Source organism: Shimia biformata, assembly GCF_016888515.1.
In the GTDB taxonomy this organism is placed as follows: Bacteria; Pseudomonadota; Alphaproteobacteria; order Rhodobacterales; family Rhodobacteraceae; genus Shimia_A; species Shimia_A biformata.
Genome location: NZ_JAFEJK010000001.1, coordinates 2,605,974 through 2,649,015, shown reverse-complemented (window position 1 = coordinate 2,649,015; position 43,042 = coordinate 2,605,974). Strand labels below are relative to the sequence as shown.

Annotated in this window: 41 protein-coding genes (1 of these 41 running past the window's edge); 7 read left to right on the top strand and 34 right to left on the bottom strand. The window is 60.3% G+C overall.

Annotated elements, in window-relative coordinates; genetic code table 11:
• Positions 1 to 138 precede the first annotated feature (138 nt).
• Positions 139 to 1,335 carry an IS256 family transposase gene (locus JQ863_RS12935; protein ID WP_142495134.1) on the top strand — a complete coding sequence of 399 codons (1,197 nt, stop codon included), beginning with the start codon at positions 139 to 141 and terminating at the stop codon, positions 1,333 to 1,335.
• A 72-nt stretch (positions 1,336 to 1,407) separates the two neighbouring features.
• Positions 1,408 to 1,761: an SDR family NAD(P)-dependent oxidoreductase gene (locus tag JQ863_RS12930; RefSeq protein WP_268987217.1), complete on the top strand. Its 354-nt coding sequence runs from the start codon at positions 1,408 to 1,410 to the stop codon at positions 1,759 to 1,761.
• Between the two features lie 10 nt (positions 1,762 to 1,771).
• Here JQ863_RS12930 and JQ863_RS12925 read toward each other — a convergent pair whose 3' ends face one another.
• Genes JQ863_RS12925 through JQ863_RS12915 form a run of 3 tightly spaced genes read right to left on the bottom strand, consistent with a single transcriptional unit; the run spans position 1,772 to position 4,998 of the window.
• Entirely contained in the window at positions 1,772 to 2,938 is a 1,167-nt protein-coding gene (locus tag JQ863_RS12925; protein ID WP_142494837.1) for an acyl-CoA dehydrogenase family protein, read from the bottom strand.
• Positions 2,939 to 2,954: 16 nt separating this feature from the next.
• Positions 2,955 to 4,193, bottom strand: a complete 1,239-nt coding sequence (locus JQ863_RS12920) for a thiolase family protein (protein WP_027264384.1) — start codon at positions 4,191 to 4,193, stop codon at positions 2,955 to 2,957.
• 16 nt (positions 4,194 to 4,209) lie between these two features.
• Positions 4,210 to 4,998, bottom strand: a complete 789-nt coding sequence (locus tag JQ863_RS12915; protein ID WP_028288592.1) for an enoyl-CoA hydratase/isomerase family protein — start codon at positions 4,996 to 4,998, stop codon at positions 4,210 to 4,212.
• Between the two features lie 113 nt (positions 4,999 to 5,111).
• On the opposite strand from JQ863_RS12915, the gene JQ863_RS12910 reads away from it, so the two are divergent.
• The gene (locus JQ863_RS12910) at positions 5,112 to 6,215 is read left to right on the top strand and encodes a CaiB/BaiF CoA transferase family protein (protein WP_036540260.1); all 1,104 of its coding nucleotides are present in this window, start codon (positions 5,112 to 5,114) and stop codon (positions 6,213 to 6,215) included.
• Between the two features lie 25 nt (positions 6,216 to 6,240).
• On the opposite strand, the gene JQ863_RS12905 is transcribed toward JQ863_RS12910, so the two are convergent.
• The 18 genes from JQ863_RS12905 to JQ863_RS12820 all read right to left on the bottom strand — a co-directional run bounded on the left by JQ863_RS12905 (position 6,241) and on the right by JQ863_RS12820 (position 26,987).
• Complete coding sequence (locus JQ863_RS12905) at positions 6,241 to 7,029, bottom strand: SDR family NAD(P)-dependent oxidoreductase (RefSeq protein ID WP_028288590.1); 789 nt, start codon at positions 7,027 to 7,029, stop codon at positions 6,241 to 6,243.
• A 13-nt stretch (positions 7,030 to 7,042) separates the two neighbouring features.
• Positions 7,043 to 7,834 carry an ABC transporter ATP-binding protein gene (locus JQ863_RS12900; RefSeq protein ID WP_028288589.1) on the bottom strand — a complete coding sequence of 264 codons (792 nt, stop codon included), beginning with the start codon at positions 7,832 to 7,834 and terminating at the stop codon, positions 7,043 to 7,045.
• A 61-nt stretch (positions 7,835 to 7,895) separates the two neighbouring features.
• Complete coding sequence (locus JQ863_RS12895; RefSeq protein ID WP_232237124.1) at positions 7,896 to 9,065, bottom strand: ABC transporter substrate-binding protein; 1,170 nt, start codon at positions 9,063 to 9,065, stop codon at positions 7,896 to 7,898.
• 103 nt (positions 9,066 to 9,168) lie between these two features.
• Positions 9,169 to 10,131, bottom strand: a complete 963-nt coding sequence (locus tag JQ863_RS12890) for a branched-chain amino acid ABC transporter permease (RefSeq protein WP_202076295.1) — start codon at positions 10,129 to 10,131, stop codon at positions 9,169 to 9,171.
• Positions 10,132 to 10,224: 93 nt separating this feature from the next.
• Positions 10,225 to 11,109, bottom strand: a complete 885-nt coding sequence (locus JQ863_RS12885) for a branched-chain amino acid ABC transporter permease (RefSeq protein ID WP_028288586.1) — start codon at positions 11,107 to 11,109, stop codon at positions 10,225 to 10,227.
• Positions 11,110 to 11,124: 15 nt separating this feature from the next.
• A complete protein-coding gene (locus JQ863_RS12880; RefSeq protein ID WP_233145719.1) occupies positions 11,125 to 13,080 on the bottom strand; it encodes an AMP-binding protein in 1,956 nt (651 codons plus the stop codon).
• Between the two features lie 46 nt (positions 13,081 to 13,126).
• Entirely contained in the window at positions 13,127 to 13,906 is a 780-nt protein-coding gene (locus JQ863_RS12875; protein WP_028288584.1) for an ABC transporter ATP-binding protein, read from the bottom strand.
• Positions 13,907 to 14,117: 211 nt separating this feature from the next.
• Complete coding sequence (locus JQ863_RS12870; protein ID WP_028288583.1) at positions 14,118 to 14,957, bottom strand: HTD2 family dehydratase; 840 nt, start codon at positions 14,955 to 14,957, stop codon at positions 14,118 to 14,120.
• A 10-nt stretch (positions 14,958 to 14,967) separates the two neighbouring features.
• Positions 14,968 to 16,131, bottom strand: coding sequence for an acyl-CoA dehydrogenase family protein (locus tag JQ863_RS12865; RefSeq protein WP_028288582.1), 1,164 nt, complete (start codon positions 16,129 to 16,131; stop codon positions 14,968 to 14,970).
• Positions 16,132 to 16,134: 3 nt separating this feature from the next.
• Positions 16,135 to 16,929, bottom strand: a complete 795-nt coding sequence (locus JQ863_RS12860; RefSeq protein ID WP_100160969.1) for a citryl-CoA lyase — start codon at positions 16,927 to 16,929, stop codon at positions 16,135 to 16,137.
• A complete protein-coding gene (locus tag JQ863_RS12855; protein WP_028288580.1) occupies positions 16,929 to 17,843 on the bottom strand; it encodes an SDR family NAD(P)-dependent oxidoreductase in 915 nt (304 codons plus the stop codon). The genes JQ863_RS12860 and JQ863_RS12855 overlap by 1 nt, the downstream gene beginning before the upstream one ends.
• 12 nt (positions 17,844 to 17,855) lie before the next feature.
• Positions 17,856 to 18,815: a hydroxymethylglutaryl-CoA lyase gene (locus tag JQ863_RS12850; protein ID WP_028288579.1), complete on the bottom strand. Its 960-nt coding sequence runs from the start codon at positions 18,813 to 18,815 to the stop codon at positions 17,856 to 17,858.
• Between the two features lie 4 nt (positions 18,816 to 18,819).
• A complete protein-coding gene (locus JQ863_RS12845) occupies positions 18,820 to 20,826 on the bottom strand; it encodes an acetyl/propionyl/methylcrotonyl-CoA carboxylase subunit alpha (protein WP_142494836.1) in 2,007 nt (668 codons plus the stop codon).
• Between the two features lie 10 nt (positions 20,827 to 20,836).
• Complete coding sequence (locus JQ863_RS12840) at positions 20,837 to 22,444, bottom strand: acyl-CoA carboxylase subunit beta (RefSeq protein ID WP_028288577.1); 1,608 nt, start codon at positions 22,442 to 22,444, stop codon at positions 20,837 to 20,839.
• Positions 22,441 to 23,832, bottom strand: a complete 1,392-nt coding sequence (locus JQ863_RS12835; protein ID WP_028288576.1) for a phenylacetate--CoA ligase family protein — start codon at positions 23,830 to 23,832, stop codon at positions 22,441 to 22,443. The genes JQ863_RS12840 and JQ863_RS12835 overlap by 4 nt, the downstream gene beginning before the upstream one ends.
• 27 nt (positions 23,833 to 23,859) lie before the next feature.
• Positions 23,860 to 25,020 (bottom strand): acyl-CoA dehydrogenase family protein, encoded by a 1,161-nt coding sequence (locus tag JQ863_RS12830; RefSeq protein ID WP_028288575.1) that lies wholly within the window; start codon positions 25,018 to 25,020, stop codon positions 23,860 to 23,862.
• A gap of 9 nt (positions 25,021 to 25,029) precedes the next feature.
• On the bottom strand, positions 25,030 to 25,809 hold the full coding sequence (locus JQ863_RS12825) for an enoyl-CoA hydratase/isomerase family protein (protein WP_028288574.1): 780 nt from the start codon (positions 25,807 to 25,809) through the stop codon (positions 25,030 to 25,032).
• Positions 25,806 to 26,987, bottom strand: a complete 1,182-nt coding sequence (locus JQ863_RS12820; RefSeq protein WP_028288573.1) for an acyl-CoA dehydrogenase family protein — start codon at positions 26,985 to 26,987, stop codon at positions 25,806 to 25,808. Before JQ863_RS12820 ends, JQ863_RS12825 begins: the two co-directional genes overlap by 4 nt.
• Before the next feature lie 126 nt (positions 26,988 to 27,113).
• On the opposite strand from JQ863_RS12820, the gene JQ863_RS12815 reads away from it, so the two are divergent.
• Together JQ863_RS12815 and JQ863_RS12810 are read left to right on the top strand one after the other, a co-directional pair.
• Positions 27,114 to 29,114, top strand: a complete 2,001-nt coding sequence (locus tag JQ863_RS12815) for an NADPH-dependent 2,4-dienoyl-CoA reductase (RefSeq protein WP_142494838.1) — start codon at positions 27,114 to 27,116, stop codon at positions 29,112 to 29,114.
• 26 nt (positions 29,115 to 29,140) lie between these two features.
• Positions 29,141 to 30,661 carry a class I adenylate-forming enzyme family protein gene (locus JQ863_RS12810; protein ID WP_028288571.1) on the top strand — a complete coding sequence of 507 codons (1,521 nt, stop codon included), beginning with the start codon at positions 29,141 to 29,143 and terminating at the stop codon, positions 30,659 to 30,661.
• Between the two features lie 461 nt (positions 30,662 to 31,122).
• Here the strand turns inward: JQ863_RS12810 and JQ863_RS12805 are convergent, their stop codons facing one another.
• Both JQ863_RS12805 and JQ863_RS12800 read right to left on the bottom strand, forming a co-directional pair.
• Positions 31,123 to 31,827 carry a glutathione S-transferase family protein gene (locus JQ863_RS12805; RefSeq protein ID WP_204114574.1) on the bottom strand — a complete coding sequence of 235 codons (705 nt, stop codon included), beginning with the start codon at positions 31,825 to 31,827 and terminating at the stop codon, positions 31,123 to 31,125.
• A complete protein-coding gene (locus JQ863_RS12800) occupies positions 31,824 to 32,258 on the bottom strand; it encodes a DoxX family protein (protein ID WP_028288569.1) in 435 nt (144 codons plus the stop codon). Before JQ863_RS12800 ends, JQ863_RS12805 begins: the two co-directional genes overlap by 4 nt.
• Before the next feature lie 98 nt (positions 32,259 to 32,356).
• Here JQ863_RS12800 and JQ863_RS12795 point away from each other — a divergent pair, with 98 nt between their 5' ends.
• Positions 32,357 to 32,785: a MarR family winged helix-turn-helix transcriptional regulator gene (locus tag JQ863_RS12795; RefSeq protein ID WP_043753647.1), complete on the top strand. Its 429-nt coding sequence runs from the start codon at positions 32,357 to 32,359 to the stop codon at positions 32,783 to 32,785.
• Positions 32,786 to 32,872: 87 nt separating this feature from the next.
• On the opposite strand, the gene JQ863_RS12790 is transcribed toward JQ863_RS12795, so the two are convergent.
• The 6 genes from JQ863_RS12790 to JQ863_RS12765 form a co-directional block, all read right to left on the bottom strand.
• Positions 32,873 to 33,373: a DNA-3-methyladenine glycosylase I gene (locus tag JQ863_RS12790; RefSeq protein ID WP_204114573.1), complete on the bottom strand. Its 501-nt coding sequence runs from the start codon at positions 33,371 to 33,373 to the stop codon at positions 32,873 to 32,875.
• Between the two features lie 305 nt (positions 33,374 to 33,678).
• Positions 33,679 to 34,134, bottom strand: coding sequence for a PaaI family thioesterase (locus tag JQ863_RS12785; protein ID WP_027264411.1), 456 nt, complete (start codon positions 34,132 to 34,134; stop codon positions 33,679 to 33,681).
• 21 nt (positions 34,135 to 34,155) lie between these two features.
• Positions 34,156 to 34,881 (bottom strand): AraC family transcriptional regulator, encoded by a 726-nt coding sequence (locus tag JQ863_RS12780; protein ID WP_028288568.1) that lies wholly within the window; start codon positions 34,879 to 34,881, stop codon positions 34,156 to 34,158.
• The gene (locus tag JQ863_RS12775) at positions 34,865 to 35,719 is read right to left on the bottom strand and encodes an SDR family oxidoreductase (RefSeq protein ID WP_204114572.1); all 855 of its coding nucleotides are present in this window, start codon (positions 35,717 to 35,719) and stop codon (positions 34,865 to 34,867) included. The genes JQ863_RS12780 and JQ863_RS12775 overlap by 17 nt, the downstream gene beginning before the upstream one ends.
• A complete protein-coding gene (locus JQ863_RS12770; RefSeq protein WP_204114571.1) occupies positions 35,716 to 37,653 on the bottom strand; it encodes an AMP-binding protein in 1,938 nt (645 codons plus the stop codon). Before JQ863_RS12770 ends, JQ863_RS12775 begins: the two co-directional genes overlap by 4 nt.
• Positions 37,654 to 37,766: 113 nt before the next feature.
• Positions 37,767 to 38,528 carry a glucose 1-dehydrogenase gene (locus JQ863_RS12765; RefSeq protein ID WP_204114570.1) on the bottom strand — a complete coding sequence of 254 codons (762 nt, stop codon included), beginning with the start codon at positions 38,526 to 38,528 and terminating at the stop codon, positions 37,767 to 37,769.
• Between the two features lie 125 nt (positions 38,529 to 38,653).
• Between JQ863_RS12765 and JQ863_RS12760 the strand changes: the two genes are divergently transcribed.
• Positions 38,654 to 40,018: a TetR/AcrR family transcriptional regulator gene (locus JQ863_RS12760; RefSeq protein WP_204114569.1), complete on the top strand. Its 1,365-nt coding sequence runs from the start codon at positions 38,654 to 38,656 to the stop codon at positions 40,016 to 40,018.
• Here JQ863_RS12760 and JQ863_RS12755 read toward each other — a convergent pair.
• The 5 genes in view from JQ863_RS12755 to JQ863_RS12735 are tightly spaced (at most 12 nt apart) and all read right to left on the bottom strand, a layout consistent with a single transcriptional unit that may run on beyond the window.
• Complete coding sequence (locus JQ863_RS12755) at positions 40,000 to 40,401, bottom strand: PaaI family thioesterase (protein WP_204114568.1); 402 nt, start codon at positions 40,399 to 40,401, stop codon at positions 40,000 to 40,002. The two genes, JQ863_RS12760 and JQ863_RS12755, sit on opposite strands and share 19 nt — an antisense overlap.
• Positions 40,401 to 40,883: a PaaI family thioesterase gene (locus tag JQ863_RS12750; protein WP_204114567.1), complete on the bottom strand. Its 483-nt coding sequence runs from the start codon at positions 40,881 to 40,883 to the stop codon at positions 40,401 to 40,403. The genes JQ863_RS12755 and JQ863_RS12750 overlap by 1 nt, the downstream gene beginning before the upstream one ends.
• A 12-nt stretch (positions 40,884 to 40,895) precedes the next feature.
• Positions 40,896 to 41,699: an enoyl-CoA hydratase-related protein gene (locus JQ863_RS12745; protein WP_204114566.1), complete on the bottom strand. Its 804-nt coding sequence runs from the start codon at positions 41,697 to 41,699 to the stop codon at positions 40,896 to 40,898.
• Entirely contained in the window at positions 41,692 to 42,546 is an 855-nt protein-coding gene (locus JQ863_RS12740; protein WP_057796873.1) for an SDR family NAD(P)-dependent oxidoreductase, read from the bottom strand. The genes JQ863_RS12745 and JQ863_RS12740 overlap by 8 nt, the downstream gene beginning before the upstream one ends.
• Positions 42,547 to 42,555: 9 nt before the next feature.
• Positions 42,556 to 43,042 carry the end of an acyl-CoA dehydrogenase family protein gene (locus JQ863_RS12735; protein WP_204114565.1) on the bottom strand. Its footprint extends 713 nt past the window's final position, so 487 of the gene's 1,200 nt are visible here — the last part of the coding sequence; the start codon falls outside the window, past its right edge; it ends in the stop codon at positions 42,556 to 42,558.

Here is a 43,042-nt window from a genome sequence, read left to right as displayed (position 1 = left end):
GGTAGTGCCCCGTGGGGTGGTGTAAGAGGCCGCGCGCGAAGCCCTTGGCGTAGCGCAGCGCGCGGCCGGGCTGGCGGCCATCGCGCTTCTTCGTAGTCTGAGGTTGTTCGAAGACCGACGACAACGAAGGAGAGCACGATGACCGAGAACATGATCGACCTTCCGGGCATGATCGCCAAGAGCGATGACGCGGATTTCTTGCGCGAGCTGATCCAGGATGCCGCGCAGCGGCTGATGGATATCGAGGTGGCCACCGTTTGCGGTGCGGGCCATGGCGAGCGCAGCCCGCACCGGGAGAACCAGCGGAACGGCTACCGGCCGCGGCAATGGGATACCCGGGCGGGGACCATCGGCCTGAACATCCCGAAGCTGCGCAAGGGCAGCTATTTTCCGACCTTCCTGGAGCCACGGCGGACGGCGGAGAAGGCGCTGATGGCAGTGATCCAGGAGGCCTACATCCATGGTGTTTCCACGCGCGCTGTCGATGACTTGGTGCGCGCCATGGGGCTGACGGGCACCTCCAAGAGCCAGGTCTCGCGGCTCTGCGAGGAGATCGACGAGCGGGTGCAGGCGTTCCTGAACCGGCCTCTCGAAGGCGATTGGCCCTTCCTCTGGCTCGACGCCACTTATGTGAAGCTGCGTGAGGGCGGGCGGATCGTCTCGATGGCGGTGATAGTGGCTGTGGCGGTCAATACAGACGGGCGGCGCGAGATCTTGGGGATTACCGTCATGCCCTCGGAAGCCGAGACGTTCTGGGCCGACTTCCTGCGGTCTCTTACTCGGCGCGGCCTGCGGGGCGTGCAGTTGGTGATCAGCGACGCACATGAGGGCCTGAAAGCTGCCGCACGCAAGGTGCTCAGTGCCGGCTGGCAGCGCTGCCGCGTGCATTTCCAGCGCAACCTCCTGGCCCGCGTGGGCAAGACCCACAAGCCGGTGGTCAGCGCGGTGGTAAAGACCGTTTTCGCCGAGAAGGACCGCGACCAGGCCCATGCCCGCTGGCGTGAGGTCGCCGACAGCCTGCGGGACCGGTTCCGCGATGTTGCCGAGCTGATGGATGAGGCGGAGCATGACGTGCTGGCTTACATGGCCTTCGACGAGAGCCTGCGCTCGAAGCTGCACAGCACAAACCCACTGGAACGCGTCAACAAGGAGATCAAGCGGCGGACCAATGTCGTCGGCATCTTTCCCAACCGCGAAGCCGTCATCCGGCTGGTCGGCGCGCTCATGCTGGAGCAAAACGATGAATGGGCCGTCTCCCGCCGCTACATGCCGGTGGAAAAGCTGACGGCCGTGTGCAACGATACCGGCGCGGCGACGATGATCGCCGCGCAGTGAACGAGCAGCACCAGCTATGAAGAAGCAGGTGGACGCCAGTTCCTACACCATCTCCCGGGACACTACCCACGTATCGCCGCCAAAGCGATGATTGATGCCGGACGCGGGGGCTGTATCGTCAATGTCGCCTCGATTCTGGGCACACGGGTGGCCAGCCATGTGTCCGCCTATGCCGCGTCCAAGGAAGGGCTGATTCAACTGACCCGGTCTCTGGCGCTTGAATGGGCGCGGCATGGCATCCGGGTGAATGCCATCTGCCCCGGTTATATCGAAACCGACCTGAACCGTGAGTTTTTTGCCACTGACGCGGGACAGGCATTGATCAAACGCGTCCCGCAGCGCCGGTTGGGGCATGATCCGTTGGCCGCCCCCCCGGACCGGGGGCCTACGATAAGGCGACCGGGAATCCCCGGCCGCAATTCTTAGAGTCACGATTTCAGAACGCGTTAAGCCCGGTCAGGTTGCGCCCGATGACCAGTTTTTGGATTTCGGTGGTGCCATCGGGAATCGGCATGACCTTTGCATTGCGGAAGTGCCGTTCAACGGGGAACTCTTTGGTGATGCCGTTGCCGCCGTGGATCTGCACCGCTTTGCCGGCGATTTCGACGGCCATTTCGGTTGCATACCATTTCGCCATCGAGGTCTGGGTGTCACAGCGCACGCCCAGGTCCAGAAGTTGCAGCCCGCGCTGGCACAACAGGCGCGCGGCATCCAGGTGCGTGGCCATGTCGGCCAAGTAGCCTTGAATCAACTGGTGCCCGCCGATCGGCTTACCATGTTGTTGGCGATCCTGCGCATATTTGACGGCACATTCCAACGCCGCCTGCGCTATGCCAATGCTCGTCAGGCCGACAAACACGCGAGCGCTCTCAAACAGTTTCAATGTCTGGAACAGGCCGCCGCCTGCATTACCCAGAACATGGTCAGCGCTGGTTTCGGCACGGTCGAAAAACAATTCGCAGGTCGATGCACCGATAAGCCCCAGCTTGCGCAATTCGCGGCTCTCGTAGTTGCCGGTATCGCGGTCGACGATGACCATGGAAATACCGTCGTCCAGATTGCAGACAACGATGGCGAAATCCGACTGGGCCCCATTGGAAATCCAGAGCTTCTGGCCAGTGACGAAAATCTTATCGCCCTCGCGGTCCGCACGTGTCTTGACCTCGCGTACGTTCGAACCGACCTCTGGTTCGGAAATACAGGTGGCACAGATCCGTTCGCTGCGCAGGAGCGGCTTCAGATAGGCCTCTTTCTGCGCCACATTTCCCAAGAGGTTGACCGCGAACACGGCATGACCCTGAATCAGCACCGCGATTGCCAGATCGGCCCATATCCGGGCCAGTTCCTCGTATAGGATGCCATAGGTCATGCGGTCGATTCCGGCACCGCCGTCCTCTTCGGGGATCAGGCCGCTGATCAGCCCGAATTCCTCGACCTTGGCGAACAGGGACTTCAGGGTTTTCGCATCGGGGGGGTGGCCGAGGTTCTCGTATTTCTCGGCCAGCGGCGCGAACTCTGCCTCGGCCATCTTGCGGAAGTTTTCCAGCAACATGCGTTGCTCATCTGTATAGATTGCCTGAGCGGCGGCGATCACGTTTTCCATGGTTCGTCTCCTTGTTTCAACGGCCCAGAATGGTGACGCAGGCGGCCGCTTCTTCTACCCCGTGCAACCCCCCGCCGTTTTCGGCGATGGCGTTCTTTGCCCCTTCGACCTGACGCGCGCCAGCTTCGCCGCGCAGTTGCGTGACCAGTTCGAAAACCTGCCCTATCCCTGTGGCACCGACCGGGTGGCCCTTGGATTCCAACCCGCCCGAGGGGTTCACCGGAATGCGTCCACCGATCTTTGTCTCGCCGCGCAGACTGGCGGGACCGCCCTCGCCGAATTCGACAAATCCGAGGTTCTCGATCTGGATCACTTCGCCCACGGCCGTGGCGTCATGCACTTCGGCCACCGATATATCCTCGGGGCCGATCCCGGCCTGTTCATAGGCCTCAAGCGCGGCAAGCCGGGTCAGGTGGTTCTTGTAATCTTCCGGCGGACGATCGGTGCCCGAGCGCAGGATCGCGGCCTTGACCTTGATCGCGCGCGCGGGATCTAGGCCCAGACGTTTTATCCCCTCGCCGGTGCATAAAACGGCCGCAGCGGCCCCGTCCGAGATCGGGGCGCACATCGGCAGGGTCAGCGGATAGGTGATCGGCGGCGCGGCCAATACCCGATCGACGCTCATGGCTTCTCGGTATTGCGCCAGTGGATTATGCACGGAATGCGCATGGTTCTTGGCGGCGACGGCGGCGAACTGTTCCTGAGTTGTGCCAAAGGTCTTCATGTGCAGCCGGGCGAAGCCTGCGTAGACATCCATGAACACGCTGTAGGGCTTGGGCGATTTCGATCCTTCGGGTTCCTCGACCCCTGCACCCAGATCGGCCAGCCGTTGCGCGACCTCTTCGCTGTTGCTGACGTCCCAGCCGCTGTCGAAGGCCGAAAACATCAACGCACGGTCGTCAGAATACATCTTTTCGGCGCCCACGGCGAGACAGCAGTCGCCATTGCCGGCCTTGAGGAAATCGACTGCCAGTTTGAACCCGGTCGAGGCGCTGGCGCAGGCGTTTTCGACATTCACCACCGGAATGCCCTGAATGCCCATTTCACGCAGCGCGATTTCGCCGCGGATCATGTGCTGGCCCTCCATGTGGCCCTGCACCGCGTTCGAGAAGAATGCGCCGTCGATACGATCTGCCGTCACTCGGGCATCGGAAAGCGCGGCGGCGACGGCCTCGCCGGTCATGTCCTTGATGGTTTTGTCCCGGAACTTTCCGAACGGCGTCATCCCGATGCCAACGATGTAAATGTCCTGCATCGTTTGTCCTCCTGACCTAGTATCCGCGAAACTGCGGTTTTCGTTTTTCATTGAACGCCGACAGACCCTCGTGCATGTCCCAGGATCGCATGTGCGCGCGCAGGTTCAGCATCTCTTCGGAAAGCGCGGCGGTTTCGTCCACGTCCAGCGACCGATTGGCAACCGTCTTCATGCGGCGTAAGACCGCCGGGCTTTTTTCTGCCAGCCTGTCGGTAAAGGCCTGCACCGCTTGTCGCAGGTCTTCGTCCGCGATGACCTTGTTCACCAGTCCCCAGTCCATCATGTCCCGTGCCGAAACGTTCTCGCCCGAGAACAGCAGGTATTTCGCGCGGTTCAGGCCAATCCTACGCGGCAGGATCGCCGCACCGCCGGCCCCGGGAAAGACGCCAAAGTTGGAATGTGCGTCGCCCAGTTGCGCGCTTTCGGCGGCAAAGACCAGATCGCAGGCCATCACCATTTCCAAACCGCCCGCCATCGCCAGCCCGTTCACTGCGGCGATCACCGGTTTCGGGCCATGTCGCATCAGCCCAAACGTGTGATCGACAAGATCCAGAAGATCCGGCTCGCCTGGTGCATGTTTGGCGCCAGCAACTTCTTTCAGATCGGCACCGGCGCAGAATGCCCGGCCAGAGCCGGTCAGGACAATTGTTCGCACCCCATCGTCGGCCAGCGCCGATTCCAGTGCTGCCGCCATCTCGCGCAGCATCTGCGTTGACATTGCGTTGAGCTGTTCGGTGCGCTGGAAGGTAATCCATTCAGTTTTTGCGACCCGCTCAACGAATAGCGTCTGCTTTGCTTCACTCATGCTAAGCTCCTGATAATTATACATATTATTGGTTTTTCGCCTTGTCTTTTGCGGCGATTTGCGCTGCACTCGGGCGGACCCGCACGTGGAAAACAAAAGAGCTGGAGATTGATATGAGCACTGCACCCCTGGCCGGCCTGAAAATTCTCAGCCTTGCCGAACAGTTTCCCGGTCCCTATGCCACAATGCTGTTGTCCGACATGGGAGCCGAGGTGATCATGATCGAACGACCGGGTGTCGGCGATCCGGCCCGGCAATTTCCGCCCTTGTTCCGGGCACTGAACCGAGGCAAGCGCAGCGTTGCGTTGGATCTGAAATCGGCCGAGGGGCTGGCACGGTTTCGCGAACTGGCCAAGGAATCGGATGTCATCGTCGAAGGGTTCCGCCCTGGCAAGCTTGCGGCCTTGGGTGCCGGTTTCGAGGACATGCGTAGTGTCAACTCGCGGCTGGTTTATGTATCGATTTCGGGTTACGGGCAGGACGGCCCCTATCGTGACAGGGCTGGCCATGACCTGAGCTATGAAGGGGTTGGCGGTTTGCTGGCCGATCAGGCCGATGCAAAGCAGCCCGGCCCTGTGCCGCCGATCCCCCTTGCGGATGTTGGCGCGGCGTTGTTCGCGGCGATCGCAATCCTGTCGGCGGTGGTGTCGAGCCAGCGCACAGGGCAGGGGCGTTACGTGGACGTGTCCATGTCGGATGCGGTGGTTTCGATGTTGACCGCATTCCTCGTTCCCGCCGCCAATGGAACACCGCTGGGCGAATTTATCGCCGAGCCGGGCTATGGCGTGTTCACCTGCAAAGACGGCAAGCTCTTGACCTTGTCCATCGCGCATGAGGACTGGTTCTGGAAACCGTTCTGCGATGTGATCAACAGGGCGGATCTTGCGCCGTTGACAGGCCGCGACCGTGTCGCCCGCAAGGCCGCGCTGCGCGAAGAAATCGCGGCGATTTTGGTCAACAAGACGCGCGCCGAATGGGGCGACCTTCTGGATAAGGCGGGGGTGCCATGGGGTCCGGTCAATTCCCTGGTCGAAACGTTGGACGACCCCCATGTGCGTGCGCGCCAGCTGCTGCGCAAGATTACGCATGACGGCGGCAAGGCCGAGACTTTTATTGTCCAGCCGTTGAAATTCGATGGTTTCGAAACCGCGATACCGGATCTGCCCCCCGAGCTCGGGGCAGATAATGACAGCGTTTTTTCGGACAGCTCCAACTAGAGGCGGCAGCCGTCCGATGGCGGCTCTAGCAGGCAAAAGAATACCCGCCATTCACCGGATAAGTTTGACCGGTGATCCAGCTGGCAGCATCCGAGCAGAGGAACAGGATCATTCCGGCGGGGTCTTCCGGCTCGCCCAGACGGCGGATCACGTATTGCGACAATGCCCGCTTCTCGGTCTCTGCATCCGGGATCAGGTCGGCGACAGCCGGAGTTCTTGTGCCCCCCAAGGCGACGCAATTCGCGGTGATCCCGAACCGACCACCGGCTTTTGCAATTGCCCGCATGAAGCCGGCCGCGCCGGCCTTGGCGCCGGAGTAGACCGCCAGATGCGGCTCGCCCACGCGGCCCGCGTCGGAGATGACTGTCACGATGCGCCCATAGCCGCCCTTGACCATCAGGGGCATTGCGTGACGGGTGCAGTTCAACACGCCGTCGAAATTGGTCGCCATCCAGCGCTTCCATTCCGATGGGTCTGAGTCCCAGAAGGGCACCAGATCATCGAGCCGCGAGGTCGGCCCCGCGTTCCCGGCGTTGTTGACCAGGATATCCACGCCGCCGAACGCGGATTGCGCCTCGGCGAAAGCTGCGCCGACCGCCTCGAAGTTCGAGACGTCAAAGGCGATTGGCAATGCCTTGGCGCCAGCTGCTTCAACTTCTGCGGCAACGCTTTCCGCCCGATCGGCGTGAAAATCATTGATCACAACAGCGCCTGCGCCATGTTCCGCCAGATAAAGCGCGACCTGCCGGCCCACGCCCTGTCCGGCGCCGGTCACCAGCGCGGTGCGGCCCTTGATATCCAGGATGGTGCTCATGAATTCCTTCTCCTCAGCCCAGCCATCTCTTCCGGCGGCGATAGTGTTTGATATCTCGATAGCTTTTGCGCTCGCCCGATGCGGTGACGCCGAGATAGAATTCCTTGATGTCCTCGTTGTCAGCGAGCTTGTCGGCAGGGCCGTCCATCACGATCCGGCCGTTCTCCATCACATAGGCATAGTCGGCGATCGATAGCGCCGCGGCGCTGTTTTGTTCGACCAGGAAGAAGGTCGTGCCTTCTGACTTGAGCTGCTTGAGCACTTCATAAACATCCCGGATCATCATCGGGGCCAATCCCAACGACGGTTCGTCGATCGCGATGATCTTGGGGCTGGCCATCATGGCCCGGCCGATCAGCAGCAGTTGTTGTTCGCCACCAGACATGAAGCCAGAGGTGCGGTTGCGCAGGTCCGCAAGCCGGGGCATCAAGGTGTAAACATGGTCCAAGCGCTTTTTCAGCTCGGCGGAGTTGGGCACCATGTGCCCGCCGACGATCAGGTTTTGCTCTGACGTCAGATGCCGCAAAACGCGCCGCCCTTCCATCACATGGATGAGACCGTTCTTCACGACTTCCGAGGCTTCCATGTTCTGAATGGGAGTTCCGTCCAGAACGATGGACCCCGCCGAAACGGTTCCATCCTCGGATTTGAGCGTTCCCGAGATGGCTTTAAGCGTCGTGCTTTTTCCTGCGCCATTGCCACCGAGCAGAGCAACACATTGTCCCGCACGGACTGTCATGGACACGCCTTTGAGCGCCAGGATGACGTCGGAATATGTCACCTCTACGTTGTTGAGTTCCAGCATGGTCATATTGCCCGGGGCTAAGGATCAGAACGGGCGCCGCGACTGCGGCGCCCGGATTAATTCACCATTTCTCAACTTGCGGAACGTCGACACCCGTTGCCGCGATGGTGATTTTCCCATCTTTGACGGTGCCCACATTCACTTTGAGGCCTTCCAATGGGAACGGTGCTTCTGGCGTAAAGGACAAGGTCGGCAGGAACCCATGGGTTTCTTCGGTGGTGATCGGTTTGGCAAAAAGCGCCTCACGTACCATCTCTCCGGTCAGGCCCTCGGCGCCGTTCGCCTCGATCGCGTGATCGATCACGGTCACGGTATAGAGACCCTGAGATACGCCCATTGCGGTCACGACGTTCCAAGGTGCTTCGAGTCCGTAATCGGCAACCAATGTCTCGTAGAATTGTCGCGCGGGAGTGTCCTCATCGGCCGCAATCGCCATGCCGTAGGCTTCAAAGTCCCCCTCCATTTGCTCAAGCCCGCCAAGCGCGCCACCCGAGGCTGGAAGCCCGTTATGCGAACTCATCATGATCGGGATGTTCGCCCCGTTGGCCTGCAGCCCACGTTTCGCGGCAACCACGATAGAGGTGTTCGTTTGGATTACCAGCGCCTCGGCCCCGGCTCGTACAACGCGGCGCATTTGCCCCGTCAGATCGGTGGGTTGAACTTCGGTATAGATGACCTCGACGAGGTCGATCTCCTCGGGGTGCTCTTCGGCATAGAGTTCAAGGCCCTTTGCCATGTCGACATAGGCAGGCGATGCTTCGGAGGCGAGGATCGCAACCTTGAGCGGTTCGTCTCCTCCGCGCTGTTCACGCATCCAGTTTAGAAAGCCGACACTTTCGTGCGAATAGGTCGGACGTGGGTTGAAAATCCAGGCATCCGGTTGCCAGGCAAAACCGTAGGCCGCTGTGGCCATGAACATCGGGATTTTGTCTTCCGGCAGGCGTTCGGAAAGGGCCGCGACGTCAGGCCCGCCGAGGCCGACAACCGCAATCGGGTCCAGTTCCGATTTGATCCCGGGCCAGAGACTTGCCACCTGTGCCGCGTCATAGCGGGTTTCGTAGTTTTTGTAGTTCAGCGTGACGCCAAGTTCCTTGCCGCGGGTTTCATTCCACCAGGTGAACACAGCTTCGCGTCCGCCTGCCAGGATGGGCATGATGTCAGCATAAGGGCCGGAAAAGTCCGACAGCAGGGCCAGATTATAGGTCTCTTCGGCCTGCGCCTTCAAAGGCATGGTCGCCGCGGCCGCCAAGGCAGCCGCTGCCAGTAAGCCGCGAAGACCTCGATTCGATTGGTAAGTCATATTCTTCCTCCCAGGTTTAGAGCCGCTCTATTTCTCAGTAAGGAAACGGCCAGATACGGTATGACGACTTCAGGATGTTCCAGCGGTGCATCAGCCCCTTGGGTTCGAGGATCATAAACAATGCGATCACGCCGCCAAGAACGACATTCATGCCAGCGAACACGATGTCACCGCCAAGGAATGATACCGAGTCGGCGATATTGGGGCCGACCGTCGCGATAATTTCCTGGATGATGCGGATAATGAAGACGCCGATCAGGGCCCCCACGATTGAACCCATCCCGCCGACGATGATCATCGCGACGAAGAAGATCGAGTGAAACAGGGTGAACTGGTCTACCCCCACGAAGCGGATCAGATAGGCCCAAAGCGCCCCGCCGACGCCCGCATAGAAAGCGCCGATCAGGAAGGCATTTGCCTTTGTGGCCGCGACATTGATCCCCATTATACCCGCGGCCACGTCATCATCCCTGACCGCCACGAAGGCACGGCCGAAGCGTGACCGAACGATCCCGAACGCGCCCGCCACCATGATCGCGGTCACGGCGAAATTCAGATAGAACTGCGAAGATTCGCTGACAAATCGCTGCCCGAAAAGCTCGGCCGGGGGCACGGTGATACCGTTCGATCCACCCAGCCAGGTTGACGGCAGGTTCAATACGGCAAAGTGGAAAAGGAACTGAGCTGCAATCGTGGTCAGTGCCAGATAGAACCCCTTGATCCGCGCCGCGGTCAAGCCAAAGAGAAAGCCGAACAGCGCAGCCGAGAGCCCGGCCAGAGGAATGGTCAGCAGAAACGTAAGGCCGGTCTTCGAGGCCAGTATCGAGGCCGTATAGGCGCCGACCCCCATGAACGCCGCCTGACCCAGGTTGATCTGGCCCGCATAGCCGGTGCAGATCTGAAGCCCGACGGCGATGACGGCGCTGATCATCATCATATTCAGGATAGCGATGATACGGCTGCTCACCAGGTAAGGCGCCAACAGCAGTAGAGCCATGAATACGACGAGGGCCAGAAACTGCCAGCGCGTTCGGATCAAACGTCTGTCACTGCGATAGCTTGTCGGGAATACGCCAGAAGGATCCATGGATTACACCCGTTCGATTGTGCGCCAGCCGAACAGGCCGGTCGGCCGGATCAGCAGAATGGCAAGCATTATGATATATGGAACGACACTGCCGAGCGAGCCACCGATCAACGGATCAAGGTAGTTGGTGGTCAAGCTCTGCGCGATGCCGATGATTATTCCTGCCAGGATAAGCCCGCCGATGGATTCCAGCCCGGCAAAGAGCGCCACCGGCAGGGCCGCGAACCCGATATCCGAGGCCAGGAAGGTCAGCGATTTGCCGCTGAGAAAGATCATCGCACCAATTGTGGACAGGATTGCCCCGAGAACCCAGGCAACGGCAATCGAGCCTTTCACCGAAATGCCCATCGAGGAAGCTACGACGTGGTCCTCCGCCACAGCGGTCATACGGAGGCCGGACCGGGTCCGGTTGAAGAACCACGACAGGCCGACGGCCGCGACAATGGTGATGATCCCACCTATCAGGAGGTTCATCGGGATCAACATATCGCCGAGGAACAAGGGTTTCAGCGGAAAAATGATCGGGAAGGGTCTTACCGCGGGACCGAACACAAGCAGCACCAAACCGCGCAGCAGGATCAAAAGGCCGACGGTGACCATGACCATCGAGAAAACCGATTCACCGATCAGCTTTGTCAGGAAAATCCGTTCGATTGCGTACCCGACCAGCCCGGCCAGAACCAGCGAAAGGGGTATCGACAACCAAAGGCTAAGCCCCGCTTGCATCGTTGTGAACCAGACGATGAACCCGCCGATGATCACAAGCTCGCCCTGCGCGAAGTTGAACACCTTGCTGGCGCGGTAAATCACAACAAAGCCCATGGCCACCAGCGAATACAGAAGGCCGATCAAAGCCCCGGTAATGATGTCATTGATGAAATAGACCATTGTCGCCGACCTCCTTTAAGATTTGGACTGCCGCTTGGCAGCCTTCGATGCGTTTTCAACATCCGACACGCGAACCGTGGTCTTGAGAACGCCTTGACGGCCGTCCTGATAGGTCACAGCGATTTCGAGATCTGTCTCGTCATCGCCAGCATAGATCGCCTCGACGAGCTTGGCATACCGTTCCTCCAGAAAGGCCCGGCGAAGCTTTCGGCTGCGGGTCAACTCGCCTTCATCCGGGTCGAGTTCCTTGGGAAAATTCGCAAAACGTGCCACGCGCGAGCCTTCGGGCAGGAGCGCATTGATGCGCGCCACTTCGCCTTTGATAAGGTCCAGAACTTCGGGTTTCTGCGAGAGATCGGTGTAGGTCGAAAAGCTGATCTTGTTCTCTTCCGCCCAACGCCCGAGAACTTCCATATCGATATTGATAAGCGCGCTGACGAAGCTCCGGGTTTCGTCGCCCAAGGTCATGAGATCCTTGATGAAGGGGCTATACCGCAACCGCGTTTCGATGAATTGCGGCGGATAGCTGTGCCCATTTGCCAGGCGGCGCATATCCTTGACACGGTCAAAGAACAAAAGCTCGCCGTCGTCGGTCATCGACACCGCGTCACCGGTCTTGTACCAACCGTCTTCGGTCAATTCCTCTGCGGTCTTTTCGGGCTTGCCGTGATAGCCACCGAAGCCCGATCCGCCACGCACCTGAAGCTCCCCTTCGTCCGAGACCCTGTATTCCAGCGGTTCGCCGTAGTTCGTGTTGCTTTGCATCCAGCTGCCGCTGGTTTCCAGCTGATAGCTTTCGCCGACATGCGCGGTCAGAAGGCCGATTTCGGTCGCGCCATACACGTTGCGCAGCTTAACCCCCATCGCGTGGAACATACGAAAGACGTCAGGTGCCATCAGGGCGCCGCCGCTCATTGCGTTTTTGGCCTTACCAAGGCCAAGATTGTCGCGCAGGTGATGCAGCACCAGAGCTTCGGCAAAGGGAAGCTGCAGGCGTGCGGCAAGGCTGGGGCTACGCCCCTCCAGCCGTTCCACATAAACGTCGTGGCCGACCTTCATACCCCAGTTGTACATCGCATTGCGGATTTTACCCGCCCCCAGCATCCGGGCCTGAACGATGGAGGCGAGATTTTCCCACTGGCGCGGGCTGAACACCAGTGCGTCGACCGCCAGTTCGCGAATGTTGGTCAGTACGTCTTCAGGGCCTTCGGGGAAGTTGACGACCATGGGCGCGATCAAACCGATCGACAGGCCGAAAATCTGTTCCGTGACCCAGGCCGGCGAAATGTAGGTCAGGTATTCGGTGCCCGGCGCGATTTCGATTGCCCCCATCACCCGCGAGCAATTGTCGAACAGGTAGCGATGGCTGATGACAACGCCCTTGGGTTTTCCCGTGGTACCCGAGGTATAGGACAGCAAGGCGGTATCGTCCGCCCGTCCACGTTTTACGTGTTCTTCAAATCTGGCGGGTTCCTTGGCGTGGATCTGACGCCCGGCCGCGCTCACACTTTCAAACGAATGCAACAGGGGATGATCATAGCCCCACAGACCGGAATCGTCCCAGTAAACGACCGCCAGGGCGCCCGAGTACTTGCCCGCAATCTCGATGCATTTATCGACCTGCTCCTGATCCTGTGCCAGAAAAATCCGCGTTTGCGAGTCTTCGGCCAGATACAGAATCTCTTCAGCGTTTTGATCCGGATAGACAGACAGGACTTTGCCGCCTAACGACTGGACGGCGTATTCAGCCCAGAAATGTTCGGGTTCGTTTTCGCCAATCATCATGACGGATTCGCCAGCCGACAAGCCCAGGTTCTCCAACCCGAGAGCCAGGGCGCGAACCCTGTCAAGAACATCGGCCCAGGTGAATTCACGCCAGATGCCCAGGCGCTTGTGCCGTTCGGCGAGGTTGGTCGGTGTGGATGTCGCTCGCGCGAGCAAAACCTGCGGCAGGGTTTCGCTATGTGTCACTGCTGGGTCCGAAAAGACCATTGCTGTCCGTTGTTTGACCATGCCGCTACCCCAGATATGCCTTTATGACAGCCGGGTCCTTCTGGATTTCTTCCGGGGTGCCTTCAGCGATGACCCGCCCGAAATCCAGCACCACGATCCGGTCGGCAAGGTCCATCACGACGCCCATGTCGTGCTCCACCAGAACTACCGGAATCTTGCGCGCCTCGCGCACATCGAGAATGAAGCGCGCCAGGTCTTCTTTTTCCTCCGAGTTCATGCCGGCCATCGGTTCATCCATCAGCAGGATCGACGGTTCCTGCGCCAATGCACGGCCCAGATCGACACGCTTGCGCAACCCATACCCCAACGTGCCCACGGGCCGGTTGCGGATTGCCTCGATCTCGAGAAAATCGATGATCTCCTCTGCGGCTTCACGATGTTCCGATTCCTCGCGCATCACGGGACCGAACTGGAAAAAAGCCTGGACTACATTCGATTTCATCAGCATGTGGCGGCCGATCATAATGTTTTCCACCACCGTCTGCCCGGCAAAAAGATGGGTGCCCTGAAACGTCCGCGCCAGACCGCGCCGGGCGATCTGGTCAACACGCAGGCCGGTCACGTCCTGCCCGGACAATTCGACACGGCCCTTCTGCGGACGGTAGAAGCCCGCAGTCACGTTTAGAAGTGATGTTTTTCCGGCTCCGTTCGGTCCGATAATTGCAAGCAATTCATCGTCGGCCACAGAAATGCTCACATCGTCGAGCGCGGTCACACCGCCAAATTTCAAAGTTGCACCACGCACCGCAAGCGGTGAGGATACGTGCCCGTTATTCGTGGTCATGTTGCGGCCCGTGCTTTTGCCCCACACCTCATGGAGGCGCGCATAGCCTGACCGCACGGTTTTTCGTTGGTTACGAGTTTTCCTCGCATTGTTCCTCCTCCCACCTCTAAATTCAGAGGTTTGCCTGGTTTATTTACCAAGTCTCTCCGCGAAGCCTAACAGATGTTAGAAAAATTGGTCAACAACTGAATTCGCTACCGAAGAAGACCGATCAGACGGCCGCGTACTCTGCGGAAAAGCTTCGAAGACCTTTTTGATCCTGACACCAGACTGTCCCGGAGGTGCCGGTCCCTTCATTGTGCAGTTGCAATTCGCAGGGCAGGGTGAGTGGCGCGAGGCCACGGAACGAAAACCGGTGGGGCGATGTTTTCAACGCACCCGCCGCCAGATTCAGAAGCAGCGTGGCCTGCAATGGGCCATGCACAACAAGTCCGGAATAGGCTTCGGTTTCGGTGGCGTAGACGTAATCATAGTGAATGCGATGGGCATTGAACGTCAGCGCCGAATAGCGAAACAGAAGAACAGGATCCGGTGTCAGCGTCGATCTAAGCGTGTTGGGGTCACCCGCGTCAGCTGCGCTCTCGCCCGTGCGGGGGGTGGAAATCTCACGATAAACGATCGTTTGCTGCTCCCGGATACAAAGCCGGTTGCCACTCAGATACTCATGTTCGACGGTCACAAAGACCAATGGTCCACTACGGCCCTGCTTGGCCACAATATTCCTGATCGAAGAGCGTCGGGTGATGGTTTCGCCGATTTTCAGCGGCGCGATATGCGTAACATCGCCGCCAGCCCACATGCGGGCGGGCAGCAGAACAGGGGGCAGAAATCCACCCCTCGCGGCGTGGCCGTCTTCTGACAGGGCGGCAGCTGGCACGGTATCAAGGGCAAGGCACCAATGAACCCCCAGCGGGACATCGCCGGCTTCGTCCCAAAGATGCGGACCGAGCGTGGCGCGGAATTTGTCGATCAGCCCCTGCGTCAGAACATCTTCCTTGGTCTCGGTGCGTCCCAGCCAGGGCGCCAGCGCGTCAAGGTCGATCTCACCCATGTTTCTGGCCTCAGAAGGATCGGGGCATGCCGAGGATATGTTCGCCGACATAGGAGAGGATCAGGTTGGTCGAGATCGGGGCGACCTGATAGAGGCGCGCCTCGCGAAACTTGCGCTCAACATCGTACTCCCGTGCGAAACCGAAGCCGCCGTGGGTCTGGATGCAGGCATTGGCCGCTTCCCAGCTGGCTTCCGAAGCCAGCAGCTTGGCCATGTTCGCCTGTGCACCACAATCCAGTCCGGCATCGAACCGCCTGCAGGCTTCAAAGCGCATCAGATTGGCGGCCTCGATGTTCACATAGGACCTGGCGATAGGGAATTGCACACCTTGGTTCTGGCCGATGGGACGGTCAAAGACCACGCGGTCGCCGGCATAGGCGCGGGCCTTGTCAACGAACCAGTATCCATCACCGATGCATTCCGCCGCAATCAGGGTCCGTTCGGCGTTCAGCCCGTCAAGAATATGGTAAAACCCGCGCCCCTCGGTGCCGATCAGGTTCTCGGCGGGGATTTCCAGGTTGTCGAAAAACACTTCATTGGTTTCGTGGCCGGGCATGTTGGCGATGGGGCGGACCTCCATCCCGTTGCCGATTGCCTCTTTCAGATCGACCATAAAGATCGACAGGCCCTGCGACTTTTTCTTGACCTCGCTCAGCGGCGTAGTGCGGGCCAGCAAGATCATCAGGTCAGAATGCTGGATACGGCTGATCCAGACCTTCTGGCCATTGATCTCATACCGGTCACCCTTCTTGACTGCGATGGTCTTCAGTTTGGTGGTGTCGGTCCCGGTTGTCGGTTCGGTCACGGCCATGGATTGCAGGCGCAACGCGCCGCTGGCAATACCGGGCAGGTATGTCTGCTTTTGCTCATCCGAACCATGCCGCAGCAGCGTGCCCATGTTATACATCTGCCCGTGGCAATGGCCCGCGTTTCCGCCGCAGCGGTTCACCTCCTCCATGATGATCGAGGCTTCGGTCAACCCCAGACCCGAGCCACCGTATTCCTCTGGGATCATCGCGGCAAGCCAGCCCTCGCGGGTCAGCGCATCGACGAATTCCTCGGGGTAGGTTTCGTCTTCGCCGAACTTGCGATGATACTCTGGCGGAAACTGCGCGCAAAGTGCGCGCAAGGCATCGCGCAGATCGGTGTGAGTGTCTGGGGCTGACGTCTGCATCGTTCAAGCCGCTCCCGGGCCGGAGGTTTCGAGGATTTCCTCTTCGGCGCGCTGCCACAATTCATAGGAGATCGGGTTTTCGCTCTCTTCGAGGATATGACCGACCAGGCCGATGGCGCGCGCCATGACGCCAAAGCCCCGCACGATCTTCCAGGGAAAGCCGAATTCACAGCAGATCGCTCCGATCGCACCAGTGGCGTTAATCGGCAGCATCTTACCCGATTTTTCTTCGGCAACGGCCTGAATTTTCTGGATCAACTCGATGTATTCACCGGACTTGCCGTTCTCGGCAGCGATCTGGAACAGGCGCGGGGTGCGCGGATCGACCGGTTTGTGCACCGGATGTCCGAGCCCCGGCACGATCATCTTGCGGGCGCGGAATTTTTCTACCGTCTCGACGGCCAGCGCATCCAGATCGACACCGGTGCCCAACTTGTCCTGTGGCAGTGCCTCGTAAAGCATTTTCGAGGCACCTTCCATAGAACCGACAAAGACGGTGCCCAGCCCACACAAGCCAGCCGCCACAGCCGCCTGAAGCGATTCCGGCGCCCCCATATAGGTCATCCGCGCCGCCAGGGCCGAGGGCGTGATACCATGTTCGACCAGGGTAATGACGATGGCGTTGAACACCCGGCTTTCCTCGGGTGTGGCCTTGCGGCCCGTCAGTTGCAGGAACGCCAGATCGCCGAGGTTCATGTGGCCCAGGATCTCGTTGGGCAGGTCGAGGCCACGCACGCTGATCTTGTCAGGGGTGCTCCAGGCAATGCTGGAGCTGATTTTTTCTTTGCGTTTTCCCATTAGACCGGATCCCATGAAAAGACATCCGCCGAAACTTCGAGCGGCGTGAACTGCGATTTGAGCGCGGGAATGGCGCGATCGGCGATTTCATCGGCGGTCCAGCCATCACCGGAATGAACCGACCGCACCGGGCGGGGCTGGTTGAACAGGAAGATCTCGTTCTTGCGAACCGCAAAGATCTGTCCTGACACGTCAGCCGCGCGGTCGCTCATCAGGAAACAGGCCATCGGTGCAACCTTGGCCGGTGTCATCTCCTTGATCTTTTCGACCCGTGCCACCTGTTCCGGGGTGTCTGTCTTGATCGACGAGATCATCCGGCTCCAGGCGAAGGGCGCGATGCAGTTTGACCGCACGTTCCAGCGCTTGAGATCAAGCGCAACAGATTTTGAGAAGGCCGCGATGCCCAGCTTCGCGGCAGAGTAGTTCGCCTGGGCAAAATTGCCGATCAGCCCCGAGGTCGAGGTCATGTGCACGAGCGCGCCGCTTTCCTGTTCGCGGAAATAGTCGGCGGCCGCGCGGCTGGTATTGAAGGCACCATAAAGATGGACCTTCACCACCGCGTCGAAATCCTCATAGGTCATCTTGTGGAAGTAACCGTCGCGCAGAATGCCGGCGTTGTTTACCACCGCGTCGATGCGACCGAATTCCTTGACCCCGGCTTCGATCATCGCGCGCGCGGCATCGGGATCGGTGACAGAGCCGCCATCGGCAATGGCATCGCCCCCAGCGGCCCTGATCTCTTCGACGACTTTCTGCGCCGCAGTTTCTGTCTGACCGGTGCCTTTCAGGGATGCGCCCAGATCATTGACCACCACGGCGGCGCCTTCGGTAGCTGCCATCAAGGCGATATCACGCCCGATCCCACCGCCGGCCCCGGTGACCAGAACGACCTTTCCGTCAAGTGCTTTTGTCATCTTCTTGCTCCCTCAGAGTGACTTGCGGTATTTGTCCAACCCGCCGGTGTGCATGACCCGGCCCATGAGCGGCACACCGATGATCTCTTCTGCTTTGACCGCCGCTGCGATCAGCTTGTCCAGATCAATGCCGGTTTCGATGCCGAGCTCGTGACACAGGAACACTGCATCCTCGGTGCAGACATTTCCTGCGGCGCGCGCGTGGCCGTGGCCCGCGAAAGGACAGCCGCCAAGACCGGCGACGGAGCTTTCGAACATGTCCACGCCCATCGACAGGGCCGCATAAACGTTGGCGATCCCCAGCCCACGTGTGTCATGGATGTGCATACCGATGCGCGCCTCGGGCGCCAATTCGCGCAGGGCGCCGATCATCCGTTTGACCGCCTCGGGGTTTCCCCAACCCATGGTGTCGGCGACCACGAGGATCGGCACGGGGATGTTCTCTTCTTCGCATAGCTGAAGGATAAAGCGGAAATCGTCCAAGATGCGTTCTTGGGGGATGGGGCCCTCGAGGTTGCAGCCGAAAGCGGTCATCACATAGGCCGCGTCGACGGTATATCCCTCTTCCTTGTAAAGACGGACCCAGTCACGTTGTTTTTCCCGCATCTCGGCCGAGGAACAATTGTTGTTCGATTGGGCGAATGCTTCGGAAGGATAGAACAGCAGACGCGGGTCGATATCGACCTCATGCGCGGTCAGGGCCTTGCGAAACCCTTTGTCGTTCAGCCACAGCGATGTGTAGTTCACGCCCGGTTTGCGCTTGATACGCTGGAACAACTCGCCGGTGTCCGCCATCTGAGGAACGTATTTCGGGCTGACAAAGCTGCCGACCTGAATGCGTTTCAAGCCGGTTTCGCTGAGCATGTCGATCAGTTCGATCCGCTCTTCGATCGGGTAAATCTTCTTTTCGATCTGAAAACCCTCACGCGGGCCTTCTTCACGAAATTCTACGAATTTGGGAAAGTCGCTCATTTCATCACTCCTCGGATGGCAGGATCTCGGCGATGACCTGGCCGCGATCGACCATGTCCCCATTCGAGACGGATATATTGCTGGCGATCCCGGCCGCGGCCGCCCGGATCGAGATTTCGAGTTTCATGGATTCCATGACCGCGACCACGTCGCCTTCGGCCACGCTCTGACCATCGGAGACCTTGATTTCGACAATCATGCCGGTCAGCGGAGAGGTCACGGCGCGATCCGCCGCGGCATCGCCGCCGGCAAAGGCAAGGGGCGCGGCGGGCCGAAAGACCAGGCGGCCTTCGGGCGTATCCAGTTCGATCACGCCCGCGTGCAGGCGCGCGTCGATCAGATGGACGGTGTCGCCTTCGCCGACACGCCAACGGCCCGGGGTCAGTTCACGTGCCGACAGTATCAGCGCCTCGCCTTTCTCCGAATGGATGGTGTACTTGGCACCCGGTTTGACTGGACTGACGCGCAGTTCTTCGGATACCTCGTCAGAATCGGTAAGCGTCACGCGCTGCCCCGCTTCAATCGCATCGCCGCCCAGTCCAAGCCGCCAGCCGGTAAAGGCATCACGGTTGGTCCAGGGATTGGCGTCTGTGTCGCTGCGCGACTGGGTCACGAAGAGAATGGCAGCGGTCGCCTTCCACAGATCTGGGCGGGTCAGGCCGGGTGCCTGTGTCAGCTCATCCAGCCTGCCGTCGATCCAGCGGGTATGCACCTGCATCCGTTCGAATTCATGGTTTCGCGCCAGCGCCGTTAGAAAGGCGCGATTGGTCTCGACACCTTCGACCGCGACATGATCAAGCGCCGTGGCCAGACGTGCCAATGCGGTTTCCCGGTCGGGCGCGTGCACGATCAGCTTGGCGATCATCGGGTCGTAGTAGGGCGTGACGGCATCGCCTTCTTCGACGCCGCTGTCGATGCGCAGGCCCGATGGCAGGCTGAGCGTGGAGAGCGTGCCCGTCGACGGGGCGAATTGCATCGCCGGATCTTCGGCGTAAAGCCGCGCCTCGACCGCGTGGCCGTTGATCGTCAGATCGTCCTGCACCAGTCCAAGGCCCGCGCCTTCGGCAATCCGCAGGTGAAGCGCGACAAGGTCCAGCCCGGTGATCGCTTCGGTGACGGGATGTTCCACCTGAATGCGCGGGTTCACCTCAAGGAAGAAATACTCGCCACCCGCGACCAGAAATTCGACCGTGCCCAGCCCGCGATAGTCCAGCGTTTCGCCCAAGCGCACCGCGTCGCGTGCGATGTCGTCCAGAAGCGTTCGGGGCAGACCCCAGGCCGGGGCTTCCTCGATGACCTTCTGGTGGCGGCGCTGAAGCGTGCAATCGCGTTCGAACAGATGCACCACATGGCCCTTGCCGTCACCTGCGATCTGCACTTCAACATGGCGCGCCTCGGGCAGGAAACGCTCCAACAGCAGCCCTTCGGAGCCGAAGGTGGATTTTGCTTCGCGCAGCGCGCCTTCGATGTCCTCGACCAGCGTGGTCTCGTCAGTGACGAGCCGTTGTCCGCGCCCACCACCGCCGCCGACCGCCTTGAGCAGCACCGGCAGGCCCATTTGGCGCACCTCCTCGGCAATCTGCTCGGGATCGGACCGCGCACCTTCGGCGCCCGAAATCACCGGGACGCTGGCCGCCACGGCGGCCTCTTTGGCGCTGGCCTTGTCGCCGAAACGTTCAAGCGTTTCCGGCGTCGGCCCCATGAAGATCATGCCGGCGGCTTCGACCGAACGAGCAAAATCGGGGTTTTCGGCCAGAAAGCCATAACCGGGATGGATCGCATCCGCGCCCACTGATTGCGCAGCGGCAATCACCGCGTCGATTTTCAGATAGCTCTCGGATGCAGGCCCGGCACCGATACAGACAGATTTGCCGATCTCGCGGACATGCAGGGCATTGGCATCGGCCTGCGAATGCACGCCGACAGGGGTGATACCGCTGGCCCGCGCGGTGCGCGCGATCCGGCAGGCAATTTCGCCGCGGTTGGCGATCAGAAGCGTTTTGATTTTCACGGTTCGCTCCTCACATCCTGAACACGCCGAAGTTGGTATCGACCTTGGGTCTGCGCGATGTCACATCCAGCATCAGCGCCATGACGTCACGGGTCTCACAGGGCTCGATCACGCTGTCGATCCAAAGGTTGGAAGCAAAATTATAGGCTCCCTGAAAATCTTCGTATTCCTTGCGGATCGGTGCCTTGAAGGCTTCCTCCTCCTCGGGGGTCCAGCTTTTGCCTTCGCGTTCGTTGATCTGCGCGCGGACCTGAGCCAGCACGCTGGCGGCCTGTTCCGGCCCCATGATTGCCGACCGTCCCGTCGGCCAGGCGAACATTGCGTCCGGCTGGAACGGGCGGCCCAGCATCGCCAGGTATCCGGCCCCGTAAGAGCCACCGGTGATGATTGTGAATTTCGGCACCCGGGCCGAAGACATGGCCGTGATCATCTTGGCGCCAGCCTTGGCAATGCCCATCTGCTCGACCTCGCGGCCCACCATGAAGCCGTTCACATCGGCCAGGAACAGCAGCGGAATATCACGCTGGACGCAGAGATTGATGAAATGCGTCGCCTTCAGCGCGGCTTCGACGAAAAGCACGCCTGTATTGGCGATGATCCCGACCTCGTGGCCGTGGATGCGCCCCCAGCCGGTCATGATCGTGTCGCCATAAAGCGGCTTGAATTCGTGAAAATCGCTCTCATCGACCAACCGAGCCACGATTTCGCGGTTGTCGGTCGGCACCTTGGGGTCGCGGCTGATGAGCCCATAAATCTCTTCGACCGGGTAGGCGGGCGCACGGGGCGTTTCGGGCGTCTTGCGGGGTTGGGGTTTTTCGCCAAGATGGCTGACAATTTCGCGCGTGATGGCCAGAGCGTGGGCGTCATCTTCGGCCAAATGGTCGGTCACACCGGAAACGGACGAATGCATCTTGCCGCCACCCAGTTCTTCGGCTTCGACCTTTTCGCCGGTTGCGGCAAAGGTCAATTCCGGTCCGCCCAGATACATAAAGCCCTGACCGCGCACGATCACCACTTCGTCACAGAGCGCGGGGATATAGGCACCACCCGCGGTGCAGGGCCCCATGACCACGGCGATTTGCGGCACACCATCGCCAGACATGCCGATCTGTTGGTGAAAGATGGAGCCGAACTGGCCTTCGTCGGGGAAAAGGTTGGCCTGGTCGGGCAGGAAGGCACCGCCGGAGTCCACGAGGGTGATGACGGGCAGGCGGTTTTTCCAGGCAATTTTCTGTGCCCGGACGTGTTTGCGGCAGGTGATCCCGAAATAGGTGCCGCCCTTTACGGTGGCATCATTGGCGATGATCATGCACTGACGGCCTTCGATCACGCCAATACCGGTAATGATGCCGGCGCCGGGTGGAACTCCCTTGTGCATATTCAGTCCGGCCAACTCGCCGAGTTCCAGAAATGGTGTGCCCGGGTCGATCAGCCGTTCGATCCGTTCGCGCGGCAGGATTTTGCCTTTGTCCACATGACGTTTGCGCGCCATTTCGGGGCCGCCGACGCGCTGTAAGAGCCGGAGGGCATGTAGTTCATCGACCTTTTCGCGGTAAGACACGTCGTTGGCGCGGAAGTCGTCCGACCCGCTGTCGAGAAGGGATTTCATTCTAGTCATGGCAGGTCTGGATATTTCCTGAGAACGAAGGCGACCTTAGCGGCGCCAGGTTTTTCGAAAGTGTCGGCCGCAACCAGGTGAACGTCGGCCTTGAAGACCAAGGAGTCGCGAAGCCGCTGCTCAATTTTCTTTTTGAGGGTGACGTCATCGGCCGGATCGCGATCGGGGCCCCGTTCGACAATCACCGTCAGCGCGCCCTGCGTGGTATGGCCCTCGAAATCGGCCACGATGCGCATGACGCCGTTGGTGTCCGGCACCATTTCGGTAACGATGCTGTTGATCGCCGACGGGAAGACATTGGCCCCGCGCACGATCAGCATGTCGTCGGTGCGGCCGGTGCAGCGGATCTTCGGTCCGGTGCGGCCGCAGGAGCATTCGGTATCGATCACTTCGATATAATCGCCTGACCGGAACCGCACGAGCGGGCTCGCCTGGCGGCCGAGCGCGGTATAGACCATCTCGCCTTCTGCGCCTTTTTTCCAGGGAATGATCCTGCCGCTCTCCGGGTCGAGCAGCTCGGTCAGGACATAATCCATGTTGACCATGTGCATACCCGACTGGGCGTCGCACTCGGCCCAGTATGTCACGCCCAGATCGGTGCCGCCCAGCATCTCGGTGCATTTCGCACCCCAGGCCTTTTCGATCTTTGCCCGAATTGCGGGAATGCCGCCGCCGGGTTCGCCGCCGACGATCACGCGCTCGATACCCAGTTCGCTGGCCTTGCAGCCAAGTACCTCGGGAGCCTTTTCGGCCAGGTGCAGCACAAAGTTCGGGGCGCCGACCACGCAACGCGTGCGGGTGTCGGCGCAGGCGCGCAGCAGCCGTTCCGCACCGCCATCGGCGCCCACCGGGACATCGATCGTGCCCATGTACTGCAATCCCTGCATCACGGGGATGCCGCCGACAAAGCCCTTGGCGAGCGAAAACGCGTGCAGCACCATGTCGCCCGGCCGCACGCCATTGGCAAAGAAACAGCGTGCCGTCATCTCGTGCCACATTTCGGCGTCGGATTCGGTCAGGGCCACATATGAGGGGCTGCCGGTCGTGCCCGACGATGCCTGCATTTGGATGATCTCGTACATGGGCGCGGCGCGGTGTTTGCCGAACGGCGGATCGGCGGCCAGGCTTTCGCGGATCTCGGTCTTGTAGGTATAGGGCAGTTTCTGCAGGTCTTCGATGGTGCGGATATCGTCGAATTCCACACCGGCTTTCGCGAACTTCTCCTGATAGAAAGTCGAGTTTGCCTTGAGATAGGCCATCTGATCGCGCAGTCGCTCTTCCTGAATACGGCGCACCTCGTCGAGCGGCGTGCCCTCGATCGCGTGCCAGAAGCGATCATTTACCTTGTCGGCGGCATCTTCCCGCCGGAAGCGCATTCCAAATTGCATGTCGTTCTCCGTTCCTAGCCGTGGCGATCAATAGGATCGTGGCAGGCCCATGACCTTTTCGCCGATAAAGCTCAGGCACAGTTCGCGGTTCACCGGCGCTGTGCGCAGCAGGCGGACCAGCGGGTACATTTCGTAAAGTCCCGTATCTTCGGTAAAGCCCGATCCACCATGCGCCTGAAGCGCCGCGTCGACCGCTTCGATCCCGGCTTCGGCGGCGGCATATTTCGCCATGTTCGACGACGCACCGGCAGGCAGCTTGTTGTCGAACTCCCATGCCGCGCGCCGGGTCATCAGACTGGCCATTTCGACTGCCGTATGCGCCTTGGCCATCGGATGCTGCACGCCCTGGTGCGCACCGATGGGTTGGCCGAACACATTGCGCTCGGAGGCATAGGCCACGCCCTTGTTCAGGGCGAACCGGCCGATGCCGCAGCACAAGGCGGCCAGGATAATACGCTCGGGGTTGAGGCTGTCGAACAGGATCGAGAACCCTTCGTCCACCTCGCCGACCACATCCTCGGGGCCGAGATCCACATCGTCGAAGAACAGTGTCCACTGCTCCTCGGGCAGGGGGATCGAGATCTTCACCCGCTGCTTGTGGACGCCTTTTTTCTTCAGATCCACGGCGAACAGGGTAAAGCCGTCGGTCTTGCGGCTGACCTCGGTATGCGGTTTGGTCCGCGCCACCACGAGGCAGTAGTCGGCCACTTCGGCCCCGGTGATGAAGGTCTTTTCGCCCGACAGGCTGAACCGGTTGCCTCGACGCTTGGCCAGCGTAGTGGCCTTCATCGTGTTCGACCCGGCCCCCGGTTCGGTGATCGCGAAACAGAACTGGATATCACCGCGGCAGGCGGCCGGCAGCAGTTCTTTCTTGTGGAACTCGCTCCCGTGGCTGGCGATATGGGCCAGCGACATGGTCGGCCCGACCACCATCATCAAAAGCGGAATGCCGTGATTGGCGGTGCCCTCCATGAACAGGGCCATTTCAGTCATACCAAGGCCCGCGCCGCCGAATTCCTCGGGCACCATGATGCCCAGGAAACCGTCATCGGCAATCTGCTTGAACATCTCGTGCGGGAACTCATGCCTGCGCGCGTGGTCCAGCCAATACGCATTGTCGTATTTCTGCGCCAGCTGGCCGCCATACTCGTAAATCTGGCGTTGTTCGTCGTTCAAAATGAAATCCATGTTTCGTCCTCAGGCCTTGAATTCGGGGGCGCGCCGGTTCTCGAATGCGTCGAGGCCCTCGGCCACGTCATCGCTGGGCAGTGCACGCACCGCGGCATCGCGCTCAAGCCGCATCTGCTGGTCGATACCAAGGTCCGCACCTTCGCGCGCCAACCGCTTCATCTCGGCGATGCCGGGACGCGAGCGGGTGGCGATCTTCTGGCAGTATTCCAGCGAGATCTTGTGCAGGTCCGCATCCGGCACGATGTAGTTGACCAGGCCGGCCTCTTTGGCCTCGTCCGACTTGAGCCAGCGGGCCGAGAACATCAGGTCGAGCGCCCGGCGCTGCCCCATCAACCGCGTCAGCCGCTGCGAGCCACCCCAACCGGGAATCAGCCCGAATTGCGCATGCTGATCGCCAAACTGGGCGCTTTCGGCCGCAAAGCACACGTCGCAGGCCAGCATCAGTTCGATCCCGCCGGCCAGACACAACCCCTGCACTGCGACTACGACAGGGAGGGAGGAGGTTTCGAGCGCACGCAGGTTTTTCATGCCAAAGGCGATGAAATGGTCCAGCGCGGCGGGATCGTTCAATTTACCTTTCACTTCCACCAGATCGGCACCGGTGCAAAAGTGCTTGCCCTGCGCCCGGATGAGGATCGCCCGAATAGCGGGGTTCGCCTCGAATTCCGCACGCGCGACAGAAATACGCTCATGCACCTCAAGTGACAGGCAATTGAATTTCTCGGGGCGGGCCAGTTCGATGATGCCGGTGTTGCCCTCGGAAGTGACGAGGATGGGGTCGCTCATTTCGAGGCTCCCTTCGCCTTCTTGTCATACTGCAGCGCCATGCGACCGACCTTCTCGCGGGCGATCACCAGCTTCTGGATCTGCGCGGTGCCGTCACCGATCTGCAAGCCGAGCACATCGTTGTAGCGCTGGTGGTGGGGCAGGTCGGTGGTGTAGCCGTAATGTCCGTGCAGGATCAGGCACTGGTGCAGGATCTCGCAGGCGGTTTTGGGCAGGTACCATTTGCACATGGCGGCCTGAGAGGTGTGGGGCAGGCCACGGTCGCGCAGGTCCAGCGTGTAATAGCAAAGCTGGCGCATCATGGTCAGTTGGGTCTCGGCCTCGGCCAAGGGAAAGCTGACACCCTGATACTGCACGATCGGGGCTCCGAATGCCTCGCGCTCCTGAACGTAGGCCCAGGTTTCATCCACCGACGCTTGCGCGGCCCCCAGGCACTCCAGCCCGATCAGTGCGCGGGAATAGTCGAAGCCCGCCATGATCGTGCCAAAGGCACGGTCCTGTTCCGCCATCATGTTTTCAGCCGGCACGAAAACATCGTCAAAGAAAACCGAGCCGCGCCCGACAGGCTTGGTGCCGATGTCGTCAAAATGGGTGCGCTTGATGCCTTCCTGGTTCAGATCGACGAAAAAGGCGCTGACCCCGCGTGAGCCGCCGTCAGGATCGCCGGTACGGGCAAAGACGACCGCCGCATCCGCCTGACTGGCAAAACTCATGGATGTCTTTTCACCGTTCAGCCGCCAGCCGTTGCCGGATTTCTCGGCCCTCAGAATCAGGTTCGCCGCATCCGAACCGCCGCGCGGCTCTGTCAGGCCCAGGCCAATGACCGCATCACCCGAAACAACCTTGGGCACCCATTCCGACGCGATGTCCTTGGAGGCATGTTTGGCAACCATTCCGCCCATGAGAGAGCCCAGAAGCTGCACGTAACTTGCGTTGAAATCGGCATAGGCGATCTCTTCGACGATCAGCCCTGACGTGACAGAGCTTTCGCCGAGACCCCCGAATTCCTCGGGCAGATCGGCCCCGATCAGCCCCAGTGCGCCCATCTCCTTGATCAGCGCACGGTCGAATGTATGGCCGCTGGCGCGTTCTTGATATGTGGGCGAAAGCCTTTCAGTTGCGAAGCGCTTTGCGGTCTCGCGAAACGCCTTCTGATCGTCTGTAGGCTGGAATTGCATCGGTGCTCCTCCTCGTGAGCGAAAATCTTCTTTCCAAAAATCTAACAAATGTTAGAATGTATATCAAGTGCAGTTTTGAGGAGGAGAACCAAAGTGAAAAATAGACCAGATGGAAGCTTTGAAACCATGCTCTCGCCCATCCGCGCAGGCCAGCATACATTGCGAAATCGTGTCATCATGGGGTCGATGCACACGCGGTTGGAAACCGAGCCTGACGGCATAGCTAAACAGATCGCTTTTTACTCTGAGCGGGCGCGGGGGGAGGCGGCGATTCTGGTCACCGGCGGGTTTTCGCCCAATGCCGAGGGCATATTCGATCCAGAAGGTCCGAGAATCGATGACCCGGAAGAAGCGCTTGACCTGCGCCCGATCTGCGAGGCGGTGCAGGCCGAAGGCAGCCTGATCTGCGCGCAACTCCTCCACGCCGGGCGCTATGCCAAGATCGAAGGGTGTGTGGCCCCGTCGCCGATCCGCGCCCCGATCAACCGTTTCATCCCGCGTGAAATGACCGAAGCCGACATTCTCCGTACCATCGAGGATTTTGCCGTGGCGGCCGCCAATGCGCTGGCCGCAGGCTTTGATGGCGTCGAGATCATGGGGTCCGAGGGATACCTGATCAACGAATTCACCGTCACCCACACCAACAAGCGCCAAGACGACTGGGGCGGCAGCGCCGCGAACCGCCACCGATTCCCGGTCGATATCGTGCGCGCGGTGCGCGAACGTTGCGGCCCCGACTTTCTGGTCATCTACCGGATTTCGGCGGCCGATCTGGTCGAGGGCGGCGCGCCCGCCGATGAAATTGCCGCACTGGCCCGCAAGATCGAGGCTGCGGGTGCGGATATCCTGAACACCGGCATCGGCTGGCATGAGGCCCGCGTGCCGACGATCGCCTACCCGGTGCCGCGCGGTGCCTGGCGCAAGGCGGCAGCCAACGTCAAAGCGGCGGTGTCGATCCCGGTAGTCGCCTCGAACCGGATCAACACACCCCAGCTTGCAGAAGACATACTTGCCTCTGGCGATGCGGACATGATCTCGATGGCGCGCCCGTTTCTGGCCGATCCGCATTTCGTGAAAAAGACGCGCGAGGGCCGCGCAGACGAGATCAACACCTGCATTGCCTGCAACCAGGCCTGCCTGGATTTCATTTTTTCGGACCGGCCGGTCGGATGTCTGGTCAATCCAAGGGCCGGGCGTGAAACGGAATTCCGGGATACGCCAACCGACACGCCAAAGAAAGTGGCCGTCGTTGGCGGTGGTGCCGCGGGCATGGCCACAGCCGCCGAGGCGGCACGGCTGGGCCACGATGTCACCCTGTTCGAAGCGCAGGACAAATTGGGCGGTCAGCTGAATCTGGCCCGCGCCGCACCAGGCAAGGACGAATTCGACGAAACCCTGCGGTATTATGCCGGTCAGATGCAGAAACACGGGGTCACGCAGCGTCTGGGACAGCGGGCAGAGGCGAGCGATCTTGAGGGATTTGACCATGTGGTCATCGCCACCGGGGTCACGCCGCGCATTCCCGACCTGCCGGGTATCGACCATCCCAGCGTCGCGACCTACGCCGAAATTCTGTCCGGTGACCGCGAGGCGGGCGACCGTGTCGTGGTGATGGGGGCGGGGGGCATCGGTCATGATGTGGCCGAGTTCCTAGTGACCAAACCCGCCGAGACCGCGAATTCCGACGTCTTTTGCGAAACCTGGGGAGTGGACCCCGAATTTGTCTCCTCGGGTGCCCTGGCGGGCGACCCTCTGGCACCGAAGCCGTCGCGCCGCAAGGTCGTCATGCTGCAGCGCAAGACCGCTAAACCGGGCGCGGGGCTTGGTGTTTCGACAGGGTGGATCCTGCGCAACGCGCTGCGCAAACATGGGGTCGAGGCAATGGGCGGGGTGACCTATGAACATATCGACGATGCGGGGCTGCACATCGTCGCGGACGGAAACCCGACGGTCATCGCAGCCGATACAATTGTGCTGTGCACCGGTCAGGAACCGGAACGGGCCCTGGCCAAAGAGGTTGTAGCGCGCGGCGTCCTGGTTACGATGATCGGCGGGGCAAAGGAGGCCGCCGAACTGGATGCGCTGCGCGCCATTGATGAGGGCGTGCGCCTGGCGCAGGATCTCTGAACCGAGGCTCGGGCAAGGGGGAAACTATGCTGACCGGCGTCATCCGCGCGGGGCGCGCTGATCTGTATTCGATCTTTCGAACCCGCGCACATGACTGCGCCCGCGCCCTCGCCATCGAGGACGGCAGCAGGAAACTGACCTATGCAGAACTGCTGGAGCGGGTCGATCGTCTGGCGGCTGTCTTTCTGGCACGAGGCGTGGCGCCCGGAGACAGGATCGCGATCCTGTCGCATAACCGCTCAGAATACCTGGAGGTCGAACTTGCAGCAGCGGGAATCGGCGCGATCGTCGCCTGTCTGAACTGGCGGCTTGCCCCCGATGAACTGCGGCACTGCATCGATCTGGTCGAGCCGGTTCTCGCGGTTGTCGAACCGGAACTTTCAGAAGCTTACCGCGCCGTCGCGTCGACACCCTGTCTAACCGTCGGGCCAGACCTGGAAACGGCCATTGCCGGGGTCGAGCCGGACCCGCGCACCGGAACCATGGTTGACGACCCCGAGGCCGGTCTGACGATCCTCTATACCTCGGGGACCACGGGCCTGCCCAAGGGGGCGCATATCAGCCACCGCGCGCATATCGCCCGATCCATGGTTTTTGCGGCCCAGCTGGCGCTGGATCCCGGCGACGGGTTCATCGCCTGGGCGCCGATGTTCCACATGGCCTCCACCGATCATGCGCTGGCAACGATCCTGCGGGGTGGGACCGTGGTGATGGTGGACGGGCTGCAGCCCGCCGTCATCAACGAGGCGCTGTCACGCCACAGGATCGGCTGGTTCGTGATGATGCCCGGGGCACTGGAGGCTTTTATTAACGAACGGCACGCCAACCCTTTGCCGCTGAAGGGGATCAAGGTTTGCGGCGCAATGGCTGATCTGGTGCCGCCGCATCAGATCGCGGAACTGACCGGTCTTCTGGACACGCCCTATCTGAATTCCTTCGGGGCGACCGAAACCGGCCTGCCGCCGGGAACCGCCGATCTGATCGCGCCGGGTGTGACCCCGGACCGGCTGTCCAAGCGCATCAGCGCCTTTTGCGAGGTGCGGCTGGTCGATCCCGACGACCGCGAAGTCCCCGATGGAACGCCGGGCGAAATGGCGCTTCGGGGTCCGACGCTGTTTTCCGGGTACTGGAACGCCGACGACACCAATGCCCGTGACTTTCGCAACGGCTTTTTCCACATGGGCGATCTGTTCCGGCGCAATGCGGACGGCACCGTCGACTTTGTGGATCGGGCGAAATACCTGATCAAGACCGGAGGTGAAAACGTCTATCCGGCGGAAATCGAACGTGTGCTTCTTTCTCATCCCGATGTGATCGATGCCGCCGTGGTAAGGGCCTTCGACGCGAAATGGGGGGAAAGCCCGGTGGCCTTTGTCGCCTGTGACGATGACGGGCCGGATGCCGAGGCGCTGCTGAACTTGTGCCGCGAAAGCCTCGCTGGCTATAAGCGACCACGCGAAATTCGCTTCATCGCGTTCGAGGATTTTCCCAGATCGACCAGCGGCAAGATCCAGCGGCATATCCTCGAAGCCCGGCTCGCAGATTAATTTTCGCTCTGACCCGATCGTCAGCCAGCCACGCCAGTTCGCCCCAATAGCGATAAAAGCGTTCTTATCCTCGTTGCCACGAGCTTCTTATCCCCGCCCTTTGGAGTAACCCCCTGAAAGTGATCCACCATCTGGGATAGATTGACCCGCGATTGATGCGCAGCCCTCTGTCGGACTACACGGCTAGGGTTTTCCGGGTGTTTGAGCTCAGGAGGATTCGTAGATCCCTGAGCCATTCATCAATGCGATCGGTGGTTTGTTCCCGGTTTCGCTGTGGGGGCAGCAGTAACCCTGCGCATCGCACGGACGGGCATGGACTGCCGGCAATTGCCGGTTGGGGCTGCTGCGGGCCTTCAAGGGAAAGTCGGCGACTATCCGATGTGCGGGACAAAGCGGACATTCGCCAAGCGACCTCAAACGTCCGGTTCTGTACTGCGGCCCGACAAAACGATATCAAGTGATCAGCGGTCAGCCGATCGCACCTGTGTAACTGTCTTCTTCGGCCCTCCTGTCTGCATGATCTGGGACAGGTAAGAATTGCGCCGTCTGATGAAGTCACGCAGAAGGGTCGGGTAATCTTCACTGACGGCATTCTTCACAGAAACCCGACGCTCCAGTTCATGTCGCCAGGCCCTTACACGGGCAAGCCCTGTGAAGACGCCAAACTCTCCGATGGTGTCAAAAACGTCGAAATAGCGGAAGACCGGGCCGAATACGACATCGACGAGGCTGAACCGGTGGCCATCGAACCATGGTCCCTCCCCAAGCTCCGCGTCCAGCCGAAGGAACTTTGCGCGGAGCGCCGCCACTTTTTCTTCCAACGCTTTCTCGTTCGGCGCCGAGTAGAACCCCGCAATGTCGTTCAAGACAGCAGATCCAAATTCAATCCAGGCACGGTGGCGGGCGCGATCAAGAGCGTCGTGCGGATGAAGCGCGTGGGGTTGTGTATCCTCAAGATATTCGAGGATAACCGCAGATTCGAAAATCGGCGTCCCGTCCACAACCAGGACAGGCGTCTTGCCCAGCGGAGATATGGCAAGAAACCAGTCGGGCTTGTTCGAAAGATCGATGTCAGTTCTCTCGAACGTGACACCTTTCTCAGTGAGCGAGATCGCCGCGCGCTGCACATATGGGCAGGCCGCATGGCTAATGAGGTGGAGGCTCATGTTGTCTCTCCCTCCATCTGCACGTTACCGGGCGCGAAGGAAGGGCTGAGGGCGAAACGGCCGTCGCCCAGAAGCCCTTGCACGATGGCAAGCAGCGTCAGATAGGCCGGGTATTCCCACCCGCCGTTCTCGTATCCGAACATCCAGCCGTTTCCGGAGTGAGCCCAGGTCGCTCCGGCCAGGATGGGCACGGTCGCCGACGCGACCCACCGCGCCTGTATGCCGAGGACCAAAAAGGCACCGGCAATCGCCTCGACTGCAAATACCATATAAGCAAACCAGCCGGGCAGCCCGATCGAAATGAAGAACTGCGCCGTTCCGGGAAGTGTGAAAATGAAGAGCTTGAGAAACAGGCTGTGCGCCAGGAACATGATACCGAGTGCTATACGGAGCAGGAATATCCCAAATTCTGTGAGGTGCGATTTTGACATGATATGATCCCATATGTCGATGCATTTGCATCTATATATAGCGCGTTACATGCGACGTCAAGGTTGATGCACTTGCATGCACATGATAGGTGCTGGATATGAACGAGATTGACCATGCTACTGAGGCCGCCTGGACAGCCCTCATGACTAAAAGCCGCGTTTTGCTTGAGGCTGTCGAATCGTCTCTGAAATCGGCAGGATACCCGCCACTTGCATGGTATGACGCGCTTCTCGAACTCGAGAAGGCAGGCCCGGACGGACTCCGTCCATTCGAACTCAAAGACCGGATATTGTTACCCCAATACGGTACATCGCGGTTGCTGGACCGCATGGTGAAAGCAGGGCTGGTGGACCGACGGGACTGCTCGGAAGATGGGCGAGGTCAAAACATTTCTATCTCTGAAAAGGGTAAATCTGTCAGGAGGGCGATGTGGCCGATCTATGAACGGGTTCTGTCGGAAAGGATCGGCGCAAAGCTGAAACCCAAAGACGCCGCTCAATTGGCCACGCTACTCTCAAGGCTCTGAAGTCTCGGTCGACTGACGCGAAACCTGTCTGTGACTTTCCACGCTAAGTGGCCTTGATTTTTTTCACGTTAATTGGCCGACAGTTGCCTATGTCGGTGTGCGAAGGGTATTTCGGGCTGTTTCGACGTCCTTTCGCATCCAACAGACTTCTGCGTGATCGTTGATACATCCCATGGCCGGCATGAATGCATATACGGTGGTCGGTCCCACGAATTTGAAGCCAAGCTTTCGTAGGTCTTTGGAAAGGGTCTCGGACGCTGTTGATTTGGACCGCATTTGTGGCAGTGCGTCGTCCTTGGCAGGTTCATATAGCCAGATGAATGCGGCGAAGGAGCCTTCCTCTTGGACGACCTCGAAAGTACGGCGAGCGTTGTTGATCACGGCTTCGATCTTGCCTCGATAGCGAACAATTCCTTCATCGGCAAGTAGGCGCTCAATGTCGTTGTCGTCAAAGTTCGCAACTCCCCGAAAGTCGAACCCGGCGAAGGCAGCACGAAAGTTCTCGCGCTTGGCCAGAATGGTGCGCCAGCTCAGCCCTGACTGGAAACTCCGGCGTGACGGCAGCCCATCGGCACCGTGGGCGTCCATCCGTTCCAATTACGGTTGCAGCATCAGGCCGCTGCCGCATAAACTTGAACAGAAACCGAACCAGATCCTCCGTTACGATACAGTCTCAGCTCTCCGAAAAACCCTGACGACGGACAATCGGCGACCGCACTGCTAAAAGCTAACATTACCGCTTGACAGGTCTGAACCTGCTGGCGGCGATCTGGATACCGCGCGCGCCTACGGGAAACGGTTGGCCGAGGTCGCGAGCCGCTGGAACAGCTGATCCAGCTGTCTGAATAATCGGCCCGGCCGCCCGGATCGGATGTGCTGCGGCCGGGTTGCGCTCAGTCCGCGACCCCCGCCCGCCCGATCAGCGCCATGAGCGTTCCGGTCATCGTTGCGACGAGCTTTTCATCCTGGCCCTTCACGGCATAGGCACGCGCCTCGCATATGGTCAGCGTCCTGCCTGGTTTCACCACGTCAGCGACGAAGCGAAACCGTTCGCCGTCCGCCGGGTTGAGTAGGTTGATCTTGAATTCGGCCGTCAACACTGCCGCGTCCGCTGGCATCAGCGAAAAGGCCGCGTATCCGCAGGCGCTGTCCAGCGCTGTCGACACGATTCCGGCATGCAAAAACCCATGCTGCTGGGTCAGTGCAACCTGATGTGCCATTTCCAGAACGATGCGGCCGGGTAACAACTCGGCAATGCTGATCCCCAACGTGTTCATCACCTTCTGGCGATCGAAACTGTTGCGCACGCGTGCGTCATAGTCGGGGTTTTTCGGTTTGAATTGTGTCATGGCGGGTCTTCCTCTTCGATTTCATTCGTCAATGACCAATCTTAGGCGGTCTTTGAGGCGCGTATCTTGTAGCGAAAGGTCAAAACGACGCGGAATAGACAGAGCGCGCAACGCGCCGGGCGGTTTGCCGGCGAAGATCCGGCAAGCGGCGGACAAGTGAGATTGATCGTAATATCCGGCGTCCAGCGCCAGATCGCTCAGCGGCAGGGTCTTTGACGCAAGCTGCCCGAGAGCCCGGCGAAAGCGTCGCAAGGTCGCAAGCCGCCGCCGCGACACGCCGGTTTCCGCCCGCACCTTTCGACGTTTGGTCCGGTCGCTGTAAGCTCCGGGTGGTGCGGCAAAGCGCAGGTCTCTCGCAAGGCCGTCAAGCACCGCGATGAGCGCAGGCAGGTCATCGTCCCCGGTCTGAACCCGGGCCAGTTCTGAGGCCAGCATGTCCAGCCCTTTGGAGTCGGGAAATCGCTGCGGTCGTGACGACAGTCGCAGCCCGGCCACGACACCCTGGAATGGCCTTGGGCGGGGCGAAAAATAGGGGCGCGGTTCTGCCAGCGATACGCGCCCGCCGCCGCTGTCGTCGCGCGTTACCGAAAGGGTAAAGAGGTCGGTTGCGAACCGCCCGCGTCCACCACCGCTCAGCACACCGGTATCGCGGAACACGAACAAATGGTCGATCTGTTTGGCCGCTTCCTCAGGCGGCGCCAGTTCGAGATAAAGCGGCGCCGCCATCAGGTTACTTGACGAAAGCATCCCGGTTCTCGGCGACGAAATCGGCAAATCGGCGCGCCGGGCGTCCCATCACATCGCTGACCGTGGTCTCGATGCCGGCAAGGTAGCCCTTGGGCGCGATGGAAGCCAATTCGACCATGGCTCTGGCGACCTCGTCCTGCATTCCGCCAGCCACCATGCCCGCCATGGCATTTTCGGCCGGCAGGGGTGCGCAGGAGACAGTGCGCCCGGTCACCCTGGACAGGAGGGCGGCGATATCTTCTCCGGTAAGAGCTTCGGGCCCGGTCAGACCAAGAGCCTTGCCTTCGTAACCCGGAGCGGTCAGCGCCTCGGCGGCGACATCCGCGATGTCGCGGGCGTCGATCCAGGCCACGGGGCCGCCCAGATCGTCATAGTACACGGCGTCCTTTGCAATGTTACCGGCCTGCCACAGCAGGTTCTGCATGAAATAGGTCGGCTGGACAAAGGTCCAGTCAAGGCCGCTTTGCTTCAGCAGCTCCTGGGTTTCGGAATGCCACTTTCCAAAGGTCAGCCCCGCCTTGGGCGACGCGCCAAGCCCCGTGGCCACAACGATATGGCGCACGCCCGCGGCCTTGGCCGCCTCGATCACGTTCGCCTTCCACTGGCGCATGTTCAGATGGGCAGGCGTGACCAGGTATATCTTTTCTGCCCCGTCACAGGCCCGCGCCAGCGCGGCAGGGTCCGTGAAATCCGCGACGACCGCCTCGCATCCTTTGGCCTTTAGCGCGTCTAACTTTGAGAGGTCGCTGGTGACAGCGCGCACGGTCGCGCCTTTTGCCAGAAGCGTGTCGACGAGGGGCGCACCAGTCGTGCCCGTGGCTCCGAAAACAGTGATCATGACTTTTCCTTTTGCAGGTCTGCGATGGGCTGAATGGTTTCCGGGTTGCTGATCGACGACAGATCGCCTGGATCTTCACCGAGAAAGGCGGCGCGCACGACACGGCGCATGGTTTTCATGCTGCGGGTCTTGGGCAGCGCTTCGACAAAGTGGATCTCGCGCGGGCGGAAGGGTTTCGAGACGATCTCCCCGACACGATCCTTGAGCCGGTTCACGAGCTCCGCGTCCGGCGACACATTTGGTGCCGCCACGCAGACGCAGACGACAGCCACGCCCTTGATGTCATCAGGTGCCGCGATGGCCGCGGCGTCCACCACCTCTCCGGTTTCGGTCAGGGCCGCCTCGATCTCGGGCGGGCCGATGCGTTTGCCGGCGATGTTCAGCGTGTCGTCCGACCGGCCCAGGATATACCATGTCCCGTCCGGATCGCAGCGCACCCAGTCGCCGTGCCGCCAGAGGCCGGGGAAGGTGGACCAGTAGGTGTCAAGGTAGCGATCGCGGTCCCCCCTGATGGCCGGGGTCAGACCCAGAGGCGGCTGGGTCACGACCAGTTCGCCGACCTCGCCCGGTGCGGCTTCGCTGCCGTCCTGGCGCAGAACCTTGGCCCCGACACCCAGGGCCTGGGCCGAAAATCCGCCGGGCTTGAGCTCGTGCAGCACGGTCGAGGTCAGGATCGCGCCAAAAAGCTCGGTCCCGCCCGAGATGTTCAGCGGCACGGCGCGGCGGCGACAGATATGATCGAGCTGCCAGAGCCAGGCATCCTCGGTCCAGGGCTCGCCGGTCGAGGCGACGATGCGCAGGGACGACAAGTCGTAGCCCGACAAAGATTCAGTATCCTGCGTCATGAACTGCCGTACCAGGGTCGGGGCCACGCCGAGATGCGTGACCTCCATCTCGGACGCAAGACGCAGCAGCCTGAAGGGATCGCCGGGCATTGATGGTGCGCCCTCGGCCAGCACCAGAGTCGAACCGGACAAGAGCACCGATAAAAGGGTGAGCGGTCCCATGACCCACCCCATGTCGGTCATCCAGAGGTGCCGGTCATCCCGTTTCATGTCGAGGCAAAGCAGGAAATCGGCCGTGGCCTTGGCCTGCACGCCCAAATGGGTATGCACGACACCCTTGGGCCGCCCGGTGGTGCCCGATGTATAGGCGATGAGAAAGGTGTCATCGGCACTGACGGGAACGGCGGCAAACTCCGGACTGGCGCGGCCCACTGTTTCGGTCCAGTCCAGATCGCGGGCCGGATCGGCCACCGCATCGCCGAACCGTCGCAGGCTGATCACGGTATGAACCGATGGTACGTCGGTCAAAGCTTGGGCAAGGGTCGCTTCCATCCAGACCGGCTTGCCTCGCCGGGGTGTGGCATCCGCCGTCAACACCGCCACGGCATCCGCGTCGTTCAGGCGCGATACGATGGCATGGGGCGCAAAACCGGAAAACAGCGGCACCGCAACCGCGCCCAGCCGGGCAATACCCAGAAGCGCGGCCTCGATTTCGGGGATCATCGGCATATAGATGCCCACCGCCTGACCGGGCCTTACACCGCGCGTGGCAAGGGCCGAGGCGACGCGGGAGGCTTCGGCGGTAAGGTCGGAATAGGTCCAGCGGCGGCGGCTTCCGTCTTCGCCGACCCAGTCGATTGCGACCTTGTCGCCCAAGCCATCGGCAATTCGGGCGTCAAGACAGGTTTCCGTCAGATTCAAAGTACTCCCGACGGCCCACCGGATCGATTCGGGCCCTTCGGAGATATCTCGCAACCGGCTGTAGGGCCGCGCGAACCGTATCCCGGCATGGTCAATGATCTGCCCCAAGAACCAGTCTGGGTCTTCATTCGAACGGCGGACGAGTTCCTCGTAACTGTCAATGCCGCAGCCCCTCAGAAATGCGGTCAGCGTGCTTGTCCGCTGGATGTCAGAGCCTGGCTGAAACATTCGCAACCTTTCTAGAATGAAAAAGGGCCGCATATAAGGCGCGGCCAGTCGGGGAGGTAACTCTTGGCACGGTATGGCAGCAGCGCCTTGAGTCCGGCGCTGCTGCCAGCGTTTTAACCGTGCATGGACAGGCCGCCCGAAACCGAAATCACCTGGCCGGTAATGAACCCTGCGTCGTCCGACGACAGGAAGCAGATGATGCCAGGGTAATCCGTCGGCTGCGCAAGACGCTTCATCGGAATCGCCCGCTTGAGACCTTCGGCGATCTTTTGACCGGCCTCGCCCTCGGCAACCTGAGCGAACAGCGGCGTATCGGTCGGGCCGGGGGCGACCGCATTCAATTGAATACCTTTACGCGCCAGTTCGCGCGCTACGGTTTTGGTGAACGAGATGATGCCACCCTTGCAGGCCGAATACACGGCTTCGCCGGATGATCCGACGCGTCCGGCGTCGGACGCGATGTTGACCACACGGCCGCCGCCGTTCTTGACCATGCCCGGAAGCACCGCGTGATGCATATTCAGCGGACCGTAAAGATTTATGTCGATGACCTTTTTCCAAAGGTCGGGATCGGTGTCGAGGAACGGTTTGATCACGTCCCAGCCCGCGTTGTTCACCAGCACATCAATCGGTCCGCCGGATTCGAACTCGGCGACGGCCTTGTCGACCTGTGCGCGATCGGTGATATCCGCCTGAAATGCAGTCGCTTTTCCGCCGGATTCAGTGATTAGTTTGGCGGTTTCATCCGCTCCGGCTTTGTTCAGATCGAAAACGGCGACTTCGGCACCCTCCGCGCCGAACCGTTCGCAAACCGCTCGGCCAATGCCGCTCCCACCGCCGGTCACGACGACCCGTTTTCCACTCAACCCTCGCATGTGGAGGTCCTCCTCTTCCGTTGCACCTTGAAAAGAGCTTGATTCGACACTCTCTCCGATGTAATCTAACAGTTGTTAGATTAATTGCAATGGACAGCCTCATCTACGACAAGTATCGACACTGGATGGCACGACAGATTGAAGATACCAGGATAGTGAATGACGATCTAAGCAAGTCGGAGAGGACCCGCGAAGCCATACTCGCTGCGGCCGCGCGACTTTTTCGGTATGAAGGCTATCACGCAACGACTATGCGCGACATCGCGCAGGAAGCTGGCATTGAGGCCGGCAGCATTTATTATCATTTTCAATCCAAGGACCAGATTCTGAGCGAAGTTCTCGATCTTGGCGTCCGTCAACTATATCAGGCGGTCAGTGAAATTGTTCGGTCGGCACCGACAAGTTCGGAGGATTTTCGCAAGACTTTCGGACTGCTGATTGAAACACATCTGACCTATCTCTTGACCGACAGCGACTTCACGTCAGCCAATATTCGGAACTATCCGATGTTGTCGGACGAAACACGCGCCCCGCATCGCGAATTGCGTGCATCATATGCAGGGGCCTGGGGCAAATTCCTGAATGACGCCAAACGCGCCGGCCACCTTCGAAGCGACATATCCACTGCTGTGATCCGCCAGTTCATCCTGAGTGCCATGAACTGGACCGTAGAATGGTACGATGTCGACAAGTATCCGGTGCGCATCCTCGCGGAACGAATGAGTAAGCTGATACTTGACGGAATGTGTCCACATCGCAAGGCGGGTACCGAAGGCTTGAAGCTGTGCCCCGCCACTCCCGCCAAAACCCCGGATCCCGACAGCAAGGCGGCTAAGACCCGTGCAGAAATTCTAAAGGCCGCAGCGCGCGTTCTGAGGGACAATGGCTACAAGGCGACCACGCTGAGAAAGATCGCGGAAGAAGCGGACATGAAAGCGGGCAGCGTCTATTACCATTTCAACTCCAAAGAAGCGATCGTTGACGAAGTTCTAAACGCCGGACTGAGGGACTTGCTATCAGGTGTCGAAGCCGCCGTTCGGAAATTCGATGCCCCGTACGATCATCACGCCAAGATAGCGACTGCAATCTGGGCGCACCTGGATTTCCTCTTCAAGGCAAGTGAATTCACCTCGGCGAATATCAGAAGCTATGGAATGCTCCCCAATCATTTCAGGGAGAGGCACAGGGGTATTCGCCATGAGTATGGAAAACTCTGGGATCGGATACTCCGTGAAGCTCAGGACGACGGTGCCATACGGTCGGATATCAAGATCGTCCCCTTGCGCCAGGTGATGTTGGGTGCCTTAAACTGGACGGTGGAATGGTTCGACCCGAACAAGGCAGGAGTGGAAGGATATCTATCACTGCCTGAATTCTCCAGCATGCTCATCTATCTGTTACTGGAAGGCATTTGTAACCGGGAAGCGGCCCCGTCCACAGGACAAGGTAGCCCTGAAAGCGGTTGCCCCGGTCAGACCAGAAGGAAGTGATACAGCCCTTCGGCAACCGCCTTTTCCCGATCCGTCTGCCAGCTGAGCACGCTGACGCTTGCCATCCGCTTGCCTTTGCGCGTGACGTTAGCGCGCGCAAAAAGCGGTCCCTTCACACCGGGTCTGAGGTAATCGACGGTCAGGTTGATCGGCTTGGCCGGAACGTCGGCGAAATCGGGCTGTACCGCGATGGCGGCAGTGGCCTCCATAAAACTCGCGATTATGCCGCCATGGTAGTACTCCATGATCGGGTTACCGATATGGGGGTCATCAAAGGTCATCTCCGCCTCAGCATGGAGACTGTCTAGACTTCTGACCTCAAAGTTGAGAAATCGGAAGAACGGCACCCGGGAAACATTGGCATTGACAGTTTGCACGTCCATCACGAGGTTTTTCCTTTTGTCATTGCGTCAAACAGGCTGGTTTCGCCGCGCGTCAATGCAAACGAGGCGGTTCCCCTGGCTATTTCAGCATCCTCATGGCCCGCGAACCAGACGCTGCCGGAATTGAAGGCGATGTGGCGGGTCTTGCGAAAACAATGCGCTTGAACGATGACATCCGCGCGCGAACGGGCCGGGCGCAGGTAATCAACTCTGAGGTCAAGAGTGGCCATGGTACTGACGCCTTCGATGGCAACAAAGTTCGCCAGTCCAAAGACACTGTCCAGAAGTGCCGTCAGGATACCACCGTGGAGCAGCGATTGTTCCGCATCGACGCAAAAGTCCGGATTGAACGGCATCCGAACCCGAACACGTTCGGTCGAGACCTCTTCGATCTCAAGCGCCATATGCGTTATCAGACCCTTGCCGCGCGCATTCCACATCTGCGCGATTTGCTCCATCTTCTTTTGGGTGATGTCTGACATGCGATCTTTCCTTTAACGCCCCGTGAAATTGGGTTTTCGTTTTTCGACGAACGCAGCAACCGCCTCGTGGTGGTCTTCGGTCTGATGCATGAGCGCCTGATAGGCCGCCGCGGAATTCAGAAAATCCGGCAGGTCCATCCGTTCGGCATTGCGCATCAGACGCTTGGCGACCCGCACCGCGCGCGGCGGTTTCGCGGCGATGACAGCGGCCCGTTCGCGGGCCCGTTCCATCAATTTTTCATGAGGCACAAGTTCAAGCACCATACCAAGCTCCAGCGCTTCCTTGGCCTCGACCATGCGCCCTGAGAAGGTCAGATCGGCGGCCTTCTGGTGGCCCAGACGACGCAACAGGAACCAGCTGCCCGCATCGCCCGGAATGATTCCGAGATTCAGAAACACTTCGCCGAACCTTGCTTTTTCCGACGCGATGCGCATGTCGCACATCATGGTCAGGTCGCACCCCGCGCCCACCGCCGGGCCGTTGACTGCGGCGATGGTCGGAATATCCATGTTGTAGAGCGCAAGCGGCAGCCGCTGCACCCCATCAACATAGCTCTGCGCCGCCGCCAGCGGCTCCTTGCGGAACACGCTGTCGGGATCGTTCATTTCCTTGATGTCGCCGCCGGCACAAAAGGCCGGGTCGGCGCCGGTCAGGATCATCACGCTGACCTGAGGATCGGCCTGCACCTTGGCGAAGGTCTCCAGAAGGGCAGCGATCATGTCGTTTCCGGTGACCGGGTTGCGCCGCTCGGGATCGTTCAGCGTAACCGTGGCGATCCTGCCGGAAATCTCCAGAAGGACTGGGTGTTTACTCATTCTTGCCATCTCCCCGTTCGCGTTTCTCGAACATCGCGGGGTTGATCATGTCCCGCGCGTCATGACCCATATGCAAGGTCTCACCGCCGTCTACATAAATGTCTTCTCCGGTGATGAAACCGCCAAGTTTCGAGGCCAGGAAAATGATCGTGCCTGCGATGTCCTCGGCCGCCCCCATCCGGTTTAGCACCGAGCGGTTCAGCTTTTTCCACTGTTCCGGCGGAATCGGATAGCGGCCAAGCGCATCGGTCTTGATCGTGCCCGGCGCGACACAGTTCAGCCGGATGCCGTACTCGCCCCATTCGGCGGCCAGCGTTTTCATCATGCCCGTTACACCGGCGCGGGCGGCGACGGTGTGTGTAAAGCCGGTAAGCGCGGTGCGCGCCGAGATGGCGGTGACAAACACAACCGATCCACCATTGTCGTACATGAAGTGATCCGCCGCTGCCCGGGTCATCTGCCAAGACCCGATCAGGTTGTTGCGGATCACGGCTTCGAAGCCCTTGTTGGTGATATCGCGGGCGGCCGCGATATACTGGCCGCCGGCATTGTTCACCAAAACATCCAACTGCCCATAGTGGTCCTTGATCCGCCCCATCGCAGCTTCGATACTGTCTTCGTCGCGGGTGTCTCCGGGCACGACAAAGGCCTCGCCCCCCGCCGCCCGGATCATTTCGGCGGTCTCTTCCAGCGGCTCTTCGCGGCGCGCGAACAGCGCAAGCCTGGCCCCGCAAGCGGCCATTTCGATCGCCGTCGCCCGGCCCATTCCAGATCCGGACCCCGTGACCAGGGCAACCTGGCCCGCCATGAGATCCGACGCGTAACGCCTTGATTTCGCTTCGCTCATGTTCCGCCCCTAATTCTTCAGCAATTCGCCAGAAATGATGAGTTTGCGAACCTCCTGGGTGCCTGCGCCGACCTCAAGCACGCGACCGGTCCGGTACAGCCGGTTCACTTCTGTATCACGCATGTAACCCGAGCCGCCGTGAATCTGGACAGCTTTGTCCAGCACGAAGGATGTCGCCTCAGCGGCCTTGTAGATCGCCGCAGCGGTGAGCTTGTGGATTTCGCCGCGCCCGCCTTCGCCCTCTTCGAGGCCTTCACACATGGCAGCGGTGCGCAAGGACAGGCTCCGCGCGGCCTCGATCTGCGTATACATGTCGGCCAGCATCGCCTGAACCATCTGAAAACTGGCGATCGGTTTGCCGAATTGCTGGCGTGTCTTGGCGTAGTCGATGGAAATATCCAGCGCCCGCTGCGCAATGCCCAGAGCGTTGAAACAGACGATGGCACGTTCCAGATCAAGTCCGGACATGGTAACGGCAACCCCGCCATCCAGCTTG

Bases quoted from the DNA above. Each gene is read 5' to 3' on its own strand.
- JQ863_RS12935 (WP_142495134.1), top strand. From the start codon at position 139: ATGACCGAGAACATGATCGACCTTCCGGGCATGATCGCCAAGAGCGAT.
- JQ863_RS12905 (WP_028288590.1), bottom strand. From the start codon at position 7,029: ATGAGCACCATCCTGGATATCAAGGGCCGCACCGCGCTGGTGACCGGC.
- JQ863_RS12775 (WP_204114572.1), bottom strand. From the start codon at position 35,719: ATGATCACTGTTTTCGGAGCCACGGGCACGACTGGTGCGCCCCTCGTC.
- JQ863_RS12865 (WP_028288582.1), bottom strand. From the start codon at position 16,131: ATGCAGACGTCAGCCCCAGACACTCACACCGATCTGCGCGATGCCTTG.
- JQ863_RS12745 (WP_204114566.1), bottom strand. From the start codon at position 41,699: ATGAGTAAACACCCAGTCCTTCTGGAGATTTCCGGCAGGATCGCCACG.
- JQ863_RS12750 (WP_204114567.1), bottom strand. From the start codon at position 40,883: ATGTCAGACATCACCCAAAAGAAGATGGAGCAAATCGCGCAGATGTGG.
- JQ863_RS12830 (WP_028288575.1), bottom strand. From the start codon at position 25,020: ATGGATTTCATTTTGAACGACGAACAACGCCAGATTTACGAGTATGGC.
- JQ863_RS12825 (WP_028288574.1), bottom strand. From the start codon at position 25,809: ATGAGCGACCCCATCCTCGTCACTTCCGAGGGCAACACCGGCATCATC.
- JQ863_RS12780 (WP_028288568.1), bottom strand. From the start codon at position 34,881: ATGCTTTCGTCAAGTAACCTGATGGCGGCGCCGCTTTATCTCGAACTG.
- JQ863_RS12885 (WP_028288586.1), bottom strand. From the start codon at position 11,109: ATGGTCTATTTCATCAATGACATCATTACCGGGGCTTTGATCGGCCTT.
- JQ863_RS12770 (WP_204114571.1), bottom strand. From the start codon at position 37,653: ATGTTTCAGCCAGGCTCTGACATCCAGCGGACAAGCACGCTGACCGCA.
- JQ863_RS12870 (WP_028288583.1), bottom strand. From the start codon at position 14,957: ATGGGTGAGATCGACCTTGACGCGCTGGCGCCCTGGCTGGGACGCACC.
- JQ863_RS12760 (WP_204114569.1), top strand. From the start codon at position 38,654: ATGGCACGACAGATTGAAGATACCAGGATAGTGAATGACGATCTAAGC.
- JQ863_RS12915 (WP_028288592.1), bottom strand. From the start codon at position 4,998: ATGAGTGAAGCAAAGCAGACGCTATTCGTTGAGCGGGTCGCAAAAACT.
- JQ863_RS12900 (WP_028288589.1), bottom strand. From the start codon at position 7,834: ATGCTGGAACTCAACAACGTAGAGGTGACATATTCCGACGTCATCCTG.
- JQ863_RS12795 (WP_043753647.1), top strand. From the start codon at position 32,357: ATGAACGAGATTGACCATGCTACTGAGGCCGCCTGGACAGCCCTCATG.
- JQ863_RS12860 (WP_100160969.1), bottom strand. From the start codon at position 16,929: ATGGGAAAACGCAAAGAAAAAATCAGCTCCAGCATTGCCTGGAGCACC.
- JQ863_RS12765 (WP_204114570.1), bottom strand. From the start codon at position 38,528: ATGCGAGGGTTGAGTGGAAAACGGGTCGTCGTGACCGGCGGTGGGAGC.
- JQ863_RS12785 (WP_027264411.1), bottom strand. From the start codon at position 34,134: ATGACACAATTCAAACCGAAAAACCCCGACTATGACGCACGCGTGCGC.
- JQ863_RS12925 (WP_142494837.1), bottom strand. From the start codon at position 2,938: ATGGAAAACGTGATCGCCGCCGCTCAGGCAATCTATACAGATGAGCAA.
- JQ863_RS12875 (WP_028288584.1), bottom strand. From the start codon at position 13,906: ATGACCACGAATAACGGGCACGTATCCTCACCGCTTGCGGTGCGTGGT.
- JQ863_RS12840 (WP_028288577.1), bottom strand. From the start codon at position 22,444: ATGACTAGAATGAAATCCCTTCTCGACAGCGGGTCGGACGACTTCCGC.
- JQ863_RS12815 (WP_142494838.1), top strand. From the start codon at position 27,114: ATGCTCTCGCCCATCCGCGCAGGCCAGCATACATTGCGAAATCGTGTC.
- JQ863_RS12890 (WP_202076295.1), bottom strand. From the start codon at position 10,131: ATGGCTCTACTGCTGTTGGCGCCTTACCTGGTGAGCAGCCGTATCATC.
- JQ863_RS12820 (WP_028288573.1), bottom strand. From the start codon at position 26,987: ATGCAATTCCAGCCTACAGACGATCAGAAGGCGTTTCGCGAGACCGCA.
- JQ863_RS12800 (WP_028288569.1), bottom strand. From the start codon at position 32,258: ATGTCAAAATCGCACCTCACAGAATTTGGGATATTCCTGCTCCGTATA.
- JQ863_RS12805 (WP_204114574.1), bottom strand. From the start codon at position 31,827: ATGAGCCTCCACCTCATTAGCCATGCGGCCTGCCCATATGTGCAGCGC.
- JQ863_RS12755 (WP_204114568.1), bottom strand. From the start codon at position 40,401: ATGGACGTGCAAACTGTCAATGCCAATGTTTCCCGGGTGCCGTTCTTC.
- JQ863_RS12910 (WP_036540260.1), top strand. From the start codon at position 5,112: ATGAGCACTGCACCCCTGGCCGGCCTGAAAATTCTCAGCCTTGCCGAA.
- JQ863_RS12855 (WP_028288580.1), bottom strand. From the start codon at position 17,843: ATGACAAAAGCACTTGACGGAAAGGTCGTTCTGGTCACCGGGGCCGGC.
- JQ863_RS12895 (WP_232237124.1), bottom strand. From the start codon at position 9,065: ATGCCTTTGAAGGCGCAGGCCGAAGAGACCTATAATCTGGCCCTGCTG.
- JQ863_RS12790 (WP_204114573.1), bottom strand. From the start codon at position 33,373: ATGGACGCCCACGGTGCCGATGGGCTGCCGTCACGCCGGAGTTTCCAG.
- JQ863_RS12920 (WP_027264384.1), bottom strand. From the start codon at position 4,193: ATGCAGGACATTTACATCGTTGGCATCGGGATGACGCCGTTCGGAAAG.
- JQ863_RS12810 (WP_028288571.1), top strand. From the start codon at position 29,141: ATGCTGACCGGCGTCATCCGCGCGGGGCGCGCTGATCTGTATTCGATC.
- JQ863_RS12835 (WP_028288576.1), bottom strand. From the start codon at position 23,832: ATGCAATTTGGAATGCGCTTCCGGCGGGAAGATGCCGCCGACAAGGTA.
- JQ863_RS12740 (WP_057796873.1), bottom strand. From the start codon at position 42,546: ATGAGCGAAGCGAAATCAAGGCGTTACGCGTCGGATCTCATGGCGGGC.
- JQ863_RS12850 (WP_028288579.1), bottom strand. From the start codon at position 18,815: ATGAGCGACTTTCCCAAATTCGTAGAATTTCGTGAAGAAGGCCCGCGT.